The organism is Nocardioides sp. CPCC 205120 (genome assembly GCF_048654585.1).
Taxonomy (GTDB): domain Bacteria; phylum Actinomycetota; class Actinomycetes; order Propionibacteriales; family Nocardioidaceae; genus Nocardioides.
Window position 1 is genome coordinate 1 of sequence record NZ_JBMCYY010000002.1, and the last position, 57671, is coordinate 57671.

The window sequence follows — 57671 nt, forward strand, 5'->3', positions numbered from 1 at the left end:
GCCTCTCAGCGCCGATGGTACTGCGACCGGGAGGTCGTGGGAGAGTAGGACGCCGCCGGACATCCTTTCGCCTAGGGCGACCCTCTTCGGAGGGTCGCCCTAGAGCCATTTCCGAACCTACTCGGTCGGCCTGGACCCGTCCGTGGGCACTCGGACGAGGCGCGGCGGAGAGCCTCAGAACGACCGCATGATCGCGCCGATGCTGGACTTCGGCTGAAACGACGTCGCCTTCTCGGGCAGCCGGCGACCCGCGGCCACGACGGCGTCGACCGCGTCGTACGTCAGGGCCGGCACCAGCACCACGGTGCGCTCCTCGACGCCGCGCGCGGGGGAGGTCAGCCGCGCCAGCGCCGCCTCAGCGGTGTGGTGGAACTCGACCCGGTGCTCGGGCACGTGGGGGAGCAGCTCCCGGTGCAGGACCTCCACGGGCGCGAAGGGACTGGACTCGGGGACCGTGACCGCCCACGAGCGCTCGCCCGTGGTGATGACGAGCGTCCGCTGGTCCAGCCCCACCACCGGGGAGGCGTCGCCCAGGTCGCGGAGCTCGCCGATCCCCAACCGGCGGACCGCGCCAACGAGGTCGCTCGCGTCCACGCCGTGCAGCACGCGGTGGATGGCCCCCAGGAAGAGCGGGGTGTCGGACTGGTCCACCGCCATGACGAGACCTCGGTCCCAACCGGGCTCCGACTCCTCCGCGTCGAGCAGCTGGTACGCCGCCAGCCGGTGGTGCCCGTCGGCCACGAGCAGCCGGGCGTCGCGGAACGAGGCGGCCAGCTCGGCGATCGCCGACTCCTCGGTCACGGCCCAGAAGCGGTGCCGCTGGCCGGCCCGGTCCACGTAGTCGGTCAGGGGGCGGCTCAGCGTCGCTGCGTCGACCAGGTCGCGGGTGGGTACTCCGGCGCGGTGCGCGAGGAGGATCGGCGCGGGGTTGACCCGCATGGCGTGCATCCGTGCGGCGAGCTCCTCGGCCTGGTGCCGGTCGACGTCCTCGTGGGGCACGATCCCCGGTCCGGCCAGCGTGGCGGCGGCCCGGTGGACCGACGCCAGCCCGACGACGGCGCGGACGGCCAGGCCCTGGCTGCTGTACTCGTGCACGTAGAGCGCCGGGCGCTCGTCCTGCACCAGGTTGCCCAGGCGCCGCCACCGCTGGATGCGCTCGGGCACGGCGCGGTGGGGCCGGGCGAGGAGCCGGGCGGACGCGGGGTCGCCGACCCGTCCCGGCGAGAGCCGCGTCGCGGCGAAGGGGTGCAGCTCGACGGGAGGACCGACCGCCGGGGCGATGGTCACGTCGTCGGGCTCCACCGAGGCATCGTAGGGTGCCGCGGCAACCGGACCGACGAAAGGGGCGACCCGTGCTGGCCACCACCGAGGGACCACTGGGCGAGGCCCACGACCTGGTCATGCTCGACCTGGACGGCGTCGTGTACGTCGGCGGGGAGGGCGTGCCGGGCGCCGCCGCCCACCTGGCGGAGGTGCGCTCACGGGGGACCCGCCTCGCCTTCGTCACCAACAACGCCTCGCGACCGCCGGGCGTCGTGGCGGCCCACCTGGGGGAGGTCGGCGTACCCGCGGAGGTCGCGGACGTCGTCACGTCCGCGCAGGCCGCAGCGGTGCGCCTGCACGCCCGCTGGGGCGCCGGGGCCCGGGTCGTGGCCCTCGGGGCCGCCGGCCTGGTCGAGGCCCTGGAGGAGGTCGGGCTGGTGCCCGTCGGGGCCGAGGACGAGGCCGTCGCCGTCGCCACCGGCTACGGGCCCGACGTCGTCTGGCGTGACCTGATGACGGTCGCCGTGCGGATCCGTGACGGACTGCCGTGGACGGCGAGCAACACCGACGGGTCGATCCCGACGCCCCGCGGTCCGGCTCCCGGGCACGGGGTGCTGGTCGCCATGCTCCAGGGCTTCACCGGCGTCACCCCCGAGGTGGCCGGAAAGCCGTCGCCGCCGCTGCTCGAGACGACCATCGAGCGCTGCGCCGCCGAGCGCCCCCTCATGGTGGGGGACCGGCTCGACACCGACATCGACGGCGGCATCGCGGTCGACGTCCCCACGCTGCTCGTCATGACCGGGGTGTCCGGGCTCGCCGACCTCGCGACGTGCGCGGCGGGGCACCGACCGTCGTACCTCGCCGCCGACCTGGGCGGGCTCCTCGAGCCGCAGCCCGCGGTCGAGGTCGTCGACGGCCGCGTCGACCTGGGCGGCTGGAGCGCATCGGTCCCGGACGGGCGCCTGGTGGTGGAGGCCCGCACGGAGCCGGCCGGCACGCCGTCGGACTGGTGGCGCGCCGCGTCGGTCGCCCTGTGGCACCACCTGGACACGACGGGTGAGCCCGCCGACGTCACCGCCGTCCACAGGCCGGGGCTGCCGCCGTACGACGGGGGTGCCGGCAGGTAGCCTCGGCGACATGTCCGACTCCCGCCCCGCGCCCCCGGTCGACCTCGACGACCGCGTCGGTCCGGTCGTCGTGGAGCCGACGGGCGACGCGGACGTCGACGCGGTGGTGGCCCAGCTCGCCGCCCTCGACGGCGCCCCCGTCAGCGAGCACGTCGCCGTCCTCGAGAGCGTCCACGCCGGTCTGCGCCGCGTGCTCGACGGCACGACGGCCGGGTGACCCCGCTCGATGCCTCCCCGCCGCCTGCGGCTCGACGCCGAGCTCGTGCGTCGCAGCCTCGCCCGCTCCCGTGAGCACGCCAGCACCCTCATCGCCGACGGTCGCGTGAGCGTCGCCGGCGTCGTCGCGACCAAGCCCGCGACCGGCGTGACGACGGACGCGGCGATCGTGGTGCGCGAGGACCCGGGCGGTCCGGAGTACGTCTCCCGCGGCGGCCACAAGCTTGTCGGCGCCCTCGACGCCTTCGGCCCCGCCGGTCTCCTCATCGAGGGTCGGCGCTGCCTGGACGCCGGCGCCTCCACCGGCGGTTTCACCGACGTCCTGCTGCGCCGCGGGGCCGCCGAGGTCGTCGCGGTCGACGTGGGCTACGGCCAGCTCGCCTGGTCGGTGCGGCAGGACCCGCGCGTCGTCGTGCGCGACCGCACCAACATCCGCGACCTCGACCTCACCACCACCGACGGGCCCGTCGACCTGGTCGTGGGCGACCTGTCGTTCATCTCGCTCGTGCTGGTGCTCGACCCGCTCCTGGCGGTGACCGCGCCCGACGGTGACCTCGCGCTGATGGTGAAGCCCCAGTTCGAGGTGGGCAAGGACCGCGTCGGCAAGGGCGGTGTGGTGCGCGACCTCGCCCTGCGCGCCGAGGCGGTCACGACGGTGGCGGACGCCGCCGCCGCCCGCGGCTGGGGCGCGCGCGCCGTCGCCACGAGCCCGCTGCCGGGCCCGTCGGGCAACGTCGAGTTCTTCCTGTGGCTGCGCCGCGGGCCCGCCGAGATCGACGCCACCCACATCCTCGAGGAGGTCGCCCGGTGACCACCGACGTGCCCACGGACGCCCGCAGGGTCCTCCTGCTCACCCACACCGGCCGGGCCGGCGCCCGCGTGGTGGCCGAGGAGTTCTGCCGCGCGCTGCACGCCGGCGGTCTCGAGGTGCTGGTGCCGGCGGACGAGGCGCCCGACCTCGACCTCGACGAGGGCGCCGTGCGCGTCGTCGAGGACGACGACCTGATCGACGCCGGCCTCGAGCTGGCCGTCGTCATCGGCGGCGACGGCACGATCCTGCGCGCCGCCGAGCGCACCCGCGCCTCCGGGACGCCGCTGCTGGGGGTGAACCTCGGGCACGTCGGCTTCCTGGCGGAGGCCGAGCACGACGACGTGGCCTCGACCATCGAGGCGATCGTCGAGCGGCGCTACACCACCGAGGAACGGCTCACCCTCGAGGTCACCGTGGTGGTGGGCGGCGAGGTCGTCGAACGCACCTTCGCGCTCAACGAGGCCTCCGTCGAGAAGGCCGCCCGCGAGCGGATGCTCGAGCTGGTGCTGGAGATCGACGGCCGCCCGCTCTCGCGGTGGGGCTGTGACGGCGTCGTGCTCGCGACGCCGACGGGGTCCACGGCGTACAACTTCAGTGCGGGCGGACCGGTGGTGTGGCCCGAGGTCGAGGCCCTGCTCATGGTGCCGATCTCCGCGCACGCCCTGTTCGCCCGCCCGATGGTGGTGGCGCCGACCTCGGTGCTGGCCGTCGAGATCGTCACCCCCGGCGCCAGCGCGGGGGTCCTGTGGTGCGACGGGCGGCGCACCGTCGACCTGCCGCAGGGGGCCCGCATCGAGGTCACCCGCGGGACGCGGCCCGTGCGCCTCGTGCGGCTGCACGCCTCGCCGTTCGCGGACCGCCTCGTCGCCAAGTTCGGCCTGCCCGTCGAGGGCTGGCGCGGGGCCGCCGAGCGCCGGCTGCGGGACCTGGCTGCCGACGCCACCGCCGCCACCGCGGCGGACACCGACGCCACGGCCGCCCTGAGCACCCCGGCGAGCCCCGGCGGTGCCGCCGCCGTCCCGGCCGAGCCGGCCGAGGTGACGGGGGAGCCCGGTGCTTGAGGAGATCCGCATCCGCTCGCTCGGGGTCATCGACTCCTCGACGCTGACCCTGGGCCCCGGCCTCACCGTCGTCACGGGTGAGACGGGAGCCGGCAAGACCATGGTCGTCACCGCCCTCGGCCTCCTGCTCGGCGGTCGCGCCGACAGCGGTGCTGTGCGGTCGGGCTCCAAGGCCGCGCGCGTCGAGGGGGTCGTGCTCACCGGTGGGCTCGACGAGTTCGCCGCCGCGGTGGAGGAGACCGGCGGTGTCGTCGAGGACGACCGCGCCGTGCTCGCCCGCAACATCTCGGCGGAGGGTCGCAGCCGGGCGTACGCCGGCGGCGCCACCGTCCCCGTCGCCGTCCTGGGGGAGCTCGCCCAGCCGCTCGTCGCGGTGCACGGCCAGTCCGACCAGCACCGGCTGCTGCGTCCCGCCGCCCAGCGCGAGGCGCTCGACCGCTTCGGCGGCGCGCGGGTCGCGGAGGCCGCCGCGGCGTACCGGGAGCTGCACGACGCGCTCGTCGCGACGGAGCGCGAGCTCGCCGACGTCGTCGCCTCGAGCCAGGAGCGCGCCCGCGAGGCCGAGCTGCTGCGCTTCGGCCTCGACCAGATCGCGGAGGTCGCGCCCAGCGCCGGCGAGGAGGACGAGCTGGCCGCGGAGGAGTCGCGGCTGGGGTACGCCGACGAGCTGCGCACCGCCGCGGAGACCGCCCGCGAGGCGCTGTCCAGCGAGGTCGGCAGCCCCGACGCGCTCGGCGCGATGGCGGCGGCCCGCAGCGCGCTCGACGGCGTCGCCGAGCACGACCCGGCGGCCGCGGCGCTTGCCCAGCGCCTCGCCGAGGTCGGCTACCTCGTCACCGACCTCGCGGGGGACGTGGCGTCGTACGCCGCGGGGGTCGAGGTCGACCCCGCCCGCCTCGCCGCCGTCTCGGAGCGCCGCGCCGCGCTCATCGCCCTCACCCGCAAGTACGGCGACACCATCGCCGAGGTGCTCGCCTGGTCCGAGCGCTCGGCGCGCCGGCTGACCGAGCTCGAGTCCGCCGACGACAGCATCGAGGAGCTGCGCGAGCGGCGCCGCGCGCTGCGTGAGCAGCTGGCCGAGGTGGGCGCCCGCCTCAGCGACGCGCGCACCGAGGCCGCCGGGCGCCTCGCCGAGCGCGTGGAGGCCGAGCTGGGCCACCTCGCGATGCCGCACGCCCGCTTCCGCATCGAGGTGCGGCAGCAGGAGGTCGCCCCCGGCCCCGGCGGGGCGGACGGTGACGCCCCGGACGCCCCGGGCACCACGTCCGGCGACGAGCGCACGCCGCTGCAGGTGGGGGAGCGCGTGCTCCGCTTCGCCCGCCACGGCCTGGACGACGTCGAGATGCTCCTCGCCGCCAACACCGGGGCCGACCCGCGCCCGCTGACGAAGGGTGCGTCGGGCGGTGAGCTCTCGCGCGTCATGCTCGCCCTGGAGGTCTCGCTCGCGGCGACGAGCCCCGTGCCCACGTTCGTGTTCGACGAGGTCGACGCGGGCGTCGGCGGCAAGGCGGGCATCGAGATCGGGCGCCGCCTGGCGGGCCTGGCCGTGCACAAGCAGGTGCTGGTGGTGACGCACCTGCCGCAGGTGGCGGCGTACGCGGACACCCACGTGCTGGTGCGCAAGGAGAGCGACGGCTCCGTGACGAGCTCGGGCCTCACGGTCCTCGACGAGACCGCGCGCGAGCACGAGCTCTCGCGGATGCTGGCCGGGCTGGAGTCCTCCGACACCGCCGTCGCCCACGCCCGCGAGCTGCTCGCCAGCGCCGCGCAGGACCGCGCGGCCGCGGCCCGCGCCTGAGGCCCCGGGAGCGCCGCCGGGGGCAGCCGCGGCACGAGACGGAGGGCACCGCGACGCGCCCGTCCCGCTTGCCGCCCGCGGGGCCCGGGCGCTGTCACCATGGACGGGTCATGAGACTGCGCACCCGATCCGACGGCCACGACGTCCTCCCCGGCACGACCGGCACCGCACGCGTCGGACGACGCGTCTCGGCGCTGCTGCCCCGACTGCGGAAGGGGGACGTGGCCGTCGTCGACCTGGTCGACATGGACAGCTCGACGGCCCAGTCGCTGGTCGACGTCGGTGTCGTCGCGGTGCTCAACCTGCAGTCGATGATCTCCGGGCGCTACCCCAACCGCGGCCCCCAGGTGCTGGTCGACGCCGGCGTGGTCGTCGTCGACGAGCTCGGCTCCGTGGGCGGGCTGCGCGACGGCGCCGGCGTGCGGGTGCACGAGGGCCGGGTGTACGTCGGCGACGCCGCCGAGGCGGTCGCGACGGGGCGCGCGGTCGACGCGGCCCTCGTCACGCGCCAGCTCGAGGCGGCCCGCGAGGGCCTCACCAGCCAGCTCGACACCTTCACCCACAACGCCAGCGAGTTCCTGCGCCGCGAGCAGGACCTCCTGCTCCACGGCCAGGGCGTTCCCCTGCCCGCGACCCCCATCGAGGGCCGCCCGGTCGTGGTCGTCGTCCGCGGGGAGGACAGCGCGGCGCAGCTGGAGGGCCTGTCGCGCTTCCTGCGCGAGCAGCGCCCCGTGCTCGTCGGCGTCGACCGCGCCGCCGACGACCTGCTCGAGGCCGGCCGTCCGGCCGACGTGGTCGTGCTGAGCAGCGGCCTCGACGCCGCGCTGCCCACCACCAAGGCGCTCAAGGCCGCCACCGACGTCATCGCCGTCGTGCCCGAGGGCATCAGCCGGGAGGCGTCCGCCCAGCTCGACCGGCTCGGCGTGCGCCCCCGCAAGGTGCAGACGCAGGCCACGGCGGAGGACGTCGCGCTGCTCGTGGCCGACCGCCAGGAGGCCTCGGTCATCGTCGGCGTCGGCGTCGGCGCGACCCTCCACGACTTCCTCGACCGGCAGCGCGCCGGTCTCGCCAGCACCTACCTGACCCGGCTGAAGGTCGGCCCCCGCCTGGTGGACGCGGCGGCCGTGCCGACGCTCTACTCCGGCCGGGTGCGCCCGGTGCACCTGCTCCTGCTGGTGCTCGTGGGCCTCGTCGCCCTCGTCGCCGCCATCTCCGTGACGCCCGTGGGCCAGGAGTGGGGCGACGACCTCGCCTCCCGGGCCCGCGACCTCGTCGACTACCTGCAAGGACTCTTCTCGTGATCACGTTCCGCCAGCACCTCGTCACCCTCGTCGCCGTCTTCGCCGCCCTGGCGGTCGGGGTCGTCCTCGGCGGGGGCCCGCTCTCGGAGGTCGGGCGCAACGAGCCGGCGGCCGCCCCGAGCACCACCCGCTCCGACGACGGGCTGCGCGCGTCGTACGGCGACGAGTTCGCGGCCAGGGCCGCGCCCGCGCTCTACGGCGAGCGGCTCTCGGGGCAGCAGGTGGCCCTGGTGACGCTGGCCGGGGCCGACCCGGAGGTCGTCGACGGCGTCGTCGGCCAGGTCGAGGCCGCGGGCGCCCAGGTCGCGGCCCGGTACGACGGTCGCGAGCGGCTGACGCTGCCCGACGACCAGGGCATGGCGGACTCCCTGGCCACCCGCCTCGTCGAGGACCTCGAGCTCGCGGAGACCGTGCCGAGCGACCTGCCCTCGCACGAGCGCGTCGGCCGCCTCGTCGGCCGGGCCATCGCGAGCACGCAGGCCGAGGGCGAGGAGGCGGACGCCGCCGCGGGCACGATCCTCGAGGCGCTGCGCACCGGCGAGATGCTCGACGGCCCGGCCACGGCGCCCGGCCGGGTGCCGCTCGTGCTCGTCGTGCTCGGCGAGGACCGCGACGACCCGCAGGCCAACGCCCTGGTGGCGGGCCTGACCGAGGGTCTCGCCGCAGCCGCCGCGGGCGAGGTCGTCGTCGGCACCACCGCGTCGGGCGAGGACGGCACGCTGGCCCAGCTGCGCTCCGAGGTGGAGGGCGTGAGCACCGTCGACGGCGGCGACACGACCGTCGGCCAGGTGTCCACGGTCCTGGCCCTGGCGGCCGCCCTGGACGGCACCACGGGGGCGTTCGGCGCCTCCGGGGCCGACGGCGCCGTTCCCGTCGGCTGAGCGCCGCCGGATCTCGGGTAGGGTGGAAGCCCGTGAAGCACTCGACGCCCACGAAGCACGTATTCGTCACCGGGGGCGTCGCCTCCTCCCTCGGCAAGGGGCTCACGGCCTCCAGCCTCGGCAACCTCCTGAAGGCCCGCGGGCTGACGGTGACGATGCAGAAGCTGGACCCGTACCTCAACGTGGACCCCGGCACGATGAACCCCTTCCAGCACGGCGAGGTCTTCGTCACCAACGACGGGGCCGAGACCGACCTGGACATCGGTCACTACGAGCGGTTCCTCGACACCGACCTCAACCAGATCGCGAACGTCACGACGGGGCAGGTCTACTCGACCGTCATCCAGCGTGAGCGGCGCGGTGACTACCTGGGCGACACGGTCCAGGTCATCCCGCACATCACGAACGAGATCAAGGACCGGATGCTCGCCATGGGCGGGGAGGGCGTCGACGTCGTCCTCCACGAGATCGGCGGCACGGTCGGCGACATCGAGTCCCAGCCGTTCCTCGAGTCGGCGCGCCAGGTGCGCCACGAGGTCGGGCGCGACAACTGCTTCTTCATCCACGTGTCGCTGGTGCCCTACATCGGCCCGTCGGGCGAGCTGAAGACCAAGCCGACGCAGCACTCCGTGGCGGCCCTGCGCTCGATCGGCATCCAGCCCGACGCCGTCGTGTGCCGCGCCGACCGCGACCTGCCGGTCTCCATCAAGCGCAAGATCGCGCTCATGTGCGACGTCGACGACGAGGCCGTCATCACCTGCGCCGACGCGCCCTCGATCTACGACATCCCGAAGGTGCTGCACCGCGAGGGCCTCGACGCCTACGTCGTGCGCCGCCTCGACCTGCCGTTCCGCGACGTCGACTGGTCCTCGTGGGACGACCTGCTGCGCCGCGTGCACCACCCGGCCGAGGAGGTCACGGTCGCCCTCGTCGGCAAGTACGTCGACCTGCCCGACGCCTACCTGTCCGTCGCCGAGGCGCTGCGCGCCGGCGGGTTCGCGCACGAGGCCAAGGTGCACCTGCGCTGGGTGCCCTCCGACGAGTGCGCCACGCCGGCCGGTGCCGCCCGCGCGCTGGAGGACGTCGACGCGATCTGCGTGCCCGGCGGCTTCGGCATCCGTGGCCTCGAGGGCAAGCTCGGCGCGCTGACGCACGCCCGCACCCACGGCGTACCGACGCTCGGGCTGTGCCTGGGCCTGCAGAGCATGGTCATCGAGTACGCGCGGAACGTGGCGGGGCTCGGCGCCGCCGACTCGACCGAGTTCGACCCCGCCACCCCGGAACCGGTCATCGCGACCATGGCCGAGCAGGCGGCGTACGTCGAAGGGGCCGGCGACCTGGGCGGCACGATGCGGCTGGGGCTCTACCCCGCCGACCTGGCCGAGGGCTCGATCGTGCGCGAGGTGTACGGCACCGGCCGGGTCGAGGAGCGCCACCGCCACCGCTACGAGGTCAACAACGCCTACCGCGCGCAGCTGGAGGAGGCCGGGCTCGTGTTCTCCGGCCGCTCGCCCGACGACGAGCTGGTCGAGTTCGTCGAGCTGCCGCGCGAGGTGCACCCGTACTACGTCTCCACGCAGGCGCACCCCGAGCTGATGTCGCGCCCGACGCGCCCGCACCCGCTCTTCGCGGGCCTGGTGCGGGCGGCGCTCGTGCGCCAGCGCGAGCTGCTCATCCCGATCGACGGAGGCGAGTGACCCGGTGACGGACGAGCAGCGCGCGGCCGGGCCCGGCGGCACCGGGGAGCCCGGCGAGCCCGGCGGGCTCCGGGACGAGCCGGCCGCCTGGCCGGTGGAGTCCAGCGAGGACCTCCACCGCGACGGGTGGGTCGTCGCGCTGCGGGCCGACCGGATCCGCCGCCCCGGCGCCGACGACGAGGCGCCGTTCCGGCGGATCGTGCTCGAGCACCCCGGCGCCGCGGTGATCCTCGCGGTCGACGACGCGGACCGCGTGCTGTGCCTGCGCCAGTACCGCCACGCCGCCGGCATGCGCTTCGTCGAGCTGCCCGCGGGCCTGCTCGACGTGGCGGGGGAGCCGGCGCTGGAGGTCGCGCGCCGCGAGCTGCGCGAGGAGGCGGCGTACGAGGCGGAGCGCTGGACGCACCTCGTCACGACGTACCCCTCGCCCGGGATCAGCAGCGAGAAGGCCTCGATCTTCCTGGCCGAGGGCCTGCGGGCCACCGACCGCGGCGACTTCGTGCTCCAGCACGAGGAGGCCGACATGGAGATGCTGTGGGTGCCCTTCGCGGAGCTGCTCGACGGCGTGCTGGCGGGCCGCATCACCGACGCGCCCGTGGTGATCGCCGTGCTCGTGCTGCACGCGCGCCGCACCCGCGGCGCGGCCCCCGACGGGGTCGCCCCGGCCGGTCCGGAGCCGACGTCCTGAGCGCGGCCGTCGCCGTCGAGCGCGCCGTCGCCATCTACCTCGACCACCTCACGGTCGAGCGGGGCTCGGCGCGCAACACCCTGGTCTCCTACCGCCGGGACCTGCGCCGGTACGCCGCCCACCTCGCCGCCCGCGGCATCACGACCCTCGACGCGGTCACGACGCCGGTCGTCGCGGACTTCCTCGTCGCGCTGCGCACCGGCGACGACGCGCACCCGCCGCTCGGTGCCAGCTCGGCGGCGCGCACGCTCGTCGCCGTGCGCGGGTTCCACCGGTTCGCGCTGCGCGACGGCCTCGTCACCCACGACCCCGCCGCCGAGGTCAAGCCGCCGACGCCGACCAAGCGGCTCCCCAAGGCGCTGCCGCTGAGCGACGTGGAGGCGATCCTGGACGCTGCCGGCGCCGCGGGCACGACGCTCGCTCTGCGCGACCGCGCGCTGCTGGAGGTGCTCTACGGCACGGGCGCGCGGATCTCCGAGGCGGTCGGCCTCGACGTCGACGACGTCGACCGCACCGAGGGCACCGTCTGGCTGCGCGGCAAGGGCGGCAAGGAGCGCATCGTGCCCGTCGGGTCGTACGCCCTCGACGCCCTCGACCGCTACCTGGTGCGCGCCCGTCCCGAGCTCGTCGCGACGGGCGGCGGCACGCCCGCGCTCTTCCTCAACGCCCGCGGCGGGCGGCTGTCGCGGCAGAGCGCCTGGACGGTTCTCGTCCGCTCCGCCGACCGCGCCGGCGTGCAGGCCGACGTGTCGCCGCACACCCTGCGCCACTCGTTCGCCACCCACCTGCTCGACGGGGGCGCCGACGTCCGCGTCGTGCAGGAGCTCCTCGGCCACGCCTCGGTGACCACGACGCAGATCTACACGCTCGTGACCGTCGACAACCTGCGCGAGGCGTTCGCCCTCGCGCACCCCCGCGCCCGGTGAAGGAGCCGCTGCTCGCCGTCGTCGACGCCGCGGGCCCCGACCCCGACGCCCTGTACGACGGGTTCGCCGCCTGGGCGCAGGAGCGCGGCGTACCGCTGTACCCCCACCAGGACGAGGCCGTGCTCGAGCTGCTGGGCGGGGCGAACGTCGTGCTGGCCACGCCCACCGGGTCGGGCAAGTCCCTCGTCGCCGCCGCTGCGCACGCCGCTGCGCTCGCCCAGGACCGCGTCAGCTTCTACACCGCGCCCATCAAGGCGCTCGTCAGCGAGAAGTTCTTCGACCTCTGCGCGCTCTTCGGCGCCGAGAACGTCGGCATGCTCACCGGCGACGCCGCGGTCAACGCGGACGCGCCGATCATCTGCTGCACCGCGGAGATCCTGGCCAACCTCGCGCTGCGCGAGGGCGAGGGAGCCGACGTCGGCCTCGTGGTCATGGACGAGTTCCACTACTACGGCGAGCCCGACCGCGGCTGGGCCTGGCAGGTGCCGCTGCTGACGCTGCCGCACGCCCAGTTCCTGCTCATGTCCGCCACGCTGGGCGACACGACGGCGATCCGGGAGGACCTGACGCGCCGCACCGGCCGGGAGACCGCGCTCGTCGCGGATGCGCCGCGCCCCGTGCCGCTCGACTTCCGGTGGTCGCTGACCCCGGTGGGGGAGACGCTCGAGGAGCTCGTCTCCACCCGGCAGGCGCCCGTCTACGTCGTGCACTTCACCCAGGCCGCGGCCGTCGAGCACGCCGTGAGCCTCGTCGGTCCCGGCGGGCTGACCGTGCTGACGGGCCGGCGCGACGAGGCGTGGAAGGAGCAGAAGGCCCGCATCGCGGCGCACCTCGGCGACTTCCGCTTCGGCGCGGGCTTCGGCAAGACGCTCTCGAAGCTGCTGCGCTCCGGCATCGGCGTGCACCACGCCGGGATGCTGCCGCGCTACCGCCGCCTCGTCGAGCAGCTGGCCCAGGAGGGCCTCCTCGCCGTCATCTGCGGCACCGACACGCTCGGGGTGGGCATCAACGTGCCGATCCGCACGGTGCTCTTCACGGGCCTCGCCAAGTTCGACGGCTCGCGCCAGCGCGTGCTGCGCACCCGCGAGTTCCTGCAGATCGCCGGCCGCGCCGGCCGGGCGGGCTTCGACACGATGGGGTACGTCGTGGTGCAGGCGCCCGAGCACGTCATCGAGAACGAGCGGGCCAAGGCGAAGGCCGAGGCCAAGAACGCCGCGATGGGCGAGGAGAAGCGCGCAAAGCGCAAGAGCAAGGCGCAGCTGCGCAAGCCGCCCGAGGGCACGATCGTGTGGTCGGAGCAGACCTTCGACAAGCTGGTCGCCGGGGCGCCCGAGCCGCTCGCCTCGCGGATGCGGATCACCAACGCCATGCTGCTGGCCGTCCTCGCCCGCCAGGAGGACGCCTTCCCCGTGCTCCGTCGCCTGCTGACGGACAACCACGAGGACCGGCGCAACCAGCTGCGCCTGGCCCGGCGCGCCCTGCGCCTGACCCGCAGCCTGCTGACGTCCGGGGTGGTGCGCCGCCTCGACGAGCCGGACGTCCACGGTCGCCGGTACGTGCTGACCGAGGCGCTGCCGGTCGACTTCGCCCTCAACCAGCCGCTGGCGCACTTCGCGCTCGCCGCGCTCGACGTGCTCGACCCGGAGTCCCCGACGTACACCCTCGACGTGGTCTCGACGATCGAGGCCGTCCTCGACCCGCCGCGCCAGGTGCTGATGGCCCAGCAGTTCGCGCTGCGCGGCGAGGCCGTGGCCGAGATGAAGGCCGACGGCATCGAGTACGAGGAGCGCATGGCGCTGCTCGAGCAGATCACGTGGCCGCAGCCGCTGCGCGAGCTGCTCGAGGGCGTCTACGAGGTCTACCGCACGGCCCACCCGTGGCTGCCGGAGGACGCGCTGTCGCCGAAGTCCGTCGTGCGCGAGATGTACGAGCAGGCGATGAGCTTCACCGACCTGGTCTCCCGCTACGGGCTGGCGCGCTCGGAGGGCGTGGTGCTGCGCTACCTCTCCGACGCCTACCGCACCCTGCGCAACACCGTGCCCGCCGCCCACCGCACCGACGAGCTCGAGGACATCGTGGCCTGGCTGGGGGAGACGGTGCGCCAGACCGACTCCAGCCTGGTCGACGAGTGGGAGGCGCTCGGCTCGGACGACCCCGAGGCGGTACGGCGGGCCGCGGCCGAGCGTGCCGCCGGCGTCGCCCCGGTGCCCGGGGGGAGCCGCCCGCTGTCGGCGCAGCCCGCGTTGCGCGTGATGGTGCGCAACGCCGCGTTCGCCCGGGTGCTGCGCTTCGCCCGCGACGACCTCGACGGGCTGGTGCGCGCCGAGCGGCTCGCCGCCGACCGCGTCGACCCGCCGCGGCAGGTGCTCGTGGGCCGCTCGGTGTGGGACGCGGCGCTCGAGGAGTACTTCGCCGAGCACGACGAGGTGCGCACCGGGGCGGACGCCCGCGGGCCCGCGATGCTCGACGTGGTCGAGGACCGCGGCCCCGCGCCGGGCCACCCCGACGGGGAAGACGCGCCGGTCGTGCGGCTGCTGCGGGTGACGCAGGTGCTCGACGACCCGGCCGGCCACCACGACTGGATCATCGAGTCGGCGGTCGACCTCGACGCGACCGACGAGACCGGCGAGCTGCTGCTGCTCACCACGGCGGTGCGGCGCCGCTGACGCGGGGTGGGGGCGGTTGTAGAGTCGCCCGCGGGTCGTGTCGCCGAGTCGACAAACCCGGGTCCCCGGGCCCGGTGCGCGCCGACCTGCCCGCAGCACCAGGACCGACCGTCCGCCACCGTGGAGGAGCCAGACCGCGTGACCGACCCCCTGCCGTTCGCCACCGACTCCGCCGGCACCGAGCGGCTCGGGCCCACCGGCAGGCCGCTCCCGGTCTTCCCGGAGCCCCCGCCCGTCACCCACCACGGCAACGGCCGCGTCGTGGCGATGTGCAACCAGAAGGGCGGCGTCGGCAAGACCACGACCGCCATCAACCTGGGCGCCGCGCTCGCCGAGCTGGGCCGCACCGTGCTGCTCGTCGACTTCGACCCGCAGGGCTCGCTGTCGGTCGGCCTGGGCCTCAACCCGCACGAGATGGACCTGTCGGTCTACAACCTCCTGATGGAGCGCGACGTCACGATCGACGACGTCGTGGTCGAGACCGGTGTGCCGGGCATGGACCTGCTGCCGTCCAACATCGACCTGTCGGCGGCCGAGGTGCAGCTCGTGCACGAGGTCGCCCGCGAGCAGACGCTGGCCCGGGTGCTCGCGCCCGCCGTCGAGCGGTACGACGTCGTGCTCATCGACTGCCAGCCCTCGCTCGGCCTGCTCACCGTCAACGCCCTGACCGCCGCCGACGGCGTCATCGTGCCGCTGGAGTGCGAGTACTTCGCCCTGCGCGGCGTGGCCCTGCTGAAGACGACCATCGACAAGGTCGCGGAGCGGCTCAACCCGCGCCTCACGATCGACGGCGTGCTCGGCACGATGTACGACGGGCGCACCCTCCACGGGCGCGAGGTCATGGAGCGCCTGGTGCAGGCCTGGGGCGACACCGTGTTCCACACCGTCATCCGCCGCACCGTGAAGTTCTCCGACTCCACCGTCGCCGGCGAGCCGATCACGAGCTACGCCTCGAAGTCGACGGGAGCCGACTCCTACCGCCAGCTCGCGAAGGAGGTGCTCGCCCGGTGGCCCGGCGCGTGAGCCTGCCGCCGGCCGACGACCTCTTCCGCCCGACCGCGCCGGCCGCCGACGACGCCGCACCCGCCCCGGCGGCGCCGGCAGCCCCCGCGGCCCCGGCCGCCCCGGACGAGCAGCCGGCGGGCCCGCGTCGACCGAGCGGGCGCGTCAAGCACGACGAGAAGATGACGGTCTACGTCACCTCGGCCGAGCTGCTGGACATCGAGCAGGCGCGGCTGCGGCTGCGGGCCGAGCTCGGCACGGCGGTCGACCGGGGACGGCTGGTGCGCGAGGCCGTCGCCCTGGCCCTGGCCGACCTGGAGGAGAACGGCGACGCCAGCGCGCTCGCGCGACGCCTGCGTGGCGAGGGATGACGCTCGCGGACCCCGAGCCCACCGGTGACGCGGCGCCGGCCTTCGCGGTCCGCCTCGACAACTTCGAGGGGCCCTTCGACCTCCTGCTCAACCTCATCGCGAAGCACCGGCTCGACGTCACCGAGGTCGCCCTGTCCCGGGTCACCGACGAGTTCATCGCGCACGTCAAGGCCGGCGGCCCGGTGTGGGACCTCGAGCAGACGACGTCGTTCCTCCTGGTCGCGGCGACCCTGCTCGACCTGAAGGCGACGCGGCTGCTGCCCTCCGCCGAGGTGGAGGACGAGGAGGACCTCGCGCTGCTCGAGGCCCGCGACCTGCTGTTCGCCCGGCTGCTGCAGTACAAGGCCTACCGCCAGGTCGCCGGCGTGCTCGAGCGCCGGCTGGCCGAGGAGTCCCTGCGCCACCCGCGCGCCGTCGGGCTCGACGAGCGCTTCGCCACCCTGCTGCCGGAGGTGCTCATCGGCATCGGGCTGGAGGAGTTCGCCCGCCTCGCCGCGCGGGCCTCGGCGCCCCGCGCGGCGCCCGAGGTGTCGCTGGCCCACATCCACGCCCCGGCGGTCAGCGTGCGCGAGCAGGCGGCCGTCGTGGTGGCGCGCCTGCGACGCCAGGGCGCGCTGACGTTCCGCTCCCTCGTCGCCGACGCCCCGGACACCCTGACGACCGTCGCCCGCTTCCTGTCGCTGCTCGAGCTGTTCCGCGAGGGCGTCGTCGCCTTCGACCAGGCGGTCGCGCTCGGCGAGCTCACCGTGCGCTGGACCGGGGACGAGGCGACCGACGTGGAGATCACCGACGAGTTCGACGGCACGCCCGTGCCGGCCCAGGAGGACCGATGACGACCGAGCCCGACGGCCCGGCCCCCGACCCCGGCGTCGACCTGGACGCCGCGTCCCTGCGCCCGGCGCTGGAGGCGGTGCTGATGGTCGCCGACCAGCCGCTGCCCGCCGTGGTGCTCGCCGCCGCGCTGCGGCGCTCCGTCGACGAGGTCGAGGCCGCGCTGCGCGACCTCGAGGCGGGGTACGCCGCGCAGCGGCGCGGCTTCGAGCTGCGCACCGTCGCCGGGGGCTGGCGCTACTACACCCGCGAGGAGTTCGCGCCCGTCGTCGAGCGCTTCGTGCTCGAGGGACAGTCGGCCCGCCTGACCCAGGCGGCGCTGGAGACGCTGGCCATCGTCGCCTACCAGCAGCCCGTGTCGCGGGCCCGCGTCTCGGCGGTGCGGGGCGTCAACGTGGACGGCGTCATGCGCACCCTGCTCGCCCGCGGCCTCGTCGAGGAGGCCGGCCAGGACGAGACGAGCGGCGCGCACCTGTACCGCACGACGTCGTACTTCCTGGAGCGCATCGGGATCACCTCGCTCGACGAGCTGCCCGAGCTCGCGCCGTACCTGCCCGCGATGGACGACCTGGAGGAGCCCGGACGATGAGGGAGATCGAGACCGACGCCGAGGGACTGGTGCGGCTGCAGAAGCTGCTGGCGCAGTCGGGCGTGGCGTCGCGCCGCCGCTGCGAGGAGCTGATGCTCGACGGCCTCGTCGAGGTCGACGGCGAGGTCGTCACCCGCCTCGGCACCAAGGTCGACCCGCGCACCGCCGTCATCCGCGTCGACGGCGAGCGGCTGCCGCCGATCTCCGACCACGTCTACCTCGTGCTCAACAAGCCGCGCGGCGTCGTCTCCACGATGAGCGACCCCGAGGGCCGCCGCACGCTGTCGGACCTGGTGGCGGACCGGCCGGAGCGGCTGTTCCACGTCGGGCGGCTCGACACCGACACGAGCGGGCTGCTGCTGCTCACGAACGACGGCGACTTCGCCCAGCGGATGGCGCACCCGTCGTACGAGGTCGACAAGACCTACGTGGCCGAGGTGGAGGGCGACGTCAGCCGGGAGACGCTCACGCGGCTCCGCGAGGGCGTCGAGCTCGAGGACGGGCCGGTGACGCTCACCGGCGTGCGCCTCGTCGAGCGCGGCGCGGGTGGGGCGAAGGGCCGCTCCATCGTCGAGCTCGTGCTCCACGAGGGCCGCAACCGCATCGTCCGCCGCCTGCTCGACGAGGTGGGGCACCCGGTGCGCCGCCTGACCCGCACCCGCATCGGGCCCGTGGACCTGCGCGGCATGCGGACGGGCGAGCTGCGCGCGCTCACCCGCGAGGAGCTCGGCGCGCTGCTCGACAGCGCCCGGCTCTGACCGATCGGCCGTCACCGACCGGGTGGTGGCCACCCGGCCATGACCCCCGGACGCGGGCAGTAGCCTGTGCCGGTGTCCGAGGCGTCCCACCCCGATCTCCCGTCCGGGGGGACCGCACCGGCCCCCGGCACCGTCCTCGTCGTCGGAGCGGGGCTGATCGGCACCTCCGTCGCCCTGGCGCTGAGCGCGGCCGGCCACGAGGTCCTCGTCACCGACGCGCAGCCGGAGAACGTCCGCACGGCCACCCAGCTCGGGGCGGGCCTCGACGCGGCCACCGTGCCCGACGCCGACGTGGCGCTCGTGGTCGTCGCGGTGCCCCCGGACGCCCTCGGCGCCGTCGTCACCGACCGCCTGCTGCGCCACCCCCGCGCCGTCGTCACCGACGTCGGCAGCGTCAAGGAGCAGCCGCTGCGCGAGGTGCTCGCGGGGCCGGCCGCCGGCGAGGTCGCGCGGTACGTCGGGTCGCACCCCATGGCGGGCAGCGAGCGGTCCGGCCCGCTGGCGGCGACCTCGACCCTGTTCGAGGGACGGCCCTGGGCGATCACGCCGCACCCGGAGGCTCCCCGCGCGGCGGTGGAGCTCGTCGAGGCCGTCGTGCGCACCTGCGGCGCCGTGGTCGTGTGGCTGACGCCCGCGGAGCACGACCGCGCGGTGGCGCGCACCTCGCACGTGCCGCACCTGCTCTCCGCCCTGGTCGCGGGGCGGCTCGCCGACGCGCCGGAGCAGCACCTCGCGCTGGCCGGGCAGGGGGTGCGGGACGTGACCCGCGTCGCCGGCGGCGACCCCGCGCTCTACGGCCAGATCGTCGCGGGCAACGCGGACGCCGTGCTCGACCTGCTCACCGAGGTGCGCGCGGAGCTCGACCGGGTCATCGCCGCCGTGGGGGAGGGCGACCGCCGGGAGCTGGGCGCCGTGCTCGACCGCGGCGTCGCCGGCACGCGCGCCATCCCCGCCAAGCACGGCGCGCCGCGGCGGCCGCTGCGCTCGGTCTGGGTGTCGGTCCCCGACCACCCGGGCGAGCTGGCCCGCCTGTTCGCCGACGCGGTGGCGAGCGGCGTCAACATCGAGGACATCCGCATCGACCACGACCCGGGTCGCCCGACCGGTCTCGTCGAGCTCGTCGTCGACGCGACCCGGGCGGACCACCTGCTGGCCTCGCTCGAGGAGCGGTCCTGGGTGACGCACCGGTAGGCTGCTCGCCCGTGAGCCCGACCGACACGCCCGTCCCGCCCGTCCCCGCGAACGCCGGCCCGCCGCTGGTGGTCGCCGTCGACGGCACCTCGGGCTCGGGCAAGTCGAGCACCTCGCGGGGCGTCGCGCAGCGGCTCGGGCTGGCCTACCTCGACACCGGGGCCCAGTTCCGCGCGATCACGTGGTGGATGCTGCGCCGCGGCGTCGACGTCCACGACGCGGCCGCAGTCGCCGGGCTCGCCGCCGAGCCGCGGCTCGTCTCGGGCACCGACCCGTCGGCGCCCACGATCCACGTCGACGGCGAGGACGTCTCGGCCCCCATCCGCACCCCCGAGGTCAACAGTGCGGTCAGCCCGGTGAGCGCGGTGCCCGAGGTGCGCACCCGCCTCCTGGAGCTGCAGCGCGCCATCGTCTTCGAGACCCTCGCGGCCGGACGCGGCATCGTCGTCGAGGGCCGCGACATCGGCTCGGTCGTGTGGCCGGACGCCCCCGTCAAGGTCTACCTGAGCGCCGACCCCGCCGCGCGCGCGTCGCGCCGCTCCCGCGAGGAGGGCGGCACCGACGTCGCCGCCACCGAGCAGTCGCTGCTGGCCCGGGACGCCATCGACTCCGGCCGGGCGACGGCGCCCCTCGTGCTGGCCGACGGCGCCGTGGCGATCGACACGACGCCGTACACGCTCGAGGAGGTCGTCGCGCAGGTGGTGGCGCTCGCCCGGGCGGTGGAGGCTCCCGCGTGACCTCGGCGCCGGCGCCCCCGCGGCGGCGGCCCGGCGACCGGGGTGACGGGCACCGCGAGGCCCCCCGCAGCGACGGGGTCCGCCTGCCCCACCGGTGGCTGCTGCACGGCGGCCGCCCCGCCACGCGCTGGCTGGTCCGCCGCCGGTTCTCCGTGCGCCTGCACCACCCGGAGCGGGTGCCCGCGCGCGGCGGGGTGGTCCTGGCCGCCAACCACGTCGGCTGGGCCGACGGTCCGCTGCTGGCGATCTTCAGCCCGCGCCCGGCCCACGCCCTCACCAAGGTCGAGATGTTCACCGGCCCGCTGGGGGCCTTCCTGCGCACCTGCGGGCAGGTGCCGCTCGACCGGTTCCACCCCGACCCCGCGGCGATCCGCACCTGTCTCGGCCTGCTGCGCGCGGGGCGCGTCGTCGGCGTCTTCCCCGAGGGACGCCGCGGGCCGGGCGACCTGTCGCGCTTCCACCGCGGCCCGGCGTACCTCGCGCTCGTGACGGGCGCACCCGTCGTACCGGTCGTGATCCTCGGCACGCGCGAGCCCGGCGGGCGCAGCGGCGACCTGCCGCGACGTGGCGCCCACGTCGACCTCTACTACGGTGAGCCCCTACGGCTGCCGCGGCAGCCGTGGCCGCGCACGCGGGAACAGGTCGAGGAGGCCTCGTTGTTGCTGCGACGGCACATGCTGACCACCCTCGACGCCGCGCGCGCCGCGACCGGGCGCGACCTGCCCGGGCCGCTGCCGCCCGACGACCTGGAGGAGGACCCCTACTCGGGGCTCGTCCTCCTCGAACCCGGATCCACACCAGGAGCACCATGACCGAGTACGACGACCAGCCCGCCGCCGCCGGGGACCTCCCCGGCGACCCCGACGGCGGACCGCTGCCCGTGCTGGCGGTGGTGGGGCGGCCGAACGTCGGGAAGTCGACCCTGGTGAACCGCATCATCGGGCGCCGCGAGGCCGTGGTCGAGGACCGCCCGGGCGTGACCCGCGACCGCGTCTCCTACGACGCGCAGTGGAACGGGCGGGCCTTCACCGTCGTCGACACCGGCGGCTGGGACCCCGACGCGCGCGGCCTCGCCGAGCGGATCCGCGCCCAGGCCGAGATCGCCGTGTCGCTGGCCGACGCGGTGCTCTTCGTCGTCGACGCGACCGTCGGCATCACCGACGCCGACGAGGCCGTCGTGCGGGTGCTGCGCAAGGCCGACAAGCCCGTAGTGCTGGCCGCCAACAAGGTGGACGACCAGCGCACCGAGACCGAGGCCTACGGTCTGTGGAACCTCGGCCTCGGCGAGCCCCACCCGGTCTCCGCCATCCACGGCCGCGGCTCCGGCGACCTCCTCGACGCGATCCTCGACGTGCTGCCCGAGCCGCCCGAGTTCGTCGACGCCGTGCCCGGCGGCCCCCGCCGCATCGCGATCGTCGGCAAGCCCAACGTGGGCAAGTCGTCGCTGCTCAACAAGCTGGCGGGGGAGGAGCGCGTCGTCGTCGACGACGCCTCGGGCACCACGGTCGACCCCGTCGACGAGCTCGTCGAGCTGGGCGGGCGCACCTGGCGCTTCATCGACACCGCGGGCATCCGCAAGCGCGTGAAGGAGGCGTCGGGGCACGAGTACTACGCCTCGCTGCGCACCTCGACGGCGATCGACCGCGCGGAGGTGGCCGTCCTCGTGATCGACGGCGGCGCCTCCATCTCCGAGCAGGACCTGCGCATCGTGCAGACGATCCGCGAGGCCGGGCGCGCCCTCGTCATCGCCTTCAACAAGTGGGACACGGTCGACGAGGAGCGGCGCTACTACCTCGACCGCGAGATCGAGCGCGAGCTCGTGCAGGTGCAGTGGGCGCCGCGGATCAACATCACGGCCCGCACCGGCTGGCACGTCGACCGGCTCGTGCCCGCCCTCGACCGGGCGCTCGAGGGCTGGGAGACGCGCGTCGGCACCGGTGCGCTCAACGCGTTCCTCGGCCGCCTCATCGCCGAGCACCCGCACCCGGTGCGCAGCGGCAAGCAGCCGAAGATCATGTTCGGCACGCAGCCCTCGACCGCGCCGCCGACGTTCATCCTCTTCACCTCCGGCAAGCTCGACGCCTCCTACGAGCGGTTCGTCGAGCGCCGGCTGCGCGAGGAGTACGGCTTCGTCGGCACGCCGATCGTCATCACCCAGCGCGTGCGGGAGAAGCGCAAGCGCTGAGCCCGCGCCCGGGTCGCGGGTCGCGGTGGGCGGGGCCGGTCAGGTGACCGCGTCGCCCGCCGCGCCGCGCACCCGCTCGAGCACGCGCATCGAGCCGAGCGCGTCGACCTCGACGAAGTCGCCGGAGTCGAGGGCGCGGCAGTACACGTCGTACGGCGGCCGTCCCCCGTCCGCGGGGTCCGGGAACACGTCGTGGATCACGAGCGCGGCACCGGGTGCCAGCCAGCGGGCCCACCCCGTGTAGTCGGCGTGGGCGTGCACCTCGGCGTGCCCGCCGTCGACGAACAGCATCGAGAGCGGGGTGCGCCACAGCGCCGCGACGGTGGTCGACCGGCCGACCACCGGCACCACGACGTCCTCCAGCCCGGCGCGCTCGATGGTGCGCCGGAAGACCGGCAGGGTGTCCATCAGCCCGGACTCGGCGTCGACGAGCGTCGCGTCGTGGTGCTCCCAGCCGGCCTGGTTCTCCTCCGAGCCGCGGTGGTGGTCGACGGTCACGACGGTGCCGCCGACGGCGCGGGCCGCCGCACCGAGGTAGATCGCGGACTTCCCGCAGTAGGAGCCGACCTCCAGCACGACCCCGTGCGGCAGTCGTGCGCGGGCCCAGCGGTGCAGCAGCAGGCCCTCGTCGGGCGGCATGAACCCCTTCGCCGCGAGCGCGTGCTCCAGCAGGTCCGCCGGCATCCCGCTCATCGCTGCTCCTCCGCGAGCTCGGCGGGGGAGTCGCCGACGGGTCGCCCGCGCCACCCGTTCCAGTGCCAGTGCAGGTAGCGGTCGATGGCCCGCACGACGTGGGCGCTGCGGATCGAGGGAAGGGTGTCGAACGCGTGCTGGGCGCCGGGCAGCTCGGCGTAGACGACCGAGCGGCGCGAGTGCTCCTTCAGCCGCTCGACCAGGAGGCGGGCCTGGTCGACGTCGACGAGGCTGTCGGTGGTGCCGTGGATGACGAAGAAGTCGGGGGCGTCGGCTCCGACGCGCAGCAGGGGCGAGGCGGCCTCGAAGGTGGCCGGGTCCTCGCTGAACGGGCGGCCGACGATGAGCGGGGCCAGGAAGCGGTCGCGCATCCGGATCGCCCGGGGCAGTCCGCTGGCGCCGGCGAAGTCGTAGACGCCGTAGTGCGGGACGGCGACGTCGACGTGGGTGTCGGCGTCCTCGAAGCCGGGCTGGAACTGCGGGTCGCCCGGCGTCAGCGCGGCCAGCGCGGCCAGGTGTCCGCCGGCCGAGCCGCCGGTGATGGCGAGGTACGACGGGTCCCCGCCGTAGGCGGCGACGTGCTCACGCACCCAGGCGATGGCCCGCTTGACGTCGATGATGTGCGCGGGCCACGGGTCGCGCGGGGCGAGGCGGTAGTTGATCGACACGCACACCCAGCCCTTGCTCGCCATGTGCTGCAGGAGAGGGATCGCCTGGTGCTCCTTGCTGCCGACCCGCCACGCCCCGCCGTGCACCTGCAGCAGGACGGGCGCCCCGTCGGGGTGGGCCGGCTCGCTCGGCCGGTAGACGTCGAGCATGGTGCGGCGGCCCGCGTCGGCGTACGCGATGTCGCGCTCGACGTGGACGCCCGGGGTGCGGATCCGGAAGGGGACCGCCAGCTGGCGCCACGGCAGCGCGAGGTCCGCGGGGGTGGGGGCGGCGTCGAGCTGCTCGACGTAGTCGACCCCGAGGGCCTCGACCAGCGCGTCCTCGGTGCGGTCGCGCGCGCGCTGGGCCTGCACGACCATGGTGCCGAGGGCGGCCGCGTTGCCCGCGGCCAGCAGCAGGCCCGCCGTACGACGGCGGTCACCGGGCACGGGCCGGTGGGTGGCGGCGTCGAGAGCGGTCAGCCCCAGCAGCTGCGGGGCCAGCTCGCTCGTGAGCCAGCCGGCGGCGAAGGCGTACATCCCCGAGCGCAGGCCGCGGGGCGGCCGGAACGCGTTCGCGGAGAGGGCGGCGAGGGCGAGCTGGCGGCGGAGGAGTCCCACGGGGGCGACTGTAGGACCCGCGTGGGTGCTCCGGCGAGGGCGGGTTACCCGTCGGTCACGTCCCGATCGACGGGTGAGCGCCCGGTGGGCGCGCGGCCCGGCGACGCCCGTGGGGCCCCGTGGTGGGCCCGGTGGGACGATGGTGCGGTGACGCAGACTCCAGGCCCCCCGCTCCGCGACGTCCCGCTCACGCACTTCCGCGACGTGCTCGGCACGTTCGCCACCGGCGTCGTGGTGGTCACCGCCCTCGACGAGGGCGAGCCCGTGGGCATGACGGTCCAGTCGTTCGCCAGCCTGTCGCTGCGCCCGCCGCTCGTGCTGTTCTGCCCGGCCCGCACCTCGCGCACCTGGCCGCGCGTGCGCCGCGCGGGCAGCTTCTGCGCCAACGTGCTCGCCGAGGACCAGGCCGACGTGGCCGCCGCGATGGCCTCGGGCGCCGGCGACCGGTTCGCGGGCCTCGCCTGGGAGCCCGGCCACGGCGGGGCGCCGCGACTGGCGGGCGCCCTGGCCCACGTCGAGGCGACCGTGCAGGCCGTCCACGCGGGCGGTGACCACGACGTGGTCGTCGGCCGGGTACGGCGGGTCGCCCGCGGCGCGGCGGGCACCGGTCCGCTGCTCTACCACGAGGGCCGCTACGCCCGGGTGCTCGGCGAGGAAGCGGTCGCGCCCGGCCCCCGTCGCTGAGACGGGAACCGGGCGCGGGTGCTGCCGGGTGCTGCGGGGTCCTGCTGAGGGTCAGGCCGCCTGGGCCGCCGACGCCTCGAGCGGGTCCTCGCCGATGACGTCGCCGCGCGGCGCGTCGTACCGCGCCTGGTCGAGGATGCCCTCGCGCTTCGCCACGATCGTGGGCACGAGCGCCTGGCCGGCGACGTTGGTCGCGGTGCGGATCATGTCGAGGATCGGGTCGATCGCGAGCAGCAGCGCGACGCCCTCGACGGGCAGGCCGAGCGTCGACAGGGTCAGCGTCAGCATCACGACGGCGCCCGTGAGGCCGGCGGTGGCCGCCGAGCCGATGACGGAGACGAACGCGATGAGCAGGTAGTCCTGGATGCCGAGCTCGATGCCGAAGATCTGCGCGACCGTGATGGCGGCGAGCGCCGGGTAGATGGCCGCGCAGCCGTCCATCTTGGTGGTGGCGCCGAAGGGCACGGCGAACGACGCGTACTCCTCGGGCACGCCCAGGTTGCGCACCGTCACGCGCTGGGTCAGCGGCATGGTGCCCACCGAGGAGCGGGAGACGAACGCGAGCTGGATGGCGGGCCAGGCCCCGGAGAAGTACTTGGCGGGGGAGAGGCCGTGCAGCTTCGCCAGCAGGGGGTAGACGCCGAAGAGAACGATGGCGCAGCCGACGTAGACGTCGATGGTGAAGACCGCGAGCGGGCCGAGCAGGTCCCAGCCGTACGACGCGACCGCGGCACCGATGAGGCCGAGCGTGCCCAGCGGCGCGAGGCGGATGATCCACCACAGGACCTGCTGGATCACGGCGAGCAGCGAGCGCATGATGCCGAGGAACGGCTCCGCCTTGTCGCCGGCCTTGAGCGCGGCCGCACCGACGGCGAGCGCGACGACCACGATCTGCAGCACGCTGAAGCTGATGCCGCTCTCGGACGACGAGATGCCGAGGAAGTTGGCCGGCACGAGGCCCGTGATGAAGTCGAGCCAGGAGCCCGTGGACCCCTCGTACGACGCGTCCGCCGGCGCGACGTCGGCGGCGCTGCCCGGGTTGGTGAGGAGGCCGAGCGTGATGCCGATGGCCACCGCGATGAGCGAGGTGATCATGAACCACAGCAGCGTCTGCGCGGCGAGCCGGGCGGCGTTCGCGACCTGACGGAGGTTGGCGATGCTCACCACGATGGCGACGAACACCAGCGGCGGCACCACGGCCTTGAGCAGGCCGATGAACACGTCGCCGACGGTCTGCAGGGTGGTGGTGAGCCAGTCGACCTCACCCATGCGGGCCACGAGGCCCAGCGCCACACCGAGCACGAGGGCGAGCACGATCTGCGCCCAGAACGGGGTGCGGAGGAGGGCGGGCCGCGGACGGGGGGTCCGCTGCGTCGAGTCGGGCACGGGGGTGCTGCCTTTCCGGGGGGCCCGGGTCGGGCCGCGACGGACGCGCCCGTCGTGCGGCGCGCCGCCCGCGGGGTCCCGCGGGCACAGGAGGCGTCAACGGCGCCGGTCGTGCGCCTATTCCAACCGACCTACTGCTGTTCCTGCTGCCCTTGCTGCTGGTCGTCGCGGAGGAGGGCCAGCGTCGCCCGCTCCAGCGCCGCCTGGCGCTCGTCCACGGTCTCGAACTCCCGCCGGACGACGTCGCCGATCGTGCGGCCCTCCTCGTAGGCGGTGACGACGCGGGGGTCGACGTACGACGACCGGGCCAGCGTCGGGGTGTTGCCAAGGAACGACGAGACCTCCTTCATGGCGCCGCTCACGGCCCGCCTCCGCGAGGCCGCCGTCTCGCCCGGTTCGCCGGTCGCCGCCAGGGCGGCCGCGGCGAGCACGGTGGCGTGCCACGTGCGGAAGTCCTTGGCCGTGGCGTCGATGCCGGTGGTCTCCCGCACGTACTCGTTGACGAGCGGCGGCAGCACGGAGCGCCAGCGGCGCACCTCCTTGAACGCCAGCAGCCGCGGGTCGTCGCCGCGCCGGCGGCGCATGACGGCCAGCGACTCGACCACCACCACGTCGTCGATCTCGATGCGGTGGTCGACGCCCGACTTGCCGGTGAAGGCGAAGACCAGCACGCCGCCGCGTCGCCGCACGTGGCGGCGCTCCAGCGTGGTGAGGCCGAAGCTGCCGTTCGTGTCGGCGTACACGTCGTTGCCGATCCGGAAGTAGCCGAGGTCCAGCAGCCGCACGGCGGTCGCCGCGGCGCGCTCCTGGGGCATGCCGTCGAGCCCGAGGTGGCCGAGCACGCTCTGGCGGGCACGCTCCAGGGAGGTGCCGAAGTCGACCATCCGGTCGAACTTCGCGGCGTCGCGCTGCTCGCGCCAGACGGGGTGATAGAGGTACTGGCGCCGCCCGGCGTCGTCCGTGCCGACCGCCTGCAGGTGACCGTTCGGGTACGGCGTGACCCACACGTCGCGCCACGCCGGCGGGATGACCAGCGACTCGACGCGCGCCCGCTCCTCGGGCCCCAGGCGCTGCCCGTGCTCGTCGAGGTAGGTGAACCCGCGCCCCACCCGCCGCCGGGTCCAACCCGGCTGCTCGGGGGAGGTCCTGCGCAGGCGCGGCACGGTTCGAGCGTAGACAGTCGGGCCAGTCAGCCGGGCCAGTCAGCCGGGCCGGTCAGCCGGGCCGGTCAGCCGGGCCAGCGGCGCCCGGCCCCCGCGGACGTCATCCCGATCGAGGTGCCCGGCCCTCGTCCTGCATGACGTCCGGCGCTCGGCTCACCAGCCGCGCTCGCGCCACTCCGCGAGGCGGGGGCGCTCGGCGCCGAGGGTGGAGTCGTCGCCGTGGCCGGGGTAGAACCACGTGCTGTCCGGGAGCGTCCCGAAGACCTTGGTCTCGACCTCGTCGAGGAGCTGGACGAACGCGGCGTCGTCGCCGAACGTGTTGCCGACGCCGCCGGGGAAGAGGGAGTCGCCGGTCCACAGGTGCGGCGAGCCGGAGCCGTCGTCGTACGTCAGCGCGATCGAGCCGGGGGTGTGGCCCGCCAGCGCGATGACGCCGAGCTCGACGTCGCCGAGGCGCACGCGGTCGCCGTGCTCCAGCGCGCGGGTGACGGGCACGCCGGTCTGCTCCGTGACGGCGGCCGCGTCCGGGGCGCCGACGAGGGTGGGGGCACCGGTGGCGCTCACGACCTCGGCCAGCGCGCGGTGGTGGTCCCAGTGCTGGTGGGTGGTGACGACGCCCTCGAGCCCGCCCTCGCCCACCAGGCGCAGCAGCACGCGGGCCGCGTCGGCCGCGTCGACGAGGAGCTGCGCGCCGGTGCTGCGGCAACGCAGGAGGTAGGCGTTGTTCGCCATCTTCTCGTCGACGGCGACCTTGGTGACGACGAGCCCGGGGAGCTCGCGGACGGCGGGCTCCCCGCCCGGGGTGACGTGGCCGGTGTAGGTCATGGGCCCGATGCTAGGCCCGTCGCAGGACGGGGGGACCCTGGTCCGCGCGGTCCGCTTGCCCCCGGGTGACAACCTGGCGGGTGCGCGTCGGCTTGCAGTTCCGTGCCCGATGTCGAAAACTTGTTCGACGCGACGACGACGCCGATCCCTGGCGCCCGTCCCCACCGAGGAGAAGGACCACCGTGGCCGACCAGCTGATCATCCGAGGCGCTCGCGAGCACAACCTCAAGGACGTCTCGGTCGACCTGCCGCGCGACAGCCTCATCGTCTTCACGGGCCTGTCGGGCTCCGGCAAGTCGAGCCTGGCCTTCGACACGATCTTCGCCGAGGGCCAGCGCCGCTACGTCGAGTCGCTCTCGGCGTACGCCCGGCAGTTCCTCGGGCAGATGGACAAGCCGGACGTGGACTTCATCGAGGGGCTGTCCCCAGCGGTCTCGATCGACCAGAAGTCGACGTCGCGCAACCCCCGCTCGACGGTCGGCACCATCACGGAGGTCTACGACTACCTCCGCCTGCTGTACGCGCGGGCCGGCACGCCGCACTGCCCCGTCTGCGGGGCCGTCATCGAGCGCCAGACGCCGCAGCAAATCGTCGACCGCGTCCTGACGCTGGAGGAGGGCCGCCGCTTCCAGGTGCTCGCGCCCGTCGTGCGCGGCCGCAAGGGGGAGTACCTCGAGCTCTACCGCCAGCTGACGACCCAGGGCTTCTCGCGCGCCCGCACCAACGGCGTGACCCACGCGCTCGACGCGCCCCCGCAGCTCGACAAGCAGAAGAAGCACACGATCGAGGTCGTGGTCGACCGCCTGTCGGTCAAGGCCTCGTCGAAGCGGCGCCTCACCGACTCGGTCGAGACCGCGCTCGGCCTCGCGGGCGGTCTCGTCATCCTCGACTTCGTCGACCTCCCCGACGACGACCCCGACCGCGAGATGCGGTTCTCCGAGAAGCTGGCCTGCCCCAACGAGCACCCGCTGGAGGTCGACGAGCTCGAGCCGCGCTCGTTCTCCTTCAACGCCCCGTACGGCGCGTGCCCCGAGTGCTCCGGCCTGGGCGTCCGCATGGAGGTCGACGCCGAGCTCGTCGTGCCCGACCCGACGGCGACGCTGGGCGAGGGTGCGCTCGCGCCGTGGACCGGCGCGCACGTGGCCGACTACTTCCTGCGGCTGCTCGCCGCGCTCGGCGACGAGCTCGGGTTCGACCTCAACACCCCGTGGGACGAGCTGCCGGCCAAGACGCGCAGCACCATCCTCGACGGGCGCGCGACCAAGGTGCACGTGCGCCACCGCAACCGCTACGGCCGCGAGCGGGCCTACCACGCCGACTTCGAGGGCGTGCGGGCGTACGTCGAGCGCCGTCACCGCGAGGCGGAGTCCGACACGAGCCGCGAGCGGTTCGAGGGCTTCATGCGCGAGGTGCCGTGCCCCACCTGCAAGGGCGCCCGGCTCAAGCCCGTCGTCCTCAGCGTGACCGTCGGCGAGCGCAACATCGCCGAGGTCTGCGCGATGCCGCTCAACGAGGCGTCGGAGTTCCTCAACGGGCTCGAGCTGTCGTCGCGCCAGCGCCAGATCGCCGCCAACGTGCTCAAGGAGATCCAGGAGCGCCTGCGCTTCCTGCTCGACGTCGGCCTCGACTACCTCAGCCTCGACCGGCCCTCGGGCTCGCTGTCGGGCGGCGAGGCGCAGCGCATCCGGCTCGCCACGCAGATCGGCGCCGGTCTCGTCGGCGTGCTCTACGTGCTCGACGAGCCGTCGATCGGCCTGCACCAGCGCGACAACCAGCGGCTCATCGAGACGCTGCTGCGGCTCAAGAGCCTCGGCAACACCCTCATCGTCGTCGAGCACGACGAGGACACCATCCGCGTCGCCGACTGGGTCGTGGACGTCGGGCCGGGCGCGGGCGAGCACGGCGGCCAGGTGGTGCACTCCGGCAGCGTCGCCGACCTCTACTCCCACCCCGACTCGATCACGGGGCAGTACCTGTCGGGCCGCCGCGAGATCCCCGTCCCGGCCGTGCGCCGCCCCCTCACGAAGGGCCGCGAGCTGACGGTCGTCGACGCGCGGGAGAACAACCTGCACGGCATCGACGTGACGTTCCCGCTCGGCGTCTTCGTCGCCGTCACCGGCGTCTCGGGCTCCGGCAAGTCGACGCTCGTCAACGACATCCTCTACACCTCGCTGGCCAAGCAGATCTACAACGCCAAGACCGTGCCCGGCCGGCACCGCAAGATCACCGGCACCGAGCACGTCGACAAGGTCATCCACGTCGACCAGTCGCCGATCGGGCGCACCCCGCGGTCCAACCCCGCGACGTACACGGGGGTCTTCGACCACGTGCGCAAGCTCTTCGCGCAGACGCCGGAGGCGAAGGTCCGCGGCTACATGCCGGGCCGCTTCTCTTTCAACGTCAAGGGCGGGCGCTGCGAGGCCTGCGCCGGCGACGGCACGCTGAAGATCGAGATGAACTTCCTGCCGGACGTCTACGTCCCCTGCGAGGTGTGCCACGGCGCCCGCTACAACCGCGAGACGCTCGAGGTCCACTACAAGGGCAAGACCATCGCCGAGGTGCTCGACATGCCGATCGAGGAGGCGGTCGAGTTCTTCGCCGCCGTCCCGGTCATCCACCGGCACCTGTCGACCCTCATGGAGGTCGGGCTGGGGTACGTGCGGCTCGGTCAGCCCGGCACCACGCTGTCCGGCGGCGAGGCGCAGCGCGTCAAGCTCGCCACCGAGCTGCAGCGCCGGTCCACGGGGCGCACCCTCTACGTGCTCGACGAGCCGACCACGGGCCTGCACTTCGAGGACATCCGCCGCCTGCTCGAGGTGCTCGGCCGACTGGTCGACCAGGGCAACACGGTCCTCGTCATCGAGCACAACCTCGACGTCATCAAGACCGCCGACTGGATCGTCGACATGGGTCCCGAGGGCGGCTCCCGCGGCGGCACCGTCGTCGCGAGCGGCACGCCCGAGGACGTCGTCACCGTGCCCGAGAGCCACACCGGCCGCTTCCTCGCCCCGCTGCTCGAGGGGCGCGCCGCCAGCGCGCAGCCCCCGCGGGACCCGGCCCCCGAGCCGCTGCGCGGCAAGGGGGCGGTAAAGGCCGCCGCGAAGGCGGCAGCGGCCGCTGACAAGGCCGCGGAGAAGGCGGCGGCGAAGACGGCGCCGGCCACGAAGACCGCAGCCAAGAAGGCGCCGGCCAGGAAGACCGCGGCGAAGAAGGCCACGGCCACCGCGGGCGCCCGGAGCCGGGCGTGAGCCCCCGGGAGCGGTCGTCCGGTACGCCGGCGCTGGGCCGGCGCGGGTTCGTGCGGGTCGCGGCGGGCGGGGCCGCGGGTGCGCCGCTGCTCGCGGCGTGCGGCGGCGAGACCGAGGTCTCCGCGCCCGAGGGCGCGCCGGGCGAGGTCATCGTGGCGGCGGCCGACGTACCGGTGGGTGGCGGCGTGATCGTCGACGCACCGGCCGTCGTGGTGACGCAGCCGGAGGAGGGCACGTTCAAGGCCTTCTCGTCCATCTGCACCCACCAGAGCTGCAAGGTCACCCAGGTCGAGGACCGCGCGATCGTCTGCCAGTGCCACCGCAGCCTGTTCTCCATCGACGACGGCGCGGTCCTCGACGGGCCGGCGGAGGAGCCGCTGCCCGAGGTCGCGGTCGCCGTCGACGGCACCGACGTCACGTTCGCGTGAGGGGGTCGCGGCCGTGGCCGATCCGCTGACCTACCGCCCGAAGCCGGGGGAGATCCCCACCCAGCCGGGGGTCTACCGGTTCCGCGACGCCCAGCGCCGGGTGATCTACGTCGGCAAGGCGAAGAGCCTGCGGGCGCGGCTGTCGTCGTACTTCCAGGACATCTCGGCGCTGCACCCGCGCACCGCGACGATGGTGACGACCGCGGCCAGCGTCGAGTGGACCGTGGTGGGCACCGAGGTCGAGGCGCTCCAGCTGGAGTACTCCTGGATCAAGGAGTTCGACCCGCGGTTCAACGTGAAGTACCGCGACGACAAGTCCTACCCGTGGCTGGCCGTCACGGTGTCGGAGGAGTTCCCCCGCGTCATGGTCGGCCGCGGCGCGAAGCGGAAGGGCACGCGCTACTTCGGGCCCTACAGCCACGCGTGGGCCATCCGCGACACCGTCGACACGCTGCTGCGCGTCTTCCCGATGCGCTCGTGCAGCAACGGGGTGTTCAAGCGCTCGCAGCAGGTGGGGCGCCCCTGCCTGCTGGGGTACATCGACAAGTGCGCCGCGCCCTGCGTCGGCAACGTCAGCGCCGAGGAGCACCGCGCGATCGTCGACGACTTCTGCGCCTTCATGGCGGGGCAGACGGCGGCGTTCACCAAGCGCATCCACCGCGAGATGCTCGCCGCCAGCGACGCGCTCGACTTCGAGCGGGCCGCCCGCCTGCGCGACGACCTGGGTGCGCTGGAGCGGGCGCTGGAGAAGCAGGCCGTCGTGCTCGGCGACGGCACGGACGCGGACGTCATCGCCCTGGCCGCCGACCCGCTCGAGGTGGGCGTGCAGGTCTTCCACGTGCGCGGCGGGCGCATCCGCGGCCAGCGCGGCTGGGTCGCCGACCGCACCGACGAGGGCGGCACCGCCGAGCTGGTGGAGGGCTTCCTCCTCCAGCTGTACGGCGGGGAGGCCGGCGACGCGATCCCGCGCGAGGTGCTCGTCCCCGAGCTCCCCACGGACGTCACGACCGTGGAGCAGCTGCTCGGCGAGCTGCGCGGCGGCAAGGTGCAGGTCCGCGTCCCCCAGCGCGGCGACAAGCGCGCGCTGCAACAGACCGTCGAGCGCAACGCGCAGCAGGCGCTCGCCCTGCACAAGACGAAGCGCGCCAGCGACCTGACGACCCGCAACCGGGCGCTGGAGGAGATCCAGTCCGCGCTGGACCTCGACGACGTGCCGCTGCGCATCGAGTGCTACGACGTGTCGAACCTGCAGGGCACCGAGGTCGTGGCGTCGATGGTGGTCTTCGAGGACGGGCTGGCCCGCAAGGGCGAGTACCGCCGTTTCGTCGTCAAGGGCGTGGAGGGCCAGAACGACGTCGCGTCGATGCACGAGGTGATCACGCGGCGCTTCCGCCGACTGCTCGACGAGCAGGCCCGCTCCGAGCTGCGGCCCGGCGACGACACGACGGGCCCGATGCTGGTCGACCCGGACACGGGCCGGCCGCGCAAGTTCGCCTACGCCCCGGGGCTCGTGGTCGTCGACGGCGGCCCGCCGCAGGTGGCCGCGGCGCAGCGGGCGCTCGACGAGCTCGGCATCGACGACGTGCCGATCGTGGGGCTGGCCAAGCGCCTCGAGGAGGTGTGGGTGCCGGGGGAGGAGGACCCGGTGATCCTGCCGCGCACCTCGGAGGGGCTCTACCTGCTGCAGCGGATCCGCGACGAGGCCCACCGGTTCGCGATCAACCACCACCGCTCGCGGCGCTCGAAGTCGATGGTCGAGAGCGTCCTGGACGACGTGCCCGGGCTCGGCGAGGTGCGCCGGCGCAGCGTCATCAAGCACTTCGGCTCGCTGCGCAAGCTGCGCCAGGCCGAGGTCGCGGAGATCGCCATGGTCCCCGGTGTGGGACCGGCGACGGCCGCGGCCATCAAGGACGCGTTGGCGGCCGACGATGCGCAGCGGCGCGAGCGCGGACAGAATGTGCGGATCAACACCGCCACCGGTGAGATCGAGGAGGACTGAGTGGACGAGCCCGTCCCGTCGAGCACCGCCCCCGCCCCACCCGCCACCACCGCCGGACAGCTGGTGGTCGTGACCGGCATGACCGGCGCCGGTCGCAGCACCGCGGCGAAGGAGCTGGAGGACCTCGGCTTCTACGTGGTCGACAACCTGCCGCCGGCGCTGCTGCGCGACGTGGTGCGCCTCGTCGACGAGAGCAAGGGTCCCCAGCAGCCCATCGCGGTGGTCGTCGACGTCCGTTCGGGGTCGTTCTTCGACAGCCTGCAGGTGAACCTCGCCCAGGGGGCGACGGGCCGGCACGCGACGCTCGTGTTCCTCGAGGCCACCGACGAGGTGCTGGTACGCCGGCAGGAGGCCGCCCGGCGCCCGCACCCGCTCCAGGGCGGCGGCCGCCTGCTCGACGGGCTCCAGCGCGAGCGCGCCGTCCTGGCCCAGCTGCGCTCGACGGCGGACCTGGTCATCGACACCAGCAACCTCAACGTGCACCAGCTGACGAAGCGGGTCGCGCACGCGTTCGGCACGCCGGACACGACGCGGCTCAAGGTGCGGGTCGTGAGCTTCGGCTTCAAGTACGGCATCCCCGTCGACGCCGACTACGTCGCGGACATGCGGTTCCTGCCGAACCCGCACTGGGTGCCCGAGCTGCGTCCGCTCACGGGGCAGGACCCCGACGTGGCGACGTACGTGAAGGCGCGGCCGGGCGCGGAGCTGTTCCTCGAGCAGTTCGTGCCGCTGCTGCAGACGGTCGCGGAGGGCTACCTCGCCGAGGGCAAGCGGTTCATGACCGTCGCGGTCGGCTGCACCGGCGGCAAGCACCGCAGCGTCGCGATGTCGGAGGAGATCGCGGCGCGGCTGCGCGAGCACGGCTACGAGGTCCGGGCGACCCACCGCGACCTCGGGCGCGAGTGAGCCCGTTCCGCGACGCCGCCGCCCCGTCCGGTCCCCTGGGGCCGCGGACGGTGCCGCTGCCCGGCACCCGCGTCGTCGCCCTCGGCGGGGGCCACGGCCTGCACGCCTCCCTGGCGGCGCTGCGCCGCGTCGTCGGCGACCTGACCGCGGTCGTCACGGTGGCCGACAACGGCGGGTCGTCGGGCCGGCTGCGGGGCGAGTTCGGCGTCCTGCCGCCGGGGGACCTGCGCATGGCCCTCGCCGCCCTGTGCGGCGACGACGACTGGGGCCGCACGTGGGCGGAGGTGCTGCAGCACCGGTTCGCCGGCGAGGGGGAGATGCGCGGCCACGTCGTCGGCAACCTCCTCATCGTCGGCCTGTGGGAGCTGCTCGGCGACAGCGTGCCGGCCCTCGACTGGGTCGGGCGGCTGCTGGGCGCCCAGGGCCGGGTGCTGCCGATGGCGGTGACGCCCATGGACATCACGGCCGACGTGGCGCTCGACGGGGAGGTCGTGCGCGTCCGGGGCCAGGTCGAGGTGGCGAGCACCGCCGGCCGCATCGAGGGCATCCAGCTCGACCCGGCCGACCCCGAGGCCTGCCCCGAGGCGGTCGAGGCCGTCCGCTCCGCCGACTGGGTCGTGCTCGGCCCGGGCAGCTGGTACACCTCGGTCATCCCGCACCTCATGGTCCCCGACCTGCGCCGGGCCATCGTGGGCACGCGCGGCCGGGTGGTGGTCGTCCTCAACCTCGAGGGGCAGCCGGGGGAGACCGCCGGGTACGGCCCGGAGGAGCACCTCGCGGCGCTGCTCGAGCACGCCCCCGACCTGCGGATCGACACCGTCGTGGCCGACACGGCCGCCGTGGCGGACGCCGGGGCGCTCGAGGCCGCCGTGGCACGGTTGGGCGCCCGGCTCGTCGTGGCGGACGTCGCGGTGGGCGACGGCACGCCGCGGCACGACCCCGCGCGGCTCGCCGGTGTGCTCGGTCGGGTGATGGGCGCCACGGCCGCGCCGGCCGCGGCGCTGGCGCCGGTCCAGCCCGGCCCGCCCGCCTGAGCCGAGCGGTCACGGCGTGTCGCGCGGCGTGGCAGGATGGCGCGCATGGCGATGACGGCCCAGGTGAAGGCGGAGCTCTCCAACACGCACATCACCAAGAACTGTTGTCGCAAGGCCGAGGTGGCCACGCTGCTGCGCTTCGCCGGCGGCCTCCACATCGTCGGCGGCCGCATCGTGGTGGAGGCGGAGCTGGACACCGGCGCCGCCGCCCGCCGCCTCCGCAAGGACGTCAAGGAGGTCTTCGGCCACGACTCCGACGTCGTGCTCGTGCAGGGCAACGGCATCCGCCGCGGCAGCCGCTACCTGGTGCGCGTCGTCAAGGACGGCGAGGCCCTGGCGCGCCAGACCGGGCTGCTCGACGGTCGCGGGCGCCCCGTGCGGGGCCTGCCCCCGCAGGTCGTCTCCGGCGGCGCGTGCGACGCGGTCGCGGCGCTGCGCGGGGCCTTCCTGGCGCACGGCTCGCTGACCGAGCCGGGCCGCTCGTCCTCGATGGAGGTCACCTGCCCCGGCCCGGAGGCCGCGCTGGCGCTCGTGGGCGTCGTACGACGTCTCGGGATCCAGGCGAAGGCCCGTGAGGTCCGCGGGGTCGACCGCGTCGTGGTCCGCGACGGCGACGCCATCGGCGCCCTGCTGACCCGCCTGGGAGCCCACGAGGCGCTCATGGCGTGGGAGGAGCGGCGGATGCGGCGCGAGGTGCGCGCCACGGCCAACCGCCTCGCGAACTTCGACGACGCCAACCTGCGCCGCTCGGCGCGCGCCGCGGTCGCCGCGGGCGCACGGGTCGAGCGGGCGCTGGAGATCCTCGGCGAGGAGGCTCCCGAGCACCTCAAGGCCGCGGGGCACCTGCGCCTGGAGCACAAGCAGGCGTCGCTGGAGGAGCTCGGGCAGCTGCACGAGCCGGCCCTGACGAAGGACGCGATCGCGGGCCGGATCCGCCGGCTGCTGGCCATGGCCGACAAGCGCGCGGAGGACCTGGGCATCCCGGACACGGAGGCGTCCCTGACCCCGGACATGCTCGTCGAGGAGGTGTGAGCCGCACCTCGGCGCCGGTTCGGTAGGGTCGGGAGCGGCAACCCGCCAACGAGCCGGGTCCTGGCCCCGGGTCACGCATCCCTAGGAGTCGAGTAGCAGTGACTGTTCGCGTAGGAATCAACGGCTTCGGCCGCATCGGCCGCAACTTCTTCCGGGCGGTCCGCGCCTCGGGTGCCGACATCGAGATCGTCGGCGTCAACGACCTGACCGACAACGCGTCGCTGGCGCACCTGCTCAAGTACGACTCGATCCTGGGTCGCCTCAACGCCGACGTGTCGTCGACCGACACCTCGATCGTCGTGGGCGGCACCGAGATCCACGCGTTCGCGGAGCGCAACCCGGCCGACCTCAAGTGGGGCGACATCGGCGTCGACGTCGTCGTCGAGTCCACCGGTTTCTTCACCGACGCGACGAAGGCCAAGGCCCACGTCGACGGTGGCGCCAAGAAGGTCATCATCTCCGCGCCGGCCAGCAACGACGACATCACCATCGTCATGGGCGTGAACCACGAGCAGTACGACCCGGCCGCCCACACGGTCATCTCCAACGCGTCCTGCACGACCAACTGCCTCGCCCCGATGGCCAAGGCGCTCAACGACGCGATCGGCATCAACAAGGGCCTGATGACGACGATCCACGCCTACACGGCCGACCAGAACCTGCAGGACAACATCCACAAGGACCTGCGTCGCGCCCGCGCCGCCGCGCTCAACATCGTGCCGACCTCGACCGGTGCCGCGAAGGCCATCGGCCTGGTGCTGCCCGAGCTCAAGGGCAAGCTCGACGGCTACGCGCTGCGCGTGCCGACGCCGACCGGCTCGCTGACGGACCTCTCCTTCGAGGCGTCGCGCGAGACGTCGGTCGAGGAGGTCAACGAGGCGGTCAAGGCCGCCGCCGACGGTCGCTTCCTCAAGTACTCGACCGACCCGATCGTGTCCTCGGACATCGTCACCGACCCGGCGTCGTGCATCTTCGACTCGCCGCTGACCAAGGTGATCGGCAACCAGGTCAAGGTCGCCGGCTGGTACGACAACGAGTGGGGCTACTCCAACCGCCTCGCGGACCTGATCGCCTACATCGGCGAGACCCTCTGACGTGGGTTCCTACCCCGGACTCGGTGAGGTCGGCGGCAAGCGCGTCCTGGTCCGCTCGGACCTGAACGTGCCGCTGGACGGCACCACCATCACCGACGACGGCCGGATCCGGGCGAGCGTCCCGACCATCCGCGCGCTGGCCGAGGCCGGCGCGCGGGTGGTGGTCACCGCCCACCTCGGCCGGCCCAAGGGCGCGCCGGACCCGGCGTACTCCCTCGCCCCGGTCGCCTCACGCCTCTCCGAGCTGCTCGAGGCGCCCGTCGCGTTCGCGACCGACACGGTCGGCGAGAGCGCGCGGCAGGTCGTGGCCGACCTGGCCGACGGCCAGGTCGCCGTGCTCGAGAACGTCCGCTTCAACGCGGGCGAGACCAGCAAGGACGAGGCCGAGCGCGGCGCCTTCGCCGACGAGCTCGCCGGCCTCGCCGACGCCTTCGTCTCCGACGGCTTCGGCGTGGTGCACCGCAAGCAGGCGAGCGTGTACGACGTCGCGCAGCGCCTGCCGCACACGATGGGTGCCCTCGTGCGGGCCGAGATCGACGTGCTGACCCGGCTGACCGAGACCCCGGAGCGCCCCTACGTGGTGGTGCTCGGCGGGTCGAAGGTCTCCGACAAGCTCGGCGTCATCGACAACCTGCTCGGCAAGGCCGACAAGCTGCTCATCGGCGGCGGCATGGTCTTCACCTTCCTCAAGGCCCAGGGCCACGAGGTCGGCCGCAGCCTGCTCGAGGAGGACCAGATCGGCACGTGCGTGGAGTACCTGCGCCGCGCCGAGACGTCGGGCGTCGAGATCGTCCTGCCGTCCGACATCGTGGTCGACACCGAGTTCCCGACCGGTGACACCCGGCCGGAGCCGATCGTCGTACCGGCCTCGAACATCCCGGCCAGCAGCCTCGGCCTCGACATCGGGCCCGACTCGGCCGCGGCGTTCGCCGCCGCCCTGGCGGACGCCCGCACGGTGTTCTGGAACGGGCCGATGGGCGTCTTCGAGGTCGAGGAGTTCGCGGGCGGCACCCGCACGGTCGCCGAGGCGCTGACGAAGGTCGACGGCCTCTCGGTCGTCGGCGGCGGCGACTCGGCCGCGGCGGTGCGCACGCTCGGGTTCGACGAGACGGCCTTCGGCCACATCTCGACGGGCGGCGGCGCGAGCCTGGAGTACCTCGAGGGCAAGGAGCTCCCGGGCGTGAAGGTGCTGGAGGACTGATGGCCACGAAGAAGCCCGGCGCCGGTGGGCGCACGCCGCTCATGGCGGGCAACTGGAAGATGAACCTCAACCACCTCGAGGCCGTCGGCCTGGTGCAGAAGCTCGCCTGGACGCTGTCGGACAAGAAGCACGACCACGACGCCGTCGAGGTCGTCGTGGTCCCGCCGTTCACCGACCTGCGCTCGGTGCAGACCCTGGTGGACGGGGACCGGCTGAAGCTCAAGTACGGCGCGCAGGACGTGTCCGTGCACGACGAGGGCGCCTACACCGGCGAGATCTCGGCGTCGATGCTCGCCAAGCTCGGCTGCTCCTACGTGGTCGTGGGCCACTCGGAGCGCCGGGAGTACCACGGCGAGAGCGACGACGTCGTCAACGCGAAGGCCCACAAGGCCCTCGCGGCCGGCATGGTCCCGATCGTGTGCGTCGGCGAGGGCCTCGAGGTGCGCAAGGCGGGCGAGCACGTGGCCCACACCCTCGCGCAGGTCGACGGCTCGCTCGCGGGCTTCACCGCCGAGCAGGTCGCGGGCCTCGTCGTCGCCTACGAGCCCGTGTGGGCCATCGGCACCGGCGAGGTCGCCACCCCGGCCGACGCGCAGGAGGTCTGCGCGGCGATCCGGGCCCGCGTCCGCGAGGTCCACGGCGACGCGGCGGCCGACGGCCTCCGGGTGCTGTACGGCGGGTCGGTGAAGGCCGCGAACGTCGCCGGCATCATGGTCGAGGAGGACGTCGACGGCGCACTCGTCGGCGGCGCCAGCCTCCAGGCGGAGGAGTTCGGCGGCATCTGCCGCTTCTACGACATGCCCCGCCTCTGACCTGCTCCGGCACCCTGCTCGAGCACCTCATCCAGCACCCCGCCGACGCGGCCGGGCGGCCCCTCGTGGCGCCGTCCGGCCGCGCCGGTCCGTGACGTAAGGTTTCCTCCCGTGACTGTCCTCTTCACCGTCGTGCTGGTGATCACCAGCCTGCTCCTCATCCTCCTCGTGCTCCTGCACAAGGGCCGGGGCGGCGGCCTCTCCGACATGTTCGGTGGCGGTGTCTCGACCAACCTGGGCGGCTCGTCCGTCGCGGAGCGCAACCTCGACCGCTACACCATCGGCATCGGCATCATCTGGTTCGCCAGCATCATCGCCCTCGGTCTGCTGCTGGCCTACGACGGCCAGTCCTGACCAGGTCCTCGGGGAGGAACGCACATGGCCGGTAGGAGCAGCTCCATCCGCGGGTCCCGGATCGGCTCGGGTCCCCTGGGCGAGGAGGCCCGCGGCGAGGCCGCGGCCCGCCAGACCGTCACCTACTTCTGCGCCCACGACCACCGGTCGGTGATGACGTTCTCCGTCGAGGCGGTCGCCCCGGAGACGTGGGACTGCCCGAAGTGCGGCCAGCCCGCGAGCCTGGACGCGGAGAACCCCCCGCCGGCCCACAAGGTGGAGCCGTACAAGACCCACCTGGCCTACGTGAAGGAGCGCCGCTCCGACGCCGAGGCCAAGGCCATCCTCGACGAGGCGCTCAAGACGCTGCGCACGCGCCGCGCCGCCGGCGAGCTCGTCTTCTGACCCCGAGTCGTCGCCAGCTGCACGCCGCCGTACGCCGAGTCGTCGCGAACTGCGCGCTGCAACGCGTCGAGTCGTCGCACGTCGCACGGTCAGGCGACACGCCCTAGGCGACGACGTGCCTCCTCCATGCCTCGGAAGATGATCCCTTCGACGTCGCGCTGGGCGCCGAAGACGTTGCCCGCCCGGACGGCCTCGACCAGGTAGCCGAACTCCTCGACCACCATCTCCCGCCGCGCGCGGTCGTGAGCGCGCTGGCCCGGCGAGGTGTGCCACTCCGCGCCGTCGTACTCGACGGCGAAGCGAACCGACCGCTCGGCCAGGTCGAGTCGCGCCACGAGCAACCCGCCCCGACGGAGCTCGAGCTGAGGCTCCGGCGTACCGATGCCGAGATCGAGCCACCGCAGGCGCGTCACGGACTCGCCCGGCGACTCGGACCGCCCGTCCGCGAGGGGTGCGAGCTCGCGGAGGGTGCGCACCCATCGCTGCTTGCGGAACCGGTCGACGCCGTCGAGCAGCTCGTCCTGCGTGAAGACCCCGAGCCGCAGCATCGCGTCCAGGCCCCCCAGGGCGTGCTCCCGGCTACGGACCCGCCCGAGGTCCCAGGTCGTGCGCAGCGGGGTCGTCACGCGCAGGCCGCCGAGGTCGACCAGGTCGCCGGGGGCGAACGCCCGTTCACCGCTGTCGGCCAGCCCGTTGCGCAGACGCTCGCGGCCCGACGGACGGAACACCCGGATGGGTTGCAGCTCGAGGTGCTCGTTCGGGGCGAGCACCATGCCTGCACCGTGGAGCCAACCGGCGTGCCGGTCGCAGACGACGGCGTCGTCCGGCACCACGAGCGCCAAGCTGTCGATCCTGAGGCGCGTGCTGTCCGGAACCTGCGCCGCGACGTACACACCCCGGACGACGCGCCGGAGGTGTCCGGACCGCACGAGGCGACCCAGCCACCGGACGGGGAACCCCTCGGCGCGGACGGCGTCGAGGCCGAAGGGCGCGTCGAGAGGCAGGGGGAACCGGTCGTCGAGCAGGGGCGAGGCCAGGTACGCGTCGAGGCTCATGCCGCGGACGGTGCCCCGATGATCGGCGGCGCGGGCGTGGACCCGCCCGCTGTGGACCGCAGGCGTGAGCGCCGCGCCTGTGGACAGGAAGCGGCCCGCCGCAGCGCGCAGCTAGCGACGACTCGGCGCGCCGCAGCGTGCAGCTAGCGACGACTCGGCGCGCCGCAGCGTGCAGCTACCGACGACTCGGCGTCAGAGCGCGGACGCGGCCGCCTCGTCGATCCACCACACGGTCTCCCGCTCGCCCTCGACGCCCGCGGCGGGCGTCTCGTGCACGTCGGCGGGCTCGCCCCGGTCGGGGCCGCCGAGCGCCCGGGCGACGGCCTCGGCCTTGCCCTCGCCGCTGACGAGGAACCACACGGCGTCGGCGTTCCGCAGTGCCGGGAGGGTCAGGCTGACCCGCTCCGGCGGCGGCTTCGGCGAGCCGGTGACCCCCACGGCCAGCGCGTCGGTGACGCCGACCTGGGGGAACCCCGGGAACAGCGAGGCGACGTGGCCGTCCGGGCCGACACCGAGCATGACCACGTCGAACCGGCCACCGCCCAGCGTGCGCAGGGACGCGTCGTACGCCGCGGCGGCCTCGTCGACCGAGCCGGCAGTGGCCGTCGACGGCACCTCGTGCACCCGCTCGGCGCCCACGGCGTCGAGGAACGCCTCGCGCGCCTGCAGCGCGTTCCGGTCCCCGGAGTCCGGCGCCACGAAGCGCTCGTCCCCGAACCAGAACACGACGCGCGCGAAGTCGACACCGGCGTCCGGCGCCAGGCGGGCCACCTCGTGGTGGATCGCCTCGGCGATGGTGCCGCCGGTGAGCACGACCTGCGGGTCGCGCCCCTCGGCCTGCACCTCCGCCAGGCGCGCCAGGAGCGCCGTGGCCACCGTGGCGGCCAGCGCGCCCGCGTCGGGCGAGCGCCGTACCTCGGTGGTCACGACGCCAGGGCCGCGCGCACGGTGGCGAGCGCCGCGGGGGAGGCGAGGTGGAGCCGCAGCACGGGGCGGTGCTTGTCGGCCAGCACCTGGCCGTCGCCGACGGCCTGGGCCTCGATGAACTCGCCGAACGTGAACGGCCGGCCGGGCACCTCGAGGTCGGACTCCGGGGTCGTCGTCACCTGCAGGTAGACGCCGGTCGCCGGACCGCCCTTGTGGTACTGGCCCGTGGAGTGCAGGAACCGCGGCCCCCACCCGAAGGTGACGGGGCGCCCGGTGCGCACGGCGAGCTCCGCCCGTACGGCGCCCAGCTCGGCGTCGCGGTTGCGGTCCAGGTAGGCCTGCACGGCGAGGTAGCCGCGCTCGGCGTCGAGGTGGCCGAGCAGCGCCTCCACGGCACCGTCGACCGTCGCGACGTCGGCGGGCAGCCAGCCGGGGGAGGCGTAGACCGTGACGTCACCGGCGGTGAAGGCGGGCTCGGGCTTCTCGCCGCCCCCGTCGAGCATCTCCCGGGCGGCGGCCTTGGCGCTCTCCACGTCGGGCTGGTCGAACGGGTTGATGCCGATGACGCGGCCCGCTACGACGGTGGCGTACTCCCACAGGAGCAGCTGGCCGCCGAGCGTCGCGTCGACCGCAGCGCCCCAGCCGGAGGCCGGCGGGGACGCCTCGAACGGGAACCCGGTGCCGTAGGAGACGAGCACCTCGTCCCGCGTGCTCGGGTCGACGTTCGGCGCGCCCGGGCTCTCCACGACGACGGGCAGGACGCCCTTGCCGAGCTTGCCGGTCGACTCCGCGACGAGCTGCTCGATCCAGTCGCCGAGACCGGGGTACGGCGCGTCCGCGGCCGCCAGGACCAGCTTGTCGACGCCGCGCGCGTTCGCGACCCCGATGAGCGCACCGAGCCGCAGGCCCGGGTTGTCGACCGAGTCCTCCTCCAGGACCGGGCGCAGCGCGGCGGCCTGGTCGAGCAGGGAGCCCACGTCCGCGCCGGCGAGACCGGAGGGGACGAGGCCGAAGGCGGTCAGCGCCGAGTAGCGCCCACCGACCGACGGGTCGGCCAGGAACACCCGGTAGCCGTCGGCCTCGGCCGACTGCGAGAGCGGCGAGCCGGGGTCGGTGACGACGACGATGCGGCGCCGCGGGTCGATGCCCGCGTCGCGGAAGGCCTGCTCGAAGGCACGCTTCTGGCTGTCGGTCTCGACGGTGCCGCCGGACTTCGACGAGACGACCACGACGGTCTGCTCGAGGCGGTCGGTGAGGAAGCCGCGCACGTAGTCGGGGTCGGAGGAGTCCAGCACACCGAGCTCGACCCCTGCGGCGCCGCAGACGACCTCGGGAGCCAGCGAGGACCCGCCCATGCCGCAGAGCACGACCCGGGTGACGCCGGCCTGGGCCAGCTCGTCCCGCAGGGCCTCGATCTGCGCCACCAGGGGGCGGGAGGTCTCGGTCAGGTCGACCCAGCCCAGCCGCTTGCCGGCCTCCTCCTCGGCGTCCGGGCCCCACAGGGTGGCGTCGCCCGCTGCGATGCGGGAGGCGACGCGGTCCCCGGCGAGGTCCTGCACCGTCTGGGCGAACGCCTCCTCGTCGGCGTAGCCCAGGGTGAGGGCGTAGCCCTCCCCGGTGGCCGTGCTCCAGTCGGTCATCGCGCGATCGCGTCCTTCGCGGCCGCGACCTGGCCCTCGACGGTCTCGAGCAGCTCGTTCCAGGACGCGAGGAACTTGTCGACGCCCTCCTTCTCGAGCGCACGGATCACGTCGTCGTAGTCGACCCCGGCGGCGGCGACGGCGTCCATGACGGCCTGCGCGTCGTCGTACTTCGTCGTGACCTGGTCACCCTCGACCTCGCCGTGGTCGGCCAAGGCGTCCATCGTCTTCTCCGGCATCGTGTTGACGGTGCCGGGGGCGACGAGGTCGGTGACGTACATCGTGTCGCGGTAGTCGGGGTTCTTGACGCCCGTGGAGGCCCACAGGGGGCGCTGCGGGCGGGCGCCGGCGGCGGCGAGGCGCTCCCAGCGCTCGCCCGAGAAGACCCGCTCGTAGGCCTGGTAGGCGAGCCGGGCGTTCGCGACCGCCGCCTTGCCGAACAGCTCGGCGTCGGCGCCGGCCGCCTCGAGGCGCTTGTCGATCTCGCTGTCGACGCGCGAGACGAAGAACGACGCGACCGAGTGGATGTCGGACAGGTCGTGGCCGGACTCCAGCGCCTTCTCGAGGCCCGCCACGTAGGACTCCATGACCTGCTCGTAGCGGGCCAGGCCGAAGATGAGCGTCACGTTGACCGAGATGCCCTCCGCGATCGCGTCGCGGATGGCGGGCAGGCCCTCCGTCGTCGCCGGGATCTTGATGAGGAGGTTGGGGCGGTCGATCGTCGCCCACAGCTCCTTCGCGGAGGCCAGTGTGGCCTCGGTGTCGAAGGCCAGGTCGGGCGTGACCTCGATGGAGACGCGGCCGTCGACGCCGTCCGTCGCGGCGTGCACGGGCGCGAGCACGTCGGCCGCGTCACGCACGTCCTTGGTGGTCAGCGCGAACACGACGCCGTCGACGTCGGTGCCGTCGGCGACGAGCTCGCGCAGCTGGGCGTCGTACCGCTCGCCGTCGGCGAGGGCGGTGGCGAAGATCGAGGGGTTGGTGGTGACGCCGACGACCGACTTCTCCTCGATGAGCGAGGCCAGGTTGCCGGTCTCGATGCGCTCGCGGGAGAGGTCGTCGAGCCAGATGGACACACCCGCGTCGGCGAGTGCCTTGAGACGGTCGGACATAGCTACCTCCTGGGGTAGTGGGGTAGGGAGCGGATCAGCCGGTGGTGATCTGCAGGCTGTCCTTCGCGGCGCGCACGACGGCCTCGGGGGTGAACCCGAACTCGGCGAACATGCGCGCGGCGTCGGCGCTGGCGCCGTACGTCTCGATGGAGACGACCTTGCCGTGGTCGCCGACGAGACGCCACCAGGGCATCGCGATGCCGGCCTCGACCGCCACGCGCGCCTTCACGGTGGGCGGGACGACGCTCTCGCGGTACGCCGTGTCCTGCTGCTCGAACCACTCGAGGCAGGGGGCGGAGACGACGCGGGCGCGCACGCCCTCCTCGAGGAGGAGCTCGGCGGCCGCGACGGCGAGCTGCACCTCGGAGCCGGTGCCGATGAGCACGACGTCGGGCAGGCCGCCCTCGACGTCCTTCAGCACGTAGGCGCCGCGGGCGACGCCGTCGGTCGTGGCGAAGCCCTCCTCGCCGCGCGGGAAGACCGGCAGGTTCTGACGCGACAGGGCCAGGGCGGCGGGGCGGTCGTCGTGGCCGAGGATCGCGGCCCAGGCGGCCGCGGTCTCGTTGGCGTCGGCCGGGCGCACGACGTCGAGGCCCGGCATGGCGCGCAGCGCGGCGAGGTGCTCGACCGGCTGGTGGGTCGGGCCGTCCTCGCCGAGGCCGATCGAGTCGTGCGTCCACACGTAGGTGACGGGCAGGCCGCTGAGCGCCGCCACGCGGACGGCGCCGCGCATGTAGTCGGAGAACGTGAGGAACGTGCCGCCGAAGACACGGGTGAGGCCGTCGGCCGCGATGCCGTTCATGATCGCGCCCATGCCGTGCTCGCGGATGCCGAAGTGCAGCACGCGGCCGGCGTGGGGGTCACCGGTCCAGTCGCGCGTCGAGCGCGAGGCCGGGATGAACGAGGGCGCGTCCTTGATGGTCGTGTTGTTCGAGCCCGCGAGGTCGGCGGAGCCGCCCCACAGCTCGGGCATGAGGGGCGCGAGCGCGTTGATGACCTTGCCGGAGGCGGCGCGGGTGGCGACGCCCTTCGGGTCGGCGGGGAACGAGGGGAGTGCGTCGACGAGGCCCTCGGGGAGGTCGTGGGCCTTGAGCCGGTGCAGCAGCGCCTCGCGCTCGGGGTTCGCGGCGGCCCACTCGGCGTACCGGCCGTCCCACTCCTTGCCCCACGCGGCGCCGCGCTCGGCGAGCGAGCGGGTGTGCGCCAGCACGTCGGCGGGCACCTCGAAGGTCTGCGCGGGGTCCCAGCCGAGGATCTCCTTGGTCGCCGCGACCTCCTCCGCGCCGAGCGCGGAGCCGTGCGCGGCCTCCGTGCCCTGGGCGTTGGGGGCGGGCCAGGCGATGACGGTGTCGAGCACGATGAGGGACGGCTGGTCCTTCACCTCGCGCGCGGCCTGGACGGCGTCGTACAGGGCCGGGACGTCCTCCTCGTAGCCCTCGCCGCCGTTGGTCCAGTCGACCGTCTGCACGTGCCAGCCGTAGGCCTCGTAGCGCTTCGCCACGTCCTCGGTGAACGCCACGTCGGTGTCGCCCTCGATGGAGATGCGGTTCCGGTCGTAGACGACCGTGAGGTTGCCGAGCTGCTGCGTGCCCGCGATCGAGCTGGCCTCGGCGCTGACGCCCTCCTGGAGGTCGCCGTCCGAGCAGATCGCGTAGACCTGGTGGTCGAAGAGGCTCTCGCCCTCCGGGGCCTCCGGGTCGAGGATGCCGTGCTGGCGGCGCGCCGCCATGGCGATGCCGACCGCGTTCGCGACGCCCTGGCCCAGGGGGCCGGTGGTGACCTCGACGCCGGCGGTGTGGCCGTACTCCGGGTGGCCGGGGGTCTTGGAGCCCCAGGTGCGCAGCGACATGAGGTCCTCGATCTCGAGGCCGAAGCCGCCGAGGAAGAGCTGCGTGTAGAGCGTGATGCTGGAGTGGCCGCACGAGAGGACGAACCGGTCACGCGCGATCCAGCCGGGGTCGGAGGGGTCGTGGCGCATGACCTTCTGGAACAGGAGGTAGGCCACGGGGGCGAGGCTCATGGCCGTGCCCGGGTGGCCGTTGCCCACCTTCTGGACCGCGTCCATCGCCAGCACCCGGGCGGTGTCCACCGCCTTGCGGTCGAGATCGGTCCATTCCAGCTGGTTCTCGGTCACGTAGGTCCTCTCGGAGGTGCTCGGTGGGGGTGCGGCACGACCTCGGTACCCGGGAGATCCCTCGGCACCGCCGCCGATGCCGAGCCTACTGCTGAGGGGGTCTAGACTCGACCCCGCACTCGACCGTCCGCCCGTGGGGAGCCGTGAGCTCCCGAGGGCGCCGCACCACCCGAGGACACCTGTGAACTTCGCCGGACAGTCGGCCTCCTCCGCAGCGCGAGCGGACGGGCCGACGGACCGTCAGGGCGAGGCGCAGCTGCCGGCGGTGCCGCCCACGACGGGCGAGGAGGAGACGGCCGACGACCTCGGTGTCCGCGAGGAGCCTCCGGCAGGTCGCCCCTCGTTCCGCGACGTGGTGGCCGCGTACGTCGGGCTCACCAAGCCGCGCGTCATCGAGTTGCTGCTGCTCACCACCGTCCCCGTGATGTTCTTCGCCGCCCGCGGCGTGCCCGAGCTGGGCGTCGTCCTCGCGACCGTCGTGGCCGGGACGCTGTCGGCGGGGTCCGCCTCGGCGCTCAACTGCGTCTACGACCGCGACATCGACGAGCAGATGCGCCGCACGCGGCGCCGTGCCCTGCCGCGCCACATCGTCACCCCGCGCTCGGCGCTCGTCTTCGGCCTGGCGCTCGGCGTCATCTCGACGGCGATCTTCCTGGCCTTCGTCAACCCGCTCTCGGCGCTGCTGTCGGTCTCGGCGAACGCGTTCTACGTGCTCGTCTACACGATGGTGCTCAAGCGCCGCACCACGCAGAACGTCGTGTGGGGCGGCGCCGCGGGCTGCTTCCCGGCCCTCATCGGGTGGACGGCCGTCACCGGCGAGCTCGCCTGGCCGCCGGTCGTGTGCTTCCTCATCGTCTTCTTCTGGACGCCGCCGCACACCTGGGCGCTGGCGCTGCGCTACCGCGAGGACTACGCGAACGTCGCCGTGCCGATGCTGCCGGTCGTCGCCCCCGCGGGCTCGGTCGGTCGCCAGGTCGTCCTCTACTCGTGGGCCACCGTCGCCGTCTCGCTCCTGCTGTGGCCGGTCGCCGGCACCGGGTGGTTCTACCCCGTGGCCGCCGCCGTCCTCGGCGCCGTGTTCCTCGTCGAGGCGCACCGCATGTGGCGCCGCGCCGTCGGCACCGAGGACCTCGCCGTCATCCGCCCGATGCGGCTGTTCCACTCCTCGAACCTCTACCTGTCGCTGCTCTTCGTCGCCATCGCGATCGACCCGCTGATCGGCTGAGCCCGGCCGCCGCCCGCGGCGCCGCGTGCGCCGTACCGGCCGACCCCGGCCGACCCCGGCCGACCCGGCAGGGGTGCCCCGCGCACGTCATACCGATCGCAGGGCGGGGCGCTCGCTCCGCATGACGTCCCGGGCGCCGCCCGCCGCGTCCCTCAGGCGGGTACGGCGCGGCGCAGCGCCCGCACGAGCACCCACGTGACGGCGGCGGAGGTCACCGCGGCGCCGACGAGGTGGATCGCGACGAGCACGATCGGCAGCCCGTTGAAGTACTGCAGGTAGCCGATGGCGCCCTGGGCGAGCTCGACGACGACGAGCACGCCGACCGCCTTCAGCAGCAGCCCGTCGCCGCTGCGGCGGGCCAGGACGAGCGCGGCGAGCGTCAGCCCGACGAGCACGTAGACCGACGCCGCGTGGATGCGCGAGAACAGCTCCGGGTCGAGCCCGGTGCGGGGGGAGTCGGCGTCACCGGCGTGCGGGCCGCTGCCCGTCACGACGGTGCCGAGGTAGAGCGCCACCCAGCCGGCGGCGAAGACGGCCAGGACCACGCGGCGTACGGCGGGGGAGTGACGCACCGCAGTCGCGCTCCCGCCCGTGAGCGGGTGGCGCAGCACGTCGAGGAGCAGGACGCACACGCCGACCATCGCCAGCGACAGCAGCAGGTGGAGCGCGACGATCCACGGGTTCAGGTCGGTCAGCACGGTGATGCCGCCGATGACGGCCTGCGCCGGCACGCCGAGGCCCACGAGGAACGCGAGGCGCGCGGCCCGCGCCCGCCCCGCGCGCCAGGCGGCGACGAACGTCGCCAGCGCGATGATCGCGAGGGCGAAGGTCAGCAGCCGGTTGCCGAACTCGATCGCCCCGTGGATGCCGAGGCTGCCGTGCGGCACGTAGGAGTCGTCGGTGCACCGCGGCCACGTGGGGCAGCCCAGTCCCGAGCCGGTGAGCCGCACGACGCCGCCCGTCAGCACGATCCCGATGTTGGCGACGAGGTTCGCGACGGCGAGCGGCACGACCAGGCGCTCGGCCAGGCTCCGGTCGCGCGGCGCGGGGGCCACGACGCGGTCGTCGGTGACGGAGGGGTTCATCTCACTCCCAGCGGAAGGTTCGGGACACGGCCGCGGCGCCCACGAGGGCCCACACCGCGAGGACGAGCACGGGCACGACGGCGAGGTGGCCCTCGGTGAGGGCGGCGCGCAGGGCGTCGCCCAGGGCTGCCGACGGCAGCACGACGAGCGCCTCGCCCACCCCGCCGTACGACGAGCGGGGGAGCACGACGGCGCCGCCGACGAGCAGGAGCAGGTAGACCAGGTTGGCGACCGCGAGGGTCGCCTCGGCCCGCAGGGTGCCGGCGATGAGGAGACCCAGCGCCGCGAAGGCCGCCGAGCCCAGCAGCGCCACCGGCACGGCGAGGACCGCTCCCACGACGCCGCCGTCGGGGCTCCACCCCAGCGCGAGGGCGAGCGCCACCAGCACGACGGCCTGCACGGCCTGCACCACCAGCAGCGCGCCGAGCTTGCCGAGCAGCAGGCCGGTGCGGGACAGCGGGGAGGCACCGAGACGCTTGATGAGCCCGTAACGCCGCTCGAAGCCGGTGGCGATCGCCAGCGACGTGAACGCGGTCGACATGACGGCGAGCGCCAGCACCCCGGGGGTGAGGACGTCCACCGCGCGACCGTCGAGCTCGATCCCGCCGCGCTCCGCGGCCACGACGCCGCCGACGAGGGCGAGGACGGGGATGACGAGGGCGACGAGCAGCTGCTCGCCGTTGCGCAGCATCAGCCGCGTCTCCATCGAGGCCTGGGCCAGCACCTGCCGGGGGAAGGGCGCGGCTCCGGGCGCGGGGGCGAAGGTGCCGGCGCTCACGGGGCGCCCACCGTCGGGGTGCCCAGCTCGCGCCCGGTGAGCTGCAGGAAGACGTCCTCGAGCGTGCGCTGGCCCAGCGCCAGCGACTCGGGCAGGACTCCGTGCTGCTCGCACCAGGCCGAGACCTTGGCCAGCGTGGACGCGTCGGCGGGGCCGGTGATGAGCAGGCTCTGGGCGTTGATGGCGAGCACCTCCGTGGCCGGGCCGAGCGCGGCGCCCAGGGACGCCGGGGCGTCGGGCGGGAACGGCTCGGTGACGACGAGCCGGATGGTGGCGGCGCCGCCGGCCTTCGTCAGCTCGTACGGCGAGCCGCTCGCGATGAGCTGGCCGTGGTCGATGACGTGCACGTGGTCGGCGAGCCGCTCCGCCTCGTCGAGGTAGTGCGTCGTCAGCACCGTGGTGACGCCGTCGGCGCGCAGCTCCTCGAGCAGCTCCCACGTCGCGCGCCGGATCGCCGGGTCCATGCCGGCCGTGGGCTCGTCGACGAAGAGCAGCTCGGGGCGCCCGACGAGGGCCAGGGCCAGGCCGAGCCGCTGCTGCTGGCCCCCGGACAGTCGTCGGTACGGCGTGCGCCCGCACTCGCCGAGCCCGAGCCGTTCGACGAGGAGGTCGACGGGCAGCGGGTGCGCGTGCAGGGCCGCGACGTGGCGCAGCATCTCGACGGCCCGCACGCCCGACCACGCGCCGCCGGCCTGGAGCATGACGCCGATGCGGGGCAGGAGCGCGGCGCGGTCGCGGACGGGGTCGAGCCCCAGCACGCGGACGGTGCCGGCGTGGGGGCGACGGAAGCCCTCGCACGTCTCGAGGGTCGTCGTCTTGCCGGCGCCGTTGGGGCCGAGCACCGCGGTGATGGAGCCGGCCGCCACGTCGAGGGAGAGCCCGTCGACGGCGAGGGTGTCGCCGTACCGCATCACCAGGCCGTCGATCTCGACGGCGGGAGCGGGCGCGGACACCGGGCAAGTGTAGGAGCCGCGGCGCCCGGACCCGCCGCCGGGACCGGGCCCCTCGGCGCCGACGACACCCTGCGGTGACCGGCCCACAACCGGGAGGAGGGTTAGGCCACCCTTGCTTGAAGACGCCCGGGCAATAACGTCACACTCGTGTTGTGCAATTCGACGGAGGACAGGTGCGACCGGGCCCCGCCCGGGGTGCCGAGGCCGACGCACCCACCCGGGCGCGCGTCGTGCGGACGATCCTCCAGGCCGGTCCCTCCACGGCCGCCGACCTCGCCGCCGCCCTCGACCTGACGGCCGCCGCGGTGCGCCGCCACCTCGACCAGCTCGTCGAGGAGGGCGTGCTCGAGGCCCGCGAGCAGCGGGTGCGCGGCACCCGCGGCCGCGGCCGCCCCGCCCGCGTCTTCGCCCTCACCGAGGCCGGCCGCGAGCAGTTCGACCACACCTACGACGACCTCGCCGTGCAGGCCCTGCGGTTCCTGTCCGAGACGGGCGGCGACGAGGCGGTGCTGGAATTCTCGCGCCGGCGCGTGGCGTTCATCGAACGTGACTTCACCCGCGTGCGCGACCAGCACCCCGACCTCACCCCGGCCGAGGTGCTCGCACGCGTGCTGACCGAGGAGGGGTACGCCGCCGGTGTGCGCGAGTCCCCCGTGGGTCCGCAGCTGTGCCAGCAGCACTGCCCCGTGTCGCACGTGGCGCAGGAGTTCCCCCAGCTGTGCGAGGCGGAGACCGAGGCCATCAGCGCGGTCCTCGGCCGTCACGTCCAGCGCCTGGCGACGATCGCGCACGGCGACGGCGTCTGCACCACCTGCATCCCGAACGTCCCCGCGGGCGCCGCACCGGCGCCCGGGCGCACCGACGCGCCCGAGCCCACCCGCGGATCCCGACCGCCCCACCCCGAGCAGAACCCCGAGCAGAACGGAGCGTCAGCATGACGACCTCACCGAGCATCGACGAGCTCAACCCCGGCCTCGCCGGCATCGGCCGCTACGAGTTCGGCTGGTCCGACAGCGACGCCGCCGGCGCGACCGCGCAGCGCGGCCTCAACGAGGCCGTCGTGGCCGACATCTCGGGCAAGAAGAACGAGCCCCAGTGGATGCTCGACCTGCGGATGAAGGGCCTGAAGCTCTTCGGTCGCAAGCCCATGCCCCAGTGGGGCGCGGAGCTCGAGACCATCGACTTCGACAACATCAAGTACTTCGTGCGGTCCTCCGAGAAGCAGGCCACCAGCTGGGAGGAGCTGCCGGAGGACATCAAGAACACCTACGACAAGCTCGGCATCCCCGAGGCGGAGAAGCAGCGCCTCGTGGCCGGTGTCGCGGCCCAGTACGAGTCGGAGGTCGTCTACCACTCGATCCGCGAGGACCTCGAGGAGAAGGGCGTCATCTTCGTCGACACCGACACGGCGCTGAAGGAGCACGAGGAGCTCTTCAAGGAGTACTTCGGCACCGTCATCCCCGTCGGTGACAACAAGTTCTCCGCCCTCAACACGGCCGTGTGGTCCGGCGGCTCGTTCATCTACGTGCCCAAGGGCGTCCACGTGGACATCCCGCTCCAGGCCTACTTCCGCATCAACACGGAGAACATGGGCCAGTTCGAGCGCACGCTGATCATCGCCGACGAGGACTCGTACGTGCACTACGTCGAGGGCTGCACGGCGCCGATCTACAGCTCCGACTCCCTGCACTCGGCCGTCGTCGAGATCATCGTGAAGAAGGGCGCCCGCGTCCGCTACACGACGATCCAGAACTGGTCGAACAACGTCTACAACCTCGTCACCAAGCGCGCGACCTGCGACGCCGGCGCGACGATGGAGTGGGTCGACGGCAACATCGGCTCCAAGGTGACGATGAAGTACCCGGCCGTCTACCTCATGGGCGAGCACGCCAAGGGCGAGACGCTGTCGATCGCGTTCGCGGGCGAGGGCCAGCACCAGGACGCCGGCGCGAAGATGGTGCACGCCGCGCCGCACACGTCCAGCTCGATCCTGTCGAAGTCGGTCGCGCGGGGCGGCGGGCGCACGTCGTACCGCGGCCTGATCCAGGTCAACGAGGGCGCCTACGGCTCCAAGTCCAACGTGCTGTGCGACGCGCTGCTGGTGGACCAGATCAGCCGCTCCGACACCTACCCGTACGTCGACATCCGCGAGGACGACGTCTCGATGGGTCACGAGGCGAGCGTGTCCAAGGTGTCCGAGGACCAGCTGTTCTACCTGATGAGCCGCGGCCTGGCCGAGGACGAGGCGATGGCGATGATCGTGCGCGGCTTCGTCGAGCCGATCGCCAAGGAGCTCCCGATGGAGTACGCCCTGGAGCTGAACCGCCTCATCGAGCTGCAGATGGAGGGCGCCGTCGGCTGATGCCGGCGGCCCCCCGCTCCACCGCTCCCTGACGACACGAAGAGACGACGAAGAGACGACTGTGACTGTGATCGACGAGACGCCCGCCGCCGCGCGGGCCGTGGAGACCGGCAAGGTCTCCAGCCACCTGCACCCCGAGCCGTCGTACGACCTGGCGCTCCACCCGGTCCCGACGGGCCGCGAGGAGATCTGGCGGTTCACGCCGCTGAAGCGGCTCCAGGGCCTGCTCGACGACGCGCCCTCGGACGCGCACCTCGAGTGGACGACGCAGCTGCCCGCCGGCGTGACCCTGACCCCGATCGGCGCCGACGAGGCGCGCGAGCTCGGCGAGTTCCTGCCGTCGGACCGCCTCGCGGCGCTCGCCGTGGCGCACGGTGGTGACGTCATGCTCCTCGACGTGCCCGCCGACGCCGAGCTGGACGAGCCGGTGCGGCTCGACCTGCGCGGCACCGGTCTCGACGCGGTCGTCTGGGGTCACCTGGTGGTCCGCATCGGCCGGCACGCGAAGGCGACGGTGCTGATCGAGCACGCGGGCGCGGCCCGCTACAGCCACGCGACCTCCGTGCTCGTCGGCGACGGCGCGCAGCTCGACCTCGTCACGGTCAACGACTGGGACGACGAGAGCGTGCACGCCGGCCAGGTCGGCATCCGCGTCGGGCGCGACGCCCACGTGCGGGCCAGCGAGTTCACCATCGGCGGCGACCTCGTGCGCACCACGACCAACGTCGAGTACGCCGGTCCCGGCGGCGAGGCCGAGCTGCTCGGTCTCTACTTCGCGGACGCGGGCCAGCACATCGAGCACCGCCTCTTCGCCGACCACACCGCCCCGCGCACCAAGAGCAACGTCGTCTACAAGGGCGCGCTGCAGGGCCAGGGCGCGCACACGGTGTGGATCGGCAACGTGCTCATCCGCAAGGTCGCCGAGGGCATCGAGACCTACGAGGAGAACCGCAACCTCGTGCTCACCGACGGCTGCCAGGCCGACTCGGTGCCGAACCTCGAGATCGAGACCGGCGAGATCGAGGGCGCGGGCCACGCGTCCGCGACCGGCCGCTTCGACGACGAGCAGCTGTTCTACCTGCGCTCGCGCGGCATCTCGGAGCCCGAGGCCCGCCGCCTCGTGGTGCACGGCTTCTTCAACGACCTGATCCGCCGCATCGGTGTGCCCGAGCTGCAGGAGCGCCTGCTGGCGGTCGTCGAGTCGGAGCTCGAGCGCCACGTGCTCGCCGAGCAGGCGACGGACTGAGCGATGGGCTTCGAGCGAGCCTGCGCGACGGGCGACGTGACGGCGGGGGAGGCCCTGGCCGTCACGATCGGCGACCAGGACCTGGCGATCGCCCGTGAGGGCGACGAGTTCTTCGCCGTCGAAGACCTCTGCAGCCACGCGGCGGTCGCCCTCTCCGAGGGCGACGTCGCCGACTGCCGCATCGAGTGCTGGCTGCACGGGTCGGAGTTCGACCTGCGCACCGGCGCGCCCAGCGGCCTCCCGGCGACCGAGCCGGTCGCGACCTTCCCCGTGGAGGTCCGCGGCGAGGACCTGTACGTCGACGTGGCCACGACGCTGAACGGCGTCACCCCGGGCTGAGCGCCCGGCGCGACGCCCCGCGTCGTACCCCCTGACTTCGAGACACCCGAGCTGGAGACGAGAGAAGACATGAGCACGCTGGAGATCAAGGACCTGCACGTCTCGGTGAGCACCGAGGACGGCGCCAAGGAGATCCTCAAGGGCGTCACGCTGACCATCAAGGACGGCGAGACGCACGCGATCATGGGCCCGAACGGGTCCGGCAAGTCGACGCTGGCGTACTCCATCGCCGGCCACCCCAAGTACGAGGTCACCGGCGGCACCGTCACCCTCGACGGTGAGGACGTCCTCGCGATGAGCGTCGACGAGCGCGCCCGCGCCGGCCTCTTCCTCGCGATGCAGTACCCCGTCGAGGTCCCCGGCGTGTCCGTCGCGAACTTCCTGCGCACCGCCAAGACGGCCATCGACGGCGAGGCGCCCAAGCTGCGCACGTGGGTCAAGGACGTCAACGCGGTCATGGGCGAGAACGGCCTCGACGCCTCCTTCTCGCAGCGCTCCGTGAACGAGGGCTTCTCGGGTGGCGAGAAGAAGCGCCACGAGATCGCCCAGCTCAACCTGCTGCAGCCCAAGGTCGCCGTCCTCGACGAGACCGACTCCGGCCTCGACATCGACGCGCTGAAGGTCGTCTCCGAGGGCGTCAACCGCTTCTCGGCCGGCGGCGACAAGGGCGTCCTGCTGATCACGCACTACACGCGGATCCTGCGCTACATCAAGCCCGACTACGTCCACGTGTTCGTCAACGGCCGCATCGCCGAGCAGGGCGGGCCCGAGCTGGCCGACCAGCTCGAGGCCGAGGGCTACGACAAGTACGTGAACGCCGCCGTCTGACCGACGCCCGGCACCACTCCACGCACCGCGACCACGCTCCCTGGAAGGAGCCACCATGGAAGGCCTGCTCCAGCAGCTCGAGGTGGTCCGCAAGGACTTCCCGATCCTCGAGCGCACGCTCGCCGGTGGCGTCCCGCTGGTCTACCTCGACAGCGCGAACACCTCGCAGAAGCCGCAGTGCGTGATCGACGCGATGGTCGACCACCTCGAGCGCCACAACGCCAACGTCGCCCGCGCCATGCACCAGCTCGGCGCGGAGTCGTCGGCGGCGTTCGAGGACGGTCGCGACCGGGTCGCGTCGTTCATCGGCGCCCCGTCGCGCGACGAGGTGATCTTCACCAAGAACGCCTCGGAGGCGCTCAACCTCGTCGCGCACACGCTGGCGTGGGCCACCGGGGACCTCGCCGTGGGCGAGGGCGACCGCGTGGTGACCACGGAGATGGAGCACCACTCCAACATCGTGCCGTGGCAGCTGCTGACGCAGCGCACGGGCGCGACGCTGGCGTGGTTCGGCCTCACCGACGACTACCGCCTCGACCTGTCGAACATCGACGAGCTGATCGACGAGCGCACCAAGGTCGTCACCCTCACCTGGGTGTCGAACATGCTGGGCACCGTCAACCCGGTCGCGGCGATCACGCGGCGCGCCCACGAGGTCGGCGCCCTGGTGGTCGTCGACGCCTCGCAGGCGGCGCCGCAGATCCCGATCGACCTCGCCGCGATGGACGAGGCGGAGCGTCCCGACATCCTGGTCTTCACCGGCCACAAGGTCGTCGGGCCGACCGGCATCGGGGTGCTCTGGGGTCGGCGCGAGGTCCTCGACCAGCTGCCCCCGTTCCTCGGTGGCGGCGAGATGATCGAGACGGTCCGCATGGAGCGCTCGACGTACGCCGGCATCCCGCACAAGTTCGAGGCGGGCACGCCGCCCATCGTCGAGGCCGTCGGCCTCGGCGCGGCGGTGGACTACCTCGCCGGGCTCGGCATGGAGTCCGTGCACGCGCACGAGCGGGCCATCACGGCGTACGCCCTCGACGGGCTCGCCACGGTGCCCGGCCTGAAGGTGCTCGGCCCCCTCGACGTGGCCGAGCGCGGCGGGGCGATCTCCTTCGAGGTCGACGGGGTCCACCCGCACGACGTCGCCCAGGTGCTCGACAGCCGCGGTGTCGCGGTGCGCGCCGGGCACCACTGCGCGAAGCCTGCGCACGCCCGCTACGGGGTGCAGAGCACGACGCGCATGTCGTCGTACCTCTACACCACGCCGTCCGAGATCGATGCGCTCGTCGAGGCGCTCGAGTACACCCGTTCGTACTTCAAGCTGGGGTGAAGAGTTGACCGCCCAGGATCTGGATGCCCTCTACCAGGAGATCATCCTCGACC

At 74.0% G+C, this 57671-nt stretch carries 54 protein-coding genes (1 of these 54 running past the window's edge); 40 read left to right on the plus strand and 14 right to left on the minus strand.

Translation table 11 applies throughout. The features are described from left to right. Positions 1 to 174: 174 nt before the first annotated feature. Positions 175 to 1302, minus strand: a complete 1128-nt coding sequence (locus ACOACO_RS11045) for a DUF1015 family protein (RefSeq protein WP_420296334.1) — start codon at positions 1300 to 1302, stop codon at positions 175 to 177. A 50-nt stretch (positions 1303 to 1352) separates the two neighbouring features. Here ACOACO_RS11045 and ACOACO_RS11050 point away from each other — a divergent pair, with 50 nt between their 5' ends. From ACOACO_RS11050 to der, 20 genes are all read left to right on the plus strand, one after another. Further along, complete coding sequence (locus ACOACO_RS11050; protein WP_420296335.1) at positions 1353 to 2390, plus strand: HAD-IIA family hydrolase; 1038 nt, start codon at positions 1353 to 1355, stop codon at positions 2388 to 2390. A 10-nt stretch (positions 2391 to 2400) separates the two neighbouring features. Then, entirely contained in the window at positions 2401 to 2607 is a 207-nt protein-coding gene (locus tag ACOACO_RS11055) for a hypothetical protein (RefSeq protein WP_420296336.1), read from the plus strand. A gap of 9 nt (positions 2608 to 2616) precedes the next feature. Beyond that, positions 2617 to 3417 carry a TlyA family RNA methyltransferase gene (locus ACOACO_RS11060; protein WP_420296337.1) on the plus strand — a complete coding sequence of 267 codons (801 nt, stop codon included), beginning with the start codon at positions 2617 to 2619 and terminating at the stop codon, positions 3415 to 3417. Beyond that, on the plus strand, positions 3414 to 4478 hold the full coding sequence (locus ACOACO_RS11065) for an NAD kinase (RefSeq protein WP_420296338.1): 1065 nt from the start codon (positions 3414 to 3416) through the stop codon (positions 4476 to 4478). The genes ACOACO_RS11060 and ACOACO_RS11065 overlap by 4 nt, the downstream gene beginning before the upstream one ends. Further along, positions 4471 to 6276 carry a DNA repair protein RecN gene (gene recN, locus ACOACO_RS11070; protein ID WP_420296339.1) on the plus strand — a complete coding sequence of 602 codons (1806 nt, stop codon included), beginning with the start codon at positions 4471 to 4473 and terminating at the stop codon, positions 6274 to 6276. The genes ACOACO_RS11065 and recN overlap by 8 nt, the downstream gene beginning before the upstream one ends. A gap of 110 nt (positions 6277 to 6386) precedes the next feature. Then, positions 6387 to 7577 carry a putative cytokinetic ring protein SteA gene (gene steA, locus ACOACO_RS11075; protein WP_420296340.1) on the plus strand — a complete coding sequence of 397 codons (1191 nt, stop codon included), beginning with the start codon at positions 6387 to 6389 and terminating at the stop codon, positions 7575 to 7577. Further along, the gene (locus tag ACOACO_RS11080; protein ID WP_420296341.1) at positions 7574 to 8458 is read left to right on the plus strand and encodes a copper transporter; all 885 of its coding nucleotides are present in this window, start codon (positions 7574 to 7576) and stop codon (positions 8456 to 8458) included. Before steA ends, ACOACO_RS11080 begins: the two co-directional genes overlap by 4 nt. 32 nt (positions 8459 to 8490) lie before the next feature. Next, complete coding sequence (locus ACOACO_RS11085; protein WP_420296342.1) at positions 8491 to 10155, plus strand: CTP synthase; 1665 nt, start codon at positions 8491 to 8493, stop codon at positions 10153 to 10155. A 4-nt stretch (positions 10156 to 10159) separates the two neighbouring features. Next, a complete protein-coding gene (locus tag ACOACO_RS11090) occupies positions 10160 to 10843 on the plus strand; it encodes an NUDIX domain-containing protein (protein WP_420296343.1) in 684 nt (227 codons plus the stop codon). Then, the gene (xerD, locus tag ACOACO_RS11095; RefSeq protein ID WP_420297217.1) at positions 10840 to 11769 is read left to right on the plus strand and encodes a site-specific tyrosine recombinase XerD; all 930 of its coding nucleotides are present in this window, start codon (positions 10840 to 10842) and stop codon (positions 11767 to 11769) included. Before ACOACO_RS11090 ends, xerD begins: the two co-directional genes overlap by 4 nt. Further along, positions 11766 to 14435 (plus strand): DEAD/DEAH box helicase, encoded by a 2670-nt coding sequence (locus ACOACO_RS11100; RefSeq protein ID WP_420296344.1) that lies wholly within the window; start codon positions 11766 to 11768, stop codon positions 14433 to 14435. The genes xerD and ACOACO_RS11100 overlap by 4 nt, the downstream gene beginning before the upstream one ends. A gap of 138 nt (positions 14436 to 14573) precedes the next feature. Further along, positions 14574 to 15458, plus strand: a complete 885-nt coding sequence (locus tag ACOACO_RS11105; RefSeq protein WP_420296345.1) for a ParA family protein — start codon at positions 14574 to 14576, stop codon at positions 15456 to 15458. Then, the gene (locus ACOACO_RS11110; protein WP_420296346.1) at positions 15443 to 15808 is read left to right on the plus strand and encodes a hypothetical protein; all 366 of its coding nucleotides are present in this window, start codon (positions 15443 to 15445) and stop codon (positions 15806 to 15808) included. The genes ACOACO_RS11105 and ACOACO_RS11110 overlap by 16 nt, the downstream gene beginning before the upstream one ends. After that, entirely contained in the window at positions 15805 to 16641 is an 837-nt protein-coding gene (locus ACOACO_RS11115) for a segregation and condensation protein A (RefSeq protein WP_420296347.1), read from the plus strand. Before ACOACO_RS11110 ends, ACOACO_RS11115 begins: the two co-directional genes overlap by 4 nt. Beyond that, positions 16638 to 17228, plus strand: a complete 591-nt coding sequence (scpB, locus tag ACOACO_RS11120) for an SMC-Scp complex subunit ScpB (RefSeq protein ID WP_420296348.1) — start codon at positions 16638 to 16640, stop codon at positions 17226 to 17228. The genes ACOACO_RS11115 and scpB overlap by 4 nt, the downstream gene beginning before the upstream one ends. Then, positions 17225 to 17986 carry a pseudouridine synthase gene (locus tag ACOACO_RS11125; RefSeq protein WP_420296349.1) on the plus strand — a complete coding sequence of 254 codons (762 nt, stop codon included), beginning with the start codon at positions 17225 to 17227 and terminating at the stop codon, positions 17984 to 17986. The genes scpB and ACOACO_RS11125 overlap by 4 nt, the downstream gene beginning before the upstream one ends. 72 nt (positions 17987 to 18058) lie before the next feature. After that, positions 18059 to 19177 carry a prephenate dehydrogenase gene (locus ACOACO_RS11130; RefSeq protein ID WP_420296350.1) on the plus strand — a complete coding sequence of 373 codons (1119 nt, stop codon included), beginning with the start codon at positions 18059 to 18061 and terminating at the stop codon, positions 19175 to 19177. 11 nt (positions 19178 to 19188) lie between these two features. After that, entirely contained in the window at positions 19189 to 19914 is a 726-nt protein-coding gene (gene cmk, locus ACOACO_RS11135; protein ID WP_420296351.1) for a (d)CMP kinase, read from the plus strand. After that, positions 19911 to 20726 (plus strand): lysophospholipid acyltransferase family protein, encoded by an 816-nt coding sequence (locus tag ACOACO_RS11140; RefSeq protein ID WP_420296352.1) that lies wholly within the window; start codon positions 19911 to 19913, stop codon positions 20724 to 20726. The genes cmk and ACOACO_RS11140 overlap by 4 nt, the downstream gene beginning before the upstream one ends. After that, positions 20723 to 22099, plus strand: coding sequence for a ribosome biogenesis GTPase Der (der, locus tag ACOACO_RS11145; RefSeq protein ID WP_420296353.1), 1377 nt, complete (start codon positions 20723 to 20725; stop codon positions 22097 to 22099). The genes ACOACO_RS11140 and der overlap by 4 nt, the downstream gene beginning before the upstream one ends. Before the next feature lie 39 nt (positions 22100 to 22138). Here der and ACOACO_RS11150 read toward each other — a convergent pair whose 3' ends face one another. Further along, on the minus strand, positions 22139 to 22792 hold the full coding sequence (locus ACOACO_RS11150) for a class I SAM-dependent methyltransferase (RefSeq protein WP_420296354.1): 654 nt from the start codon (positions 22790 to 22792) through the stop codon (positions 22139 to 22141). Further along, on the minus strand, positions 22789 to 24060 hold the full coding sequence (locus tag ACOACO_RS11155; RefSeq protein WP_420296355.1) for an alpha/beta hydrolase fold domain-containing protein: 1272 nt from the start codon (positions 24058 to 24060) through the stop codon (positions 22789 to 22791). Before ACOACO_RS11155 ends, ACOACO_RS11150 begins: the two co-directional genes overlap by 4 nt. A gap of 147 nt (positions 24061 to 24207) precedes the next feature. On the opposite strand from ACOACO_RS11155, the gene ACOACO_RS11160 reads away from it, so the two are divergent. Continuing rightward, a complete protein-coding gene (locus ACOACO_RS11160) occupies positions 24208 to 24744 on the plus strand; it encodes a flavin reductase family protein (RefSeq protein ID WP_420296356.1) in 537 nt (178 codons plus the stop codon). Positions 24745 to 24795: 51 nt separating this feature from the next. Here ACOACO_RS11160 and ACOACO_RS11165 read toward each other — a convergent pair whose 3' ends face one another. The 3 genes from ACOACO_RS11165 to ACOACO_RS11175 all read right to left on the minus strand — a co-directional run bounded on the left by ACOACO_RS11165 (position 24796) and on the right by ACOACO_RS11175 (position 28118). Further along, positions 24796 to 26130 (minus strand): dicarboxylate/amino acid:cation symporter, encoded by a 1335-nt coding sequence (locus ACOACO_RS11165; RefSeq protein WP_420296357.1) that lies wholly within the window; start codon positions 26128 to 26130, stop codon positions 24796 to 24798. A gap of 131 nt (positions 26131 to 26261) precedes the next feature. Beyond that, on the minus strand, positions 26262 to 27293 hold the full coding sequence (locus ACOACO_RS11170) for a DNA topoisomerase IB (RefSeq protein ID WP_420296358.1): 1032 nt from the start codon (positions 27291 to 27293) through the stop codon (positions 26262 to 26264). Positions 27294 to 27446: 153 nt separating this feature from the next. Continuing rightward, positions 27447 to 28118 carry an MBL fold metallo-hydrolase gene (locus ACOACO_RS11175; RefSeq protein WP_420296359.1) on the minus strand — a complete coding sequence of 224 codons (672 nt, stop codon included), beginning with the start codon at positions 28116 to 28118 and terminating at the stop codon, positions 27447 to 27449. A gap of 182 nt (positions 28119 to 28300) precedes the next feature. On the opposite strand from ACOACO_RS11175, the gene uvrA reads away from it, so the two are divergent. The 11 genes from uvrA to ACOACO_RS11230 all read left to right on the plus strand — a co-directional run bounded on the left by uvrA (position 28301) and on the right by ACOACO_RS11230 (position 40610). Next, positions 28301 to 31366, plus strand: coding sequence for an excinuclease ABC subunit UvrA (gene uvrA, locus ACOACO_RS11180; RefSeq protein WP_420296360.1), 3066 nt, complete (start codon positions 28301 to 28303; stop codon positions 31364 to 31366). Further along, positions 31363 to 31794, plus strand: coding sequence for a Rieske (2Fe-2S) protein (locus ACOACO_RS11185; RefSeq protein WP_420296361.1), 432 nt, complete (start codon positions 31363 to 31365; stop codon positions 31792 to 31794). Before uvrA ends, ACOACO_RS11185 begins: the two co-directional genes overlap by 4 nt. Positions 31795 to 31807: 13 nt before the next feature. After that, positions 31808 to 33793: an excinuclease ABC subunit UvrC gene (gene uvrC, locus ACOACO_RS11190; RefSeq protein ID WP_420296362.1), complete on the plus strand. Its 1986-nt coding sequence runs from the start codon at positions 31808 to 31810 to the stop codon at positions 33791 to 33793. Then, on the plus strand, positions 33794 to 34699 hold the full coding sequence (rapZ, locus tag ACOACO_RS11195) for an RNase adapter RapZ (RefSeq protein WP_420296363.1): 906 nt from the start codon (positions 33794 to 33796) through the stop codon (positions 34697 to 34699). 50 nt (positions 34700 to 34749) lie between these two features. Then, positions 34750 to 35733, plus strand: coding sequence for a gluconeogenesis factor YvcK family protein (locus ACOACO_RS11200; protein WP_420297218.1), 984 nt, complete (start codon positions 34750 to 34752; stop codon positions 35731 to 35733). Positions 35734 to 35778: 45 nt separating this feature from the next. Next, the gene (gene whiA / locus ACOACO_RS11205) at positions 35779 to 36765 is read left to right on the plus strand and encodes a DNA-binding protein WhiA (RefSeq protein WP_420296364.1); all 987 of its coding nucleotides are present in this window, start codon (positions 35779 to 35781) and stop codon (positions 36763 to 36765) included. Between the two features lie 98 nt (positions 36766 to 36863). Beyond that, positions 36864 to 37859, plus strand: a complete 996-nt coding sequence (gap, locus tag ACOACO_RS11210) for a type I glyceraldehyde-3-phosphate dehydrogenase (RefSeq protein ID WP_420296365.1) — start codon at positions 36864 to 36866, stop codon at positions 37857 to 37859. A gap of 1 nt (position 37860) precedes the next feature. Next, complete coding sequence (locus ACOACO_RS11215) at positions 37861 to 39060, plus strand: phosphoglycerate kinase (protein WP_420296366.1); 1200 nt, start codon at positions 37861 to 37863, stop codon at positions 39058 to 39060. Continuing rightward, positions 39060 to 39872, plus strand: a complete 813-nt coding sequence (tpiA, locus tag ACOACO_RS11220) for a triose-phosphate isomerase (RefSeq protein WP_420296367.1) — start codon at positions 39060 to 39062, stop codon at positions 39870 to 39872. The genes ACOACO_RS11215 and tpiA overlap by 1 nt, the downstream gene beginning before the upstream one ends. Positions 39873 to 39983: 111 nt before the next feature. Next, positions 39984 to 40226: a preprotein translocase subunit SecG gene (secG, locus tag ACOACO_RS11225; RefSeq protein WP_420296368.1), complete on the plus strand. Its 243-nt coding sequence runs from the start codon at positions 39984 to 39986 to the stop codon at positions 40224 to 40226. 24 nt (positions 40227 to 40250) lie between these two features. Beyond that, entirely contained in the window at positions 40251 to 40610 is a 360-nt protein-coding gene (locus ACOACO_RS11230) for an RNA polymerase-binding protein RbpA (RefSeq protein WP_420296369.1), read from the plus strand. 89 nt (positions 40611 to 40699) lie between these two features. Here ACOACO_RS11230 and ACOACO_RS11235 read toward each other — a convergent pair whose 3' ends face one another. The 5 genes from ACOACO_RS11235 to tkt form a co-directional block, all read right to left on the minus strand. After that, complete coding sequence (locus tag ACOACO_RS11235; RefSeq protein WP_420296370.1) at positions 40700 to 41665, minus strand: hypothetical protein; 966 nt, start codon at positions 41663 to 41665, stop codon at positions 40700 to 40702. A gap of 192 nt (positions 41666 to 41857) precedes the next feature. Further along, positions 41858 to 42592 (minus strand): 6-phosphogluconolactonase, encoded by a 735-nt coding sequence (gene pgl, locus ACOACO_RS11240; protein WP_420296371.1) that lies wholly within the window; start codon positions 42590 to 42592, stop codon positions 41858 to 41860. Then, a complete protein-coding gene (locus ACOACO_RS11245; RefSeq protein ID WP_420296372.1) occupies positions 42589 to 44232 on the minus strand; it encodes a glucose-6-phosphate isomerase in 1644 nt (547 codons plus the stop codon). The genes pgl and ACOACO_RS11245 overlap by 4 nt, the downstream gene beginning before the upstream one ends. Continuing rightward, the gene (gene tal / locus ACOACO_RS11250) at positions 44229 to 45344 is read right to left on the minus strand and encodes a transaldolase (RefSeq protein ID WP_420296373.1); all 1116 of its coding nucleotides are present in this window, start codon (positions 45342 to 45344) and stop codon (positions 44229 to 44231) included. The genes ACOACO_RS11245 and tal overlap by 4 nt, the downstream gene beginning before the upstream one ends. 34 nt (positions 45345 to 45378) lie before the next feature. Beyond that, a complete protein-coding gene (tkt, locus tag ACOACO_RS11255) occupies positions 45379 to 47478 on the minus strand; it encodes a transketolase (protein WP_420296374.1) in 2100 nt (699 codons plus the stop codon). A 265-nt stretch (positions 47479 to 47743) separates the two neighbouring features. Here tkt and ACOACO_RS11260 point away from each other — a divergent pair, with 265 nt between their 5' ends. Further along, entirely contained in the window at positions 47744 to 48703 is a 960-nt protein-coding gene (locus ACOACO_RS11260) for a heme o synthase (RefSeq protein WP_420297219.1), read from the plus strand. A gap of 152 nt (positions 48704 to 48855) precedes the next feature. On the opposite strand, the gene ACOACO_RS11265 is transcribed toward ACOACO_RS11260, so the two are convergent. Genes ACOACO_RS11265 through ACOACO_RS11275 form a run of 3 tightly spaced genes read right to left on the minus strand, consistent with a single transcriptional unit; the run spans position 48856 to position 51519 of the window. Next, positions 48856 to 49788, minus strand: a complete 933-nt coding sequence (locus ACOACO_RS11265) for a COX15/CtaA family protein (RefSeq protein ID WP_420296375.1) — start codon at positions 49786 to 49788, stop codon at positions 48856 to 48858. A 1-nt stretch (position 49789) separates the two neighbouring features. Then, the gene (locus tag ACOACO_RS11270) at positions 49790 to 50566 is read right to left on the minus strand and encodes an ABC transporter permease (RefSeq protein WP_420296376.1); all 777 of its coding nucleotides are present in this window, start codon (positions 50564 to 50566) and stop codon (positions 49790 to 49792) included. After that, entirely contained in the window at positions 50563 to 51519 is a 957-nt protein-coding gene (locus tag ACOACO_RS11275) for an ABC transporter ATP-binding protein (RefSeq protein ID WP_420296377.1), read from the minus strand. Before ACOACO_RS11275 ends, ACOACO_RS11270 begins: the two co-directional genes overlap by 4 nt. Before the next feature lie 152 nt (positions 51520 to 51671). Here ACOACO_RS11275 and ACOACO_RS11280 point away from each other — a divergent pair, with 152 nt between their 5' ends. The 7 genes from ACOACO_RS11280 to sufU form a co-directional block, all read left to right on the plus strand. Further along, positions 51672 to 52457: a helix-turn-helix transcriptional regulator gene (locus ACOACO_RS11280; RefSeq protein ID WP_420296378.1), complete on the plus strand. Its 786-nt coding sequence runs from the start codon at positions 51672 to 51674 to the stop codon at positions 52455 to 52457. Further along, complete coding sequence (gene sufB / locus ACOACO_RS11285; protein WP_420296379.1) at positions 52454 to 53881, plus strand: Fe-S cluster assembly protein SufB; 1428 nt, start codon at positions 52454 to 52456, stop codon at positions 53879 to 53881. The genes ACOACO_RS11280 and sufB overlap by 4 nt, the downstream gene beginning before the upstream one ends. Positions 53882 to 53942: 61 nt before the next feature. Continuing rightward, the gene (sufD, locus tag ACOACO_RS11290) at positions 53943 to 55127 is read left to right on the plus strand and encodes a Fe-S cluster assembly protein SufD (protein ID WP_420296380.1); all 1185 of its coding nucleotides are present in this window, start codon (positions 53943 to 53945) and stop codon (positions 55125 to 55127) included. 3 nt (positions 55128 to 55130) lie between these two features. Further along, entirely contained in the window at positions 55131 to 55466 is a 336-nt protein-coding gene (locus tag ACOACO_RS11295) for a non-heme iron oxygenase ferredoxin subunit (RefSeq protein WP_420296381.1), read from the plus strand. Positions 55467 to 55535: 69 nt separating this feature from the next. Continuing rightward, the gene (gene sufC, locus ACOACO_RS11300) at positions 55536 to 56294 is read left to right on the plus strand and encodes a Fe-S cluster assembly ATPase SufC (protein ID WP_420296382.1); all 759 of its coding nucleotides are present in this window, start codon (positions 55536 to 55538) and stop codon (positions 56292 to 56294) included. 55 nt (positions 56295 to 56349) lie between these two features. After that, positions 56350 to 57618: a cysteine desulfurase gene (locus tag ACOACO_RS11305; RefSeq protein WP_420296383.1), complete on the plus strand. Its 1269-nt coding sequence runs from the start codon at positions 56350 to 56352 to the stop codon at positions 57616 to 57618. Between the two features lie 4 nt (positions 57619 to 57622). Continuing rightward, positions 57623 to 57671 carry the beginning of a Fe-S cluster assembly sulfur transfer protein SufU gene (sufU, locus tag ACOACO_RS11310; RefSeq protein WP_277498182.1) on the plus strand. The gene runs 416 nt beyond the window's last position, so the window shows 49 of its 465 coding nt (coding positions 1-49); it begins with the start codon at positions 57623 to 57625; the stop codon falls past the right edge of the window.

Bases quoted from the DNA above. Each gene is read 5' to 3' on its own strand.
- ACOACO_RS11055 (WP_420296336.1), top strand. From the start codon at position 2,401: ATGTCCGACTCCCGCCCCGCGCCCCCGGTCGACCTCGACGACCGCGTC.
- ACOACO_RS11060 (WP_420296337.1), top strand. From the start codon at position 2,617: ATGCCTCCCCGCCGCCTGCGGCTCGACGCCGAGCTCGTGCGTCGCAGC.
- steA (WP_420296340.1), top strand. From the start codon at position 6,387: ATGAGACTGCGCACCCGATCCGACGGCCACGACGTCCTCCCCGGCACG.
- ACOACO_RS11115 (WP_420296347.1), top strand. From the start codon at position 15,805: ATGACGCTCGCGGACCCCGAGCCCACCGGTGACGCGGCGCCGGCCTTC.
- scpB (WP_420296348.1), top strand. From the start codon at position 16,638: ATGACGACCGAGCCCGACGGCCCGGCCCCCGACCCCGGCGTCGACCTG.
- ACOACO_RS11125 (WP_420296349.1), top strand. From the start codon at position 17,225: ATGAGGGAGATCGAGACCGACGCCGAGGGACTGGTGCGGCTGCAGAAG.
- der (WP_420296353.1), top strand. From the start codon at position 20,723: ATGACCGAGTACGACGACCAGCCCGCCGCCGCCGGGGACCTCCCCGGC.
- ACOACO_RS11150 (WP_420296354.1), bottom strand. From the start codon at position 22,792: ATGAGCGGGATGCCGGCGGACCTGCTGGAGCACGCGCTCGCGGCGAAG.
- ACOACO_RS11175 (WP_420296359.1), bottom strand. From the start codon at position 28,118: ATGACCTACACCGGCCACGTCACCCCGGGCGGGGAGCCCGCCGTCCGC.
- whiA (WP_420296364.1), top strand. From the start codon at position 35,779: ATGGCGATGACGGCCCAGGTGAAGGCGGAGCTCTCCAACACGCACATC.
- tpiA (WP_420296367.1), top strand. From the start codon at position 39,060: ATGGCCACGAAGAAGCCCGGCGCCGGTGGGCGCACGCCGCTCATGGCG.
- ACOACO_RS11230 (WP_420296369.1), top strand. From the start codon at position 40,251: ATGGCCGGTAGGAGCAGCTCCATCCGCGGGTCCCGGATCGGCTCGGGT.
- ACOACO_RS11235 (WP_420296370.1), bottom strand. From the start codon at position 41,665: ATGAGCCTCGACGCGTACCTGGCCTCGCCCCTGCTCGACGACCGGTTC.
- ACOACO_RS11245 (WP_420296372.1), bottom strand. From the start codon at position 44,232: ATGACCGACTGGAGCACGGCCACCGGGGAGGGCTACGCCCTCACCCTG.
- tal (WP_420296373.1), bottom strand. From the start codon at position 45,344: ATGTCCGACCGTCTCAAGGCACTCGCCGACGCGGGTGTGTCCATCTGG.
- ACOACO_RS11265 (WP_420296375.1), bottom strand. From the start codon at position 49,788: ATGAACCCCTCCGTCACCGACGACCGCGTCGTGGCCCCCGCGCCGCGC.
- sufB (WP_420296379.1), top strand. From the start codon at position 52,454: ATGACGACCTCACCGAGCATCGACGAGCTCAACCCCGGCCTCGCCGGC.
- ACOACO_RS11295 (WP_420296381.1), top strand. From the start codon at position 55,131: ATGGGCTTCGAGCGAGCCTGCGCGACGGGCGACGTGACGGCGGGGGAG.
- sufC (WP_420296382.1), top strand. From the start codon at position 55,536: ATGAGCACGCTGGAGATCAAGGACCTGCACGTCTCGGTGAGCACCGAG.
- ACOACO_RS11305 (WP_420296383.1), top strand. From the start codon at position 56,350: ATGGAAGGCCTGCTCCAGCAGCTCGAGGTGGTCCGCAAGGACTTCCCG.